Below are 56,338 nucleotides of genomic sequence, written 5' to 3'. Positions count from 1 at the left end.
TGGCTCAGGGCGGGTTGCGCCAGGTGTAGCCGGGCGGCGGCCCGGCCGAAATGCAACTCCTCCGCGGTCGCGATGAAGCCCGCCAAATGTCTGAGTTCCACTGTTTTCCCCTTTGATTCAGACTTGATTCTTATCACAGAAGTCTGATTTATGTATTGGACCGTTATATATCTCGGGTGCAAGCATGAGGGGGACCCGCCGAAAGATCCGGAAGGCAGTTCCCCTTGGCCGAAAAGTTGTTTTCCCTAAAAGATGCAATAAGCACCTTCGTTTCCGACAACGATGTCGTCGCCCTGGAGGGATTTACGCACCTCATCCCCTTCGCTGCAGGCCACGAAATCATCCGGCAGGGCGTGAAGGGGCTGACGCTGGTGCGGATGACTCCGGACATCATTGCCGACCAGCTAGTGGCAGCCGGCTGCGTGAACAGAATGCTCTTTGCGTTCACCGGCAACAGCTCGGTGGGTTCCCTGTATGCGGTGCGGCGGGCGGTTGAGGCTGGCGGTACCGGAGAGCTCGAACTTGAGGAATACAGCCACTACGGCCTCTTGGCGCGGTATCAGGCGGGTGCCGCCGGGATCCCGTTCATGCCCATCAGGTCCTATGCCGGCAGCGACCTGGTCAAAATAAATCCCCAGCTGCGCAAAGTAGCGTCCCCTTTCGAGGACGACGTCGAGACATATGCGGTGCCCGCCCTGAACCCCGATGTGGCCATCCTCCACGCTCAGCGGGCGGACCGGCACGGAAACATCCAGAGCTGGGGGATCCTTGGGCCGCAACAGGAGGCTGCGTTCGCGTCCCAGCGCACCATCGTGCTGGTGGAGGAGATTGTCGACGACGACGTTATACGCTCCGATCCCAACAGGACGCTCATCCCCGGGTTCGTCGTTGATGCCGTCGTCGAGTGCAAATATGGGGCGCATCCCTCCTTCGCGCAAGGCCACTACGACCGGGACAACGACTTCTACCGCGGATGGTCAGCCATCAGCAAAGACCCGGACCGCCTAGAACGCTGGATCCGGGAATGGGTCTACGACACGGTGGACCACGCCGGTTACCTCGCTAAGCTCGGCGACGGATTCTTTGACCGGCTGACGCCGGTCCCTCGCCTGTCCACCCCCGTCAACTATGGGAGCGTCCTATGACCAGCGTCGCCGAGGCCGTCACCGCCGTGCCGGCAGCAACTCCGCACCACACCGTCAGTGAGCTCTTAGCGGTTGTCAGCTGCCGGTACCTGTTGGGGAAAAGGCGCGTCTTTGCCGGGATCGGCCTGCCGACCCTCGCCGTCGCGCTAGCGCAGAAGTCAACATCCCCGGACATCGAACAGATCTATGAGTCAGGTGTCTGCGGTGCGCACCCGCCGAAACTTCCGGAAACCATCGCCGATGCCTCACTGGCAACGGGAGCCGAAACCATACTGACTATGCCTGTGCTGTTCGGGTATGTGCTGCAGGGCGGCTGGATTGACGTGGGATTTCTCGGGGCGGCGCAGATCGACAGGTTCGGCAGCCTGAACACCAGCGTCATCGGCCCGTGGGACTCCCCTACGGTCCGCCTTCCCGGTTCCGGGGGCGCCGCCGAGGTGATGGCGAACTCCCAGGAAGTATTCGTTGTCATGCGCCGGCACAACAGAACTTCCTTTGTCCGGGAGCTCGACTTCTGCACCAGCCCGTCGCCGGCGGCAGCGCGGCGGGTCGACCCCAAAGTGCCGACGCGGGGCGCCGGTGTCACCACCGTCATCAGCGAACTCGGTGTCTTCAAATCGGATGCGGCGGGTGAATTGTGCCTGGCCAGTATCCACGAAGGCGTGACGGTGGAGCAGATCCGCGATCAGACCGGATGGCCGGTCAAGGTTCTGGACGGCCTTACGGTGACGCGTCCGCCCACCGGAGAGGAACTCCGGCTGCTGCGTGACGAAATCGATCCCGGCCGGGTCTACCTCCGGTGAGGGAAGGGAAAGAGGCAGATGTTTAGCACCCAGATTTTCAGCGGCCGAACCGCGCTTGTCACGGGAGGCACCTCCGGCATCGGCTTGGCCATTGCCGAACGCCTGGCATCCCTTGGCGCCAAGACGGCCGTCATCGGACGCGATGAGAGCAAACTCGACACCACCGCCGCCTCCCTGACGGCGAAAGGATTCGAAGTCAGGGGTTACCGGGCGGATGTCCGTGACGAAGCGGCGGTGCACGACGCCCTCGAGGCCATCGAGGAGGACTTCGGTCCGATAGGGCTGCTCGTGAACAACGCAGCAGGAAATTTCCGCGTCAACCCGCTGGACCTGACGCCGAATGGCTGGAACGCGGTCGTTGACATCGTGCTCAAGGGCACGTGGAACCTCACACAGTCTGTGGGCCGGCGGGCCATCATTTCCTCGGTGCCGTTGTCAGTAGTGAACATCGGCACTTCCGCTGCCCTGACGGGAAATCCTGACACTGTCCACTCAGCCAGCGCGAAGGCGGGAGTGCTGGCCATGACGAAGTCGCTTGCCGCGGCATGGGCACCCCACGGAGTCCGCCTCAACGTGCTCACGCCCGGGCTGACGGAGAAGACCGGCGGCGCCGGGATCCTGTACGGAACGGAAGCGGAGATGGACAAGCATCTGGCGAATATTCCGCTGGGAAGGCTCGCCAGGACAGAGGAAGTTGCCGACGCCTGCGCCTTTCTGCTTAGCGACTTTGGAGCCTACATCACCGGCACCGAGCTGTTGGTCGACGGCGGCCGGCGTCTAACCGGCCACTGATCACGGAGAACGTGACTGAAGCGTTCCTTGGAGACGGGCCCGGCGCGGCCGCCGTGGGAGAAGGTCTCCTGCCGTGCCGTTCAAACCGTCCGGATTGGACGTGCGCCTGGGACTTGCCGGGCACCGCGAGCCAACCTTCGGCGCGGTTTCCCACCGCCGCACATTCTTCGGGACAAAGTTGCCGAGAACGAGCGTGGCCGAAAGAGCCGCCAGGGTTTCTTCAGCCACGGACATCAAGGGGGCTTCGCCGGTTAGGCGCAGCCCCCTTGATGTCAGCGGCTACGATCCGCTGAATGCGGAAATTCCGGTTATTTCGCGCCCTACGATGAGCGATTGGATGGAGTCGGTCCCCTCATAGGTGTGAACCACCTCCATATCGGTCATATGGCGGGCAACGTGGTAATCCAGAAGCAATCCGTTGCCGCCCAGGAGGTCGCGGGCTTCGGTGCAGATCCAGCGCGCTTTCTTCGCGGTGTGCATCTTGGCCAACGAGGACATCGGACCGGTCAGGTTTCCCTGATCCTGCAAGGCGGTGATCCGGAAGCAGATCAGCTGCATGGCTGTCAGTTCGGCCAACATGTTGGCGAGCTTGTTCTGGACGAGTTGGAAGCTGGCAATGGACTTGCCGAACTGGACGCGGTCTTTGGCGTAGGCGACGGCCGCCTCATACGCTGCCATGGCGTGGCCGAGGGCCTCCCAGGAGGCGTTGCCCCTGGTGGCCATCAGTACGCGGCCCACATCCTTGAATCCTGTAGACGCCGCCAGCATGTTGCCGGCCGGAATCCGCAGATTGGTAATCTTGATGTCCGGTTGCAGGATGGCCCGCTTGCCGATCTTGCCCGTGATGACTTCTGTGGAGTAGCCCGCGGGGTAGATGCCGTCGGGGTTCTTTTCCAGCACGAAGGCCTTGACCTTGCCGTCCGATTCGTCGCGGGCCCAGATGATGACGACGTCGGCGAAGCTCGCGTTGCCGATCCATCGCTTTTTGCCGTTTAGTACCCAATGGTCACCTTCGCGACGCGCGGTCGTCTCCAATGCCACGGAGTCCGAGCCATGGTCCGGTTCCGTCAGGGCAAAGGCGCCGATCTTGTCTAAGGCGGCCATAGCGGGCAACCAGCGGCTTTTTTGGTCCTCATCGCCCAGCAGCGCGATGGATCCCATGGTGAGGCCGGATTGGACACTGAGGAAAGTGTTGATGCTGCCGTCAACGCGGGACATCTCCAGAGACACAAGTGCCGAGGAGAGACGGTCCATGCCGGGGCACCCGTACCCTTCGATGGTGGTGCCGATGATTCCCAGTGTGGCGATTTTTGGCACCAGTTCGAATGGGAACGCTGCCCGGTCCCAGTAGTCATTGATGATGGGCAGGACCTCTTCGTTGGCGAAGGCGCGCACCCGGCCGGCGATGGCCCGTTGCTCCCCGGTTAGGGATTGTTCCAGCAGGAAGAAGTCGGTTGATTCGGTCATGGTGTCTCCGTTTCGGTATACCGCGAGAGATATTCGGTTTCGGCAGCGGTTAGTTTTCTGGGGCGGTTCGTTGTGGGTTCAAGGGGGACCAATACGGTGCTGCCCCTAAAGACGGGCGAGGATTCCTGGATGGCCGAATAGCGGACGGTGAAGGATCCGCTACCAATCCTGGAGATGTTGAGCAGCATCAGTAGCTCAGCCCCATAGCGGACAGGTCTGAGGTACTCAACGTTCAGGGAGGCAACCACCTTGGGGTACCGGAACGATTCCAGCCCTTCAGTCGCTGCCCTCTGGTTGAGCCAAAGAATCCTTGCCTCTTCCATCAGCGTGACGATGCGGGCGTTGTTTACGTGCCCGTTAGTATCCTGATCGGACCATCGGAGCGGCATGAGGCATTCGAACCGCTCCTTGACTCCACGGGTTTCCGCGGCAATAGCGTTGGACGGTGCCGCTTCGGCCGCCCCCGACCTAGACATGCCGGCCGCCGGCAATCTCGAGAACCGTTCCGGTCATGTAGCTGGACATCCCGCTGGCAAGGAACAGCACCACGCTGGCAACTTCCTCAGGTTCGCCGAACCGTGTCAGTGGGATCTCGGCGAGTTTCCTTTCGAGTACATCCCGGCCAAGGGATTCGACCATATCGGTCCGAATGATGCCGGGCTGGATGGCGTTGACCCGGATGCCGGCGAAACCGAGTTCCTTGGCGGCAGCTTTTGTCAGACCTACGATTCCGGCCTTTGCAGCGCTGTAGTTGGTCTGTCCCGGCATCCCGACCTTGCCCGAGATGGAGGACACATTGATGATCGAGCCTGCCGTCCCCAGCCGGCGCATGACGTCGGCGGCGGCCCGGGTACCCAGCCACGCGCCCTTCAAATGTACGGAGACAACTGCGTCGAAATCGGGTTCAGTCATCTTGCGCATCGTGGCATCACGGGTGAAACCGGCATTGTTGACCATGACGTCCAGGGACCCGAAGTAGCTGACGGCGGCGGCCGCCAAGGCGCTCATGTCCTCGGCAGAGGTCACGTCGCAGACGACTTTGACAACCCCTTCTCCCAAGGTCTCAGCTGCTCGGTCCAGTGCCGCGGCATCCATGTCGGCAAGAACGATGTTGCTGCCCTGTGCCGCGAGTGCGCGAGCTGTGGCGAGACCGATTCCCCGCGCGCCCCCAGTGACCACGCTGGTCATGTTCTGCAAAAGCATTGGCACTCTTCAACTCGATTCGTAGTGTCTATGATCCCGTGAAGACGGGGAGTCCACGCTGGGCAAAAGCGCGCTTGCCGTCGGCGAAATCGCCGGAAAAATAGCACGCGGGCTGGTCGCTGTTCTCGGAGGCAAAAGCGTCTTCCAGGGACGGCAGTCCTTCGGCCAGGGCCCTTTTGATGCCCGCAACGGAGAGGGGCGCCAGGATGGCCAGACTGCCAGCCTTGACCGCGGCTTCCTCTGCGAGTTGATCCGGTGGAAAGCAGTAGTCAGCCAGCCCGAGGCGGAGGCACTCTTCCGCGCCGACGGTTTGGCCCTCGAGCAGCAGCTGCCTTGCCCTGGGGACGCCTATGCGCGCTCCCAGGCTGTGCAGAAGTCCTCCGTCAGGCAGGAGCCCTAGCCTGGTGAAAGGAAACATGACTCGGGCGTCGTCCGCCATGTACACGTAGTCGCAGGCGACGGCGAGACTGGCCCCCAGGCCTGCAGCGGCGCCCTCGACAACGGCAAGAGTCGGCTTGGTGAAGCCGCAGAGTTGCCTGATCAAGCTGGCTACTTGAGCCAGGCGCTGCCGGGCCACGGCCAGGTTCTCCGGAGGCATGGCCGTCAGGTCGCCCCCGGAGCAGAAGTTGCCCTTCGCGCCCCGAAGCACTAGTGCGCGCACGGAGCTATCCGTCTTGGCACGATCAAAGGCCGTGACGAGTTCACCGCGCATACGATCGCCGATGGCGTTTCGGCGTGCCGGGTCGTTGAGGACGATTGTCAGAACGCTGTTGTCCAGCGTGGATTCGACGAACATCAGGACACTTCCTCTCATGACAGTTTTCGGACCGGAGCGTTTTCGTACCAGACGGTCCGGCTTCCACAACCTTTTCAGCAGGAATTAGAAACTTCAAATACTAATTCGCTATCTCATTAGGAAGATAAATTTATATATTGAGCGGACAGCCATACTGACGCCTGCTCCAGCGAGACCATGCCGCACCACCAGCCCGCACGGACTACCCCGGCCGCGTATGCCGATATCCTGTCCAGTGAGACGAGGAGAATCATGACCACACTGAAAGAACGCCTGCACGCTGATGTCGTCAGCCACATGAAGGACCGCAACAAGCTTGCACTCACGACGGTGCGCAACGTCCTGGGCGAAATCGAAACCCGCGAGAAGTCGGGCAAGACGCCGATCGTGCTCGACGACGCGCAGGTGACCTCCCTGCTCCAGAAGGAAGCCGCCAAGCGCCGCGATACCGCCCGCATCTATACCGAGGCCGGGGAATCCGACCGGGCGGCAGCGGAAATCGCCGAAGCCGAGATCATCGAGGCCTACCTGCCGACGGCATTGACCGCGGCCGAGGTGGAAGCCATCGTCGACGAGGTCGTCGCGGCCCTGACAGCAGACGGGGCCGAGCTGACCATCCGGCAGCTGGGCGCCGTCATGAAGCCTGTGACGGCGAAGGTCGCCGGACGCTTCGACGGCAAGGCCGTCAGCGAGATCGTGCGCAGCCGCATCCCGCAATGACAGGCGTGTCCGGCCCCGAAACTAGTTGCCCTGGCCGGACGGCAGATTGCGGCCACCGCCCGGCTGTATCCTGAGAGGGTACGTCGAATGGCTGTATCGGCCATTCTGGCAAGCTCGGTTCGGGGCCGGACGGCTGTCCGGAACCCTGGACCGTATCCCAGTGCGTCGCGGAATCCCGCCGCAAACTTCAGTCTCCGATCCGCCCCTCGGACTCTGGGAACGGAACACATATCGCTACCGCCGTGCCGGACCCCCTGGCAATCCCGACGCCGGCCCCCGCGCCCCCGCAGGCAGCCAGGTCGGATGAACCCGCCGTCGTGACCTGGGCCGAGGCCGGCCACAGCAGGACGGCCCGATGGCGGTCGGCGAACGGAAGGCCCGCGCCTGCACGCGTCCAGGTGGTCACCGATTCCCTCACGGCCGACGAGGCGAACCGGATGGCATCCCAGGGCATCGCAATGCTCTGGCAGGGTGATTTCCACAATGCGCGGCAGATCCTCAACGCCATGGATCGGCGCGTTGGCACCGGCAGGACCAAGACCGCTGACACCCCGGCCGATGGGTTCTACCGGCACCGCCAGTCCCGCTCACACCGCGCGCGCATCCTCGGCCTGCTGCTGATTCCGCTTGATCCGGGCCCGGTGGTGCCGCTGCGGCGCTCACCGGATATCCAGGCGGCCGCCGAGGAGGCCTACGGGAACATCGGCGAACCTTCGGTCGTGTCCCTGCATGAGCTCGTCGGTGCCATCGGTGCCCACGAGTGGCGACGGAACGGCGTCTACGTCGAGGCGCTGCAGGGCCGCATCCATCCGCATTACGGCACGTTCTTCCCTACCCGAAGCGAATACGTGGACCTTGTGGCCGCCGCCGCGCTGCCCTCGGACATACTGGCGTTCGACGTCGGCACCGGCACCGGCGTGCTCGCTGCCGTTCTCGCCCGCCGCGGCGTCCGCCGCGTGGTGGCGACGGACAATGAACCCCGCGCGATTGCCTGCGCCGGCGAGAATTTCCGGAATCTAGGCGTCGAGGACCGTGCGGAGGCTGTCCTGGGCGACATGTTCCCGCCCGGCCGCGCACCGCTCATCGTGTGCAACCCGCCGTGGATTCCGGCCACGCCGCATTCCTCCCTGGACAATGCCGTCTATGACCCCGGCAGCCGGATGCTGTTCCGATTCCTGAACGAGCTCTCCGACCATCTGGAGCCGGACGGTGAGGGGTGGCTCATCCTCTCGGATCTTGCCGAGCACCTGGGTCTGCGGTCGCGTGAGGAGCTGCTGGACGCCATCGAGTCGGCCGGGTTGACGGTGCTGGAACGGTTTGACACCAAGCCAACCCACCCGAAGGCATCCGACCGCAGCGATCCGCTGTTCGAGGCCCGCACGGCCGAGGTCACATCCCTGTGGCGGCTCGTTCCCCGTTAGTGCCACGCGCCGCTGCGCACACAAAAGTCTTACCAAGCCCACTTTGAGAGAGAAAACACCCATGAGCCTGATCCGGCTGCAGGACGTCAGTGTCCGCTTCGACAACACCCAGATCCTCCGCGAGGCGTTCTTCCGCCTCGAAGCAGGGGACCGAGTGGGCCTGATCGGCAAGAACGGCTCGGGGAAAACGACCATCCTCAAGCTGGTCCTCGACCAGGTGGCACCGGATACCGGCACCGTGACCCTGGAGCTGGGCACCAGGGTGGGCTATTTCTCCCAGTTCTCCGAACTCAACGGCGACGCCACGATCCGGGAGCTGCTTGATGCCCTGTTCGCCGAGATCAAGGCCATCGAAGCCGAACTGGCGACCATTGACGCGGCCATCGCGGCGGACCCCTCCGGTGCAGACCTCGACCGGCTGATCCAGCGCCAGGCCGGGCTGTTTGAGGATATGGACCGCCTCGACGGCTGGGACTACCCGCGTCGCATCGACACGGTGCTCACCACCCTCGGCTTCGACGAGGCCCACCGCAGCTGCTCCATCGATGAGTTGTCCGGCGGCTGGCGCAACCGCGCGGCGCTGGCCAAGATCCTGTTGGAGGGCCCGGACGTGCTGCTGCTCGACGAGCCCACCAACTTCCTGGATGTGGCCGGCGTCGAGTGGCTCGAAGGCTGGTTCCGGGACTTCAAGGGCGCCGCGATCATCGTCTCGCACGACCGGAAGTTCCTGGACGCCGTCGTCACCCGGATCATCGAAGTCGAAAACTTCCACCTGCACGAGTACCCGGGCAACTTCGGCGACTATGTCGTGCAGAAACAGTTCCGCCTCAAGACCCTTGAGCAGCAGTTTGTGCACGAATCCGAGTTGTTGGCGTTTGAGGCCGAGGGGATCGCCGACCGCCGCGAGGCTGCGAAGGCCGCCGGCCGCGGGCTGGGAAACCAGCTGGCCAAAATCAAGAAATCCCGCACACCCCGGCCCGTGGACCAGATCGTGACGGAGATCTACGGCGGCCTGCACGTGAAGGACGTACTGTGCCGCGTGGAGGGACTGGGCAAGTCTTTCGGCGAAAAGATGCTGTTTGACGATCTGAGCTTCGAGATCCGCCGGGGCAACCGGATCGTGGTCCTCGGCTCCAACGGAAGCGGTAAATCAACGCTCCTGAAGGTGCTGACCGGCGAAGAGCAGGCCGACTCCGGCGAGGTGAACTGGGCCAAGGGTCCCGGCTTTGTCTCCTACAACCAGATACTCGAGGACCTCGACGACGCCGACACCGTGTCCCACGCGGTCAACGCGCTGCCGGACAGCCTGGCCTTCAGCGCCACGAAGAAGTCCGTGAACAGGTTCCTCGCGATGTTCCAGTTCTCGGAGGCCGATCTCAAGCAGAAGATCGGGAACCTCTCCGGCGGGCAGAAAGCGCGAGTCGCCATGGCGCAGTGTTTGCTGTCCGGCGCATCGGTGCTGCTGTTGGACGAGCCGACCAACCACCTGGACATGTCCAGCACCCAGGTCATGGAACGAGCGCTGATGCACTTCCCGGGCGCCGTGGTGGTGGTCAGCCACGACCGCTTCTTCAGCGAGAAGATCGCCACCCGCCACCTGGTGTTCGGCGCCGACGGCGCGGAACCGGGCGAAATCGATGTCCGCGTCGCCTGAGGCTGATCAGCCCACGCCGGCAGTTCCGCGGGATAATGGGACTATGACAGAGCAGGATCAGGACCGCGACCCGTGGGATGAGTTCGACAAACTCAAGCCGGCGGGCCCGGACCACGTCGAGGGATACCCGGGTGGTGAACCCGTGGGATTTGGCTTCCGCACGGGGGTCCGCAGCGCGAAGGTGGCCATTGGGTTCGCCGTCTACGCCCTCACGCTCGGAACCATCCTCGTGACCTGCGGGACCGCCGTCTTCATCAGCCAGGGCGAGTGGCTGATGCTCGCGCTGATGGTTCTGATCGAGGCCGTCTTTGTCCTGGCCTTCCTTCGGCTTGTGGCGCAGGCCAGGCTCCGCCGTTAGCTGCGAGGCCCTGGAAACCGGTCGCAACGGGGGCAGGAAGGCCGGCCTGACCGTTGCCTGCCGGGGTTAGAGCCAGTTCTTTTTCTTGAAGATGACGTACATTAGCGCCGCCGTGGCCGCCATCAACCCGATCGCCATGGGATAGCCGAAGGACCACTGCAGCTCCGGCATCCGGTCAAAGTTCATGCCGTAGACGCCCGCCACAAAGGACGGGGCGAAAAAGATGGCGGCCCAGGACGAGATCTTCTTGACCTGCTCGTTCTGTTCCGCGCTGGCCTCATTCTGCCGGGTGGCGGTCAGAGTGCCGTCGAGGGTGAGGGCGTTCTGCAGCAAGTCCCGGAAGGAATCGGCCCGGGAGATCAGCCGCTCCACGTGGTCCTCCACATCGCGGAGGTTGTGCTGCAGTTCGCTCGTCACCCCGTATTTTTCGAAGCCGCGCCGCAGCAGCTGCATCATGGCGGGCAGCGGGTGGATGGCGCGCTGGAACTGGATGACTTCCCGGGCGAGTTCGTAGATCCGTCGGGAGACGGTCGTGTCTCCGCTGAAGAGCTGGTCCTCGATTTCATCGATGTCGTTTTCCAGTCCGGCGACCACCGGAACGTAATCATCCACGACCTGGTCCATCAGCGCATACAGTACCGCCTCGGGGCCGTGGGCCAGGAGTTCCGGGCGCTGTTCCAGCCTCCGGCGCACCTGCGCGACGCCGCCGGTCTCGGCGTGCCGGACCGTCACCACGAAGTTCTTGCCGGTGAAGACGTGCAGCTCGCCGAATTCCACCGTCTCGGATTCATCCAGATACCTGGCCGGGCGCAGCACGGTGAAGAGGTTGTCATCGTAGCGCTCGAGCTTGGGGCGCTGGTGGGCCGAGATCGCGTCCTCCACAGCCAGTCCGTGCAGTCCGAATTCCGCGGCGACGGCTGCCATTTCGGCCTCCGTCGGCCGGTAGAGGCCGATCCAGGCCATACCGCCGTGCTCTGCCAGGGTCTCGAAGGTCTGCTCGAGGCTTTGCGGCTCGGCGCTGCGGACGCCGTCAACGTAGACAGCGTTATCGATGATAGTCACGGGGCAATTATCCCGTCTCCCCGGGCGGTTCGGCGGCAGGGGATGCCGAACGCGCCGCGCCGCAGGCCGCGGGGAATCACTTCGAGCGGCCGGGAGCCGGCGGACTTCCCTGGGCGAGCCTGCTGATCAGCGGCTCGGTGCGGTATTGGATGTGTGTGTGGAGGGCCAGGACAGTCTCCGTCCTGATGACGCCTTTGATCCGCAGGATAGCCCGCAGGGCGGCCTGGAGATGGTGCGTGTCGGTGGCCACGACCCGGCACCAGACGTCGCCGCGTCCGGAGATCTCGTGGACCTCAAGCACCTGCGCGATCAGGCGCAGGGCGCCGACCACGCCGTCGAGTTCGCGGTGGTTCACCTCGATAGTGACGAAGGCGACGACGTCGTAGCCCACCGCCTCGAGATCGATCTCGCGGCCGCCGTCGTGCAACAAACCGGAGCGCTGCATCCGCCGCACGCGGGACTGTGCGGTGTTCCGTGCGATTCCCAGGGATTCACTGAGTTCGCCGATCTGGATTCGCGGATCCCGGATCAGTTCCAGCAGGATTTTCAGGTCGGTGGGGTCCAGACTGTTCAAATCATCACTTCCGTTCACTCAGGCGGCCTGCAATTGACTATTTTAGTCAATTTTGGCACAGCGCTTAGCCCAATAGGTCATGAAGGCGTCAAACTTTAGGGATCACTCGTCACCGCGCCGGCGGTTCCCCACCACGGGGAATGCGCCCGGCCCACTTCCATGCAAAGGGCTCGGGCTTGACTGTCTTTAGCGAACTCCGGATGCGCCCGGCCACGGCAAACCGCTGGGCCTGGGATGCTTCCACCACCGCGCGGCTGGTCATGGCCGGCGTCGTGATTTTCACACTCCTGGTGGGTGCCAATCTGGCGACCCCGCTCTATCCTTTGCTGCAGGCGAAGCTCGGCATTACCGCCCTGGACGTCACGGTGGCCTTCTCCGCCTACGTCCTGGCGCTCGTGGCGACGCTGATCCTCGCCGGGCACTGGTCGGACCACATTGGCCGCCGGGCCGCCCTGGTCCTGGCGGTCCTGGTGGGCCTGGCCGGCGGCTCCGTCTTCGCCACCGCCGACAGTCTCATGGCGCTCTGCGCCGGCCGGGCGCTGCAGGGCATCGCGGTGGCACTCGCCACCGGAGCCAGCTCCGCGGCGCTCCGTGAGCTGCTCCCCAGCCGTCCGGAATGGGCCTCGCGGTTCACGCTCCTGGCTTCCGCCGGCGGAGTGGCTGCCGGGCCGGCCATTGGGGGAGTGCTTTCGCTCCTTCCCGGGCCCACGTCCACGCCGTACGTCCTGCATTCCCTGGTCCTGGCCGCAATGCTGGTCCCGCTGTACCTGCTCAAGGCGCGGCCCGCCATCAACTCCATCGCGGGGCCCCAGCCGCTGCGGGTGCTGGCTCCCCGCCGGCCGTCGGTGTCCAGCGAGGCCCGCGGGGCCTTCTGGCTGGCCTCCGCGGTGGGGTTCCTCAGCTTCACCGTCTTCGGCTTCTGCCTCTCGCTCGCGCCCGGCTACTTTGCGGGGATCGTCCACGCCGATTCCCGGCCGCTGATCGGTCTGTTGGCCGGACTGACGCTCGGGTCCTCGGCCCTGAGCCAGCTGCTGGCCGTGCGGGGACGCTTTGTGGTGCCGGCAGGGCTGGGCATGCTGGCGGTATCCGTGCTGCTGATCGCGGCTGCGGCCGCCTGGAGCAGCCCGTGGCTGCTGATCCTGGCGAGCATCACCGCCGGCGTCGGCCAGGGCGTGTCCTTCCGGACCGTTTTCAACGATGTGGCCGGAAAAGTCGAGGCCTCGCGCCATGCCCAGATCGTCAGCACCGTCTACGTCATTACCTACCTGGGCAGCGCGATCCCCGTCATCGGGCTGGGGCTCGCCGCGGGAGTGGTGGGCCTGCAGTCAGCCGTGGCCGGTTTCGTTGTACTCTGCTCGATCGCGGCGGCGACCCTCGCGGTCATCACCCTTCGTACGGCTCTGCGCCAGGGCGCGCCCTAGTCCGGCAGCGGACCCTGGTTGCCCTGGATGTGGTCGAACACGAGTGTGGTCTCGGTGTGGCCCACTACGGGATCGGTGGCCAGGTTGTCCAGCACCCAGTCGCGCAGGTCCTCGGTGGTGGCCACCGCGATGTGCAACAGGTAGTCCACCGAGCCCGAGGTATGGAAGGTCGAGAGTACGGCCGGCAGCTTGGGGACCCTCGAGGTGAATCGGTCGATCTGTTCGCGGTCGTGGGCCCGCAGCCGGACGGCGATCAGTGCCTGGACCGAGCGGCCGATGGCGGACAGGCTGAGCTTGGCTTCGAACCCCTGGATGATGCCGCGCTCGGACAGGGCGCGGGTGCGCATCAGCGCAGTGGACGGGGCGATGCCGACGAGTTCCGCCAGCTGCTTGTTGGAGATGCGGGCGTCCGCGACGAGGGCCGCGAGCAGGCGCTCGTCGATAGCGTCCAGCGGCTCGCCGGCACCCGCTCCCGGCCGAATATTCTTCGCACTGCTATTCACGGATCCTCCTTGACGTGTTGTCCGTTCATCATAAACGCCGGATTCCGGCATTTCCATTCGCAGGCCCTATAAAACTCCGAATTATTGCCAGATACTTGCCACATTCAACGGTGAATATTCATAAGGAGCAAGGTGCTTTCTCAAGACTCGCTGGCCGTCCACGCCGGCCGGAACGGCCTCACTGAACTGGGCGTGCACGCGGTGCCCATCGATCTCTCCACCACGGCGCCGCTTCCCTCGGTGCACGACGGCGGCCTCGCCTATGAGCACATGGCCACCGGCGGAACCCATGTGGCGGGCCAGAGCACGGTCTACCAGCGGCTCTGGAACCCCACCGTCGCCCGCTTCGAGGAGGGCGTCGCCGTCCTGGAGGACACCCCGGAGGCCGTCGCCTTTGCCACCGGCATGGCGGCGCTGAGCGCGGTGCTCCTCGCCGTTGTGGCCACCGGAAAGAAGCACGTGGTCGCGGTCCGTCCGCTGTACGGCGGGAGCGACTACCTCCTCGCCTCGGGAGTGCTCGGCAACGAGGTCACGTTCACCACCCCGGAGGGTGTCCATGCCGCCCTCCGGCCAGACACCGGGCTGGTCATCCTGGAGACGCCGGCGAACCCCAGCCTGGAACTCGTCGACATTGCCCGGGTGGCCGCTGCCGCGGACGGTGTCCCGCTCCTGGTCGACAACACCTTCGCCAGCCCCGTCCTCCAGCAGCCCTTCAAGCACGGCGCCGCAATGGTGCTGCACAGTGCCACGAAATTCCTTGGCGGGCACGGCGACGCCATGGGCGGCGTCGTCGCCGCGGCAGCCGAGTGGACCACCCGGCTGCGCCAGATCCGCGCCGTCACCGGCGGCATCCTGACGCCCTGGCCGGCCTACCTGCTGCACCGCGGCCTGGCCACGCTCCCTGTCCGTGTCCGGGCCCAGCAGGCCAGCGCGCAGAAGGTAGCCGTCGCCCTCGCCGGCCACGGCCTGGTCCGGCGTGTCTTCTACCCGGGTCTGCCGGAATGCGATCCGCAGGGCCTGATCGGGACGCAGATGGCCGGCCCCGGTTCCCTGATGGCCTTTGAGGTGGCCGGCGCCGACCACGCCGAACGGATCCCCTCGGCGGTCCGCATGATCACGCACGCGGTCTCGCTCGGCGGCATCGACACCCTGATCCAGCATCCCGCGGGCCTCACGCACCGTCCGGTGGCCGCCGATGCCAAGCCACACGCCAGCCTGCTGCGCGTCTCGGTGGGCCTCGAGGACCCCTCCGATGTGGTGGCCGACCTCGTGCAGGCGATCGAGTCGACCCGCTAGCCCTGCGGTCGCTTCAGCGTCGCGGTGCCCGCGCCCCGGTCACCGGCTTCTGCCGCGCCGGATGCACGACGGCGGTGACCACCGCCGTCGTGCACGCCAGCCCGATCACGGTGAGGGCCAGGGCCGTCCAGCCGAGTGACTGGAAGACCAGCCCGCCGGCCCAGCCGATGATGCTCGAGCCGAGGTAGTACGCGAGGTTGTAGAGCGAGGCGGCCTGGGCGCGGCCTGTCGTGGCAATGACTCCGGTCCAGCCGGCGCCGACGCTGTGCGCCGCGAAGAAGCCGCCGGTAAACAGCAGCAGGCCCGCCATGATGAGGGCCAGCAGTTGGGTGAGCGTCAGCGCGAGGCCGACCACCATCAGCACCGTTCCGGAGATCATGACGCTGCGCCGCCCGAACCGCAGCGTCAGTCCGCCGGCCCAGCGGGAGGAAACCGTTCCGGACAGGTAGGCCAGGAAGATCAGGCTGATGACGGTGGCGGGCAGGCTGAAGGGTTCCCCGGTAAGACGGAAGCCGAGGTAGTTGTAGACCGCCACGAATCCGCCCATCAGCAGGAATGCCTGGACGTAGAGGGCCAGGAGCCGGGGATTCCGGCCGTGGACCGCGAGGATCCGGAGCGCGCCGCGGAAGCCGCCGGCCGCCGCGGCCGTGAATCCCCGCGCCTGCGGCACCAAGACTAGGAACAACACGGTTGCCGCCGCGGCCAGGACGGAGACGGCCAGCGCCGCGGCCCGCCATCCCCACAGCTCCCCGGCCGCCCCGGCCACAATGCGGCCGGCGAGTCCGCCCAGGGTGGTGCCAGCGACGTAGCTTCCGGCGGCCATGGCGGCGTACGCCTTGTTGACCTCCTCGTTGAGGTAGGCGATCGCGATGGCGGGGATGCCGCCCAGGGCCATGCCCTCCAGCATCCGCAGGCCCAGGAGCATTGGGAAGGTTGTGGCGAGCGGAACCAGCAGCCCCAGGACCGTGGCGGCGGAGATACCCCACATCATGGCCCGGACCCGGCCGATCCGGTCGGCCAGGAAGGACCAGGGCAGGACTGTCACGGCGAGGCCCACGGTGGCCAGCGAGATGGTCAGGGCAGCCTGCGCCGCCGTGACCTGCAGGTCCGCCGCCATCATGGGAAGCACTGCCTGGGTGGAATACAGCTGCGCGAACGTCGCGACGCCCGCGAAGGCCAGTCCCGCCAGGACCTTCCTGTACGCCGCGGAGCCCTTCGGATGTCCAGCCCAGACGGAAGCCGCACCGTCCGCCGCCGGGCTTCCGCCGCTGGAGGACGGGACGGGTGACCCGGAGGGGACGCGTGCGGTGGGGCGGCGGGGCAATGCGAGTCGTGGCATCCCCCCAGACTAGGCTCGACTAAGGCATGCTTCCAATGCATGATTCCCATAGAATCAATATCAAATTCGGAACGGAAGAGGACGGCCGGCGCCATGGACGTGGAACACAAACAACTCGTGCAACTGCTTCCGCTGCTGCCACTGCTGGCCGAGCTCGGGCGCACCCAGCACGTCACCGCCACCGCCGAAGTGCTGGGCCTGCCGCAGTCCACGGTCAGCCGGGCGATCGCGCGCGCCAGCTCCATCATCGGAACCGATCTGTTGATCCGCGACGGCCGCGGGGTCCGTCTGACCCCCGCCGCCAAGGCGCTACTGCCACACATCGAGGCCGCGCTGGGCGAATTCCAGACCGGGTTGGACCTCGTCCGGCACGAATCGGAGGTAGTGCGCGGCCGGATCGCGGTGTCCTTCCAGCACACCTTCGGAGAGGCGATGCTGCCGCTGCTGATCAGCGCCTTCCGGAGCCGGCATCTCCAGACGGCCTTCGACCTTAGCCAGGGCGCCAGGGACGGCTGCCTGGCGGAGCTTGCCGCCGGTGACGCGGACCTGGCCCTGACGGCTCCGGTCGCGGTTCCGAGCCGGACAATTGCCTCGGCAGCCCTGTACCGGGAGCCGCTGCGGCTGGTGGTGCACCACCGGCACCGGCTGGCCAACCGCCGTCGCGCGCGGCTCGCGGACATTCGGCAGGACCCCTTCGTGGCGCTGGGCCCCGGCTACGGGATGCGCTCGCTGACGGACGCACTGTTCCGCGAGGCGGGCTTCCGCCCCCGCATCGCCTTCGAAAGCCAGGATACCCATACCGTCCGCGGCCTCGTCTCGGCGGGGCTGGGAGTGAGCATCCTGCCGCCCGGCGGCGGGGCGCCCGGCCGGCAGGTGGAGGCGCAGGCCGGCGGCCTCGGCTGGGTGGAGCTCGCGCTGGATTCCGAGCTCGCGTTCCGGGAGATCGGCCTGGCCTGGCGGGAACGGCGTGGGGGAGCGGACGCCGAACCGGATCCGGTAAGGCTGTTCCGCGAGCTGGTGCTGAGTGAGGGCCCGGCGCTCCTGGCCGGCTTTGTGCGCGGACGCTCGGGGAGCTGAGCAGCCGGGTCCTGCGGCGAATTCGCCGGAAACCATCGAATTCGCCGGAGCCTTCCGGCGATCCGGCACACCTCCGGCGATTTCGGCGCAGCGCGGCGGGTGGCGTTCAGCCGCCGGCGAGCAGCCCCGCCACCACTTCCGCCACGGAACCGGCGCGGGCCTCCTGCCAGCCGGTGCCGGCCCAGAGGTTCAGCCGCTCCGGGTCCCCGGCGGCAGCCGCGGCCGCGCGCAGCGGAGCCGTGAGGTGGTGGACGGCCGGATAGGCCTCGGGTGCGTCGGGGTGGTCCCGGACGAACTCATTTACCAGCGCCCGGGCCTGCCGGCCGGTGAAAGCGGCGGTGAGCCGGGTCCGGGTGAAGTGCGGGCTGGCCAGGGCGTCCTTGTGCAGCTGCCGGGCTCCGCTCTCATCCGTCCGAAGGAATGCGGTGCCCAGCTGGGCCGCCTCGGCTCCGGCGGCCAGCACGGCGTCCAGCCCGGAGCGGTCCATCACCGCGCCGGCGGCGACCAGCGGGAGCCCGACGGCGGACCGCACCCGGGTGACCAGATCCGCCGTCGTACCCGGCCGGCCCCCGCCGGGCTCGCCAGCCCGGCCCCCGCCAGGGCCGCCAGCCCGGCCCCCGCCAGGCCCGCCACTCCGCCCGCCGGCGCCCGGAAGGAACGCGGCGCTGTGGCCACCGGCGCTCGCATGCTGGACCACGAGCGCGTCCACGCCACGTTCGGCGGCCTGCAGCGCTTCGGCTTCAGTAGTGACGGTTGCCAGCACCGCGGAGCCCGCCCGCCGAAGGGCGCGCACCACATCCGCGCCCGGCAGCCCGAAGGCGAAACTGACCAGTTCCACCGGATCCTCCAGCAGCGCGTCGATCTTGCCCTGCCAGTGATCGTCGTCGTCGAGCCGCAGCGGCGGGAGCTGCACCCCGTACCGTTCGGCGTCCGCCTGTAGCCGGGAGCGGTAAGCCTCCAGCTCCGCACGCAGGGCATCGGACGGCTCCGGCAGGGCACCATCAGGGACGAAGACGTTCATCCCGAAACGTGCCCCGGAGTCACGGGTGCTGCGGATTTCCGCCTGCATGGCGTCCACGGTCTTGTACCCGGCGGCGAGGAAGCCCAGGCCTCCGGCGTAGTGCACGGCGCTGACAAAGGCAGGCGTGGACGTCCCGCCGGCCATCGGAGCGGCGATGATACGGGTACCGAAGAGGGCGTGCGGCATGGCTCACTCCTGGAGACGATTCAGTAGGCTGGTCTGGTGACTCATTCTGACATCCCGCCGGCGGCGGACTCCGTCCCCTCTCCTTCCCCTATGGCCGGTGCTTCCCTTGCGGCCGGCGCCGTGATTGGCCTTGATATTGGCGGAACGAAGACCCGCGGCGTCCGTTTCGAGGAGGGCGGGGCGGTGGCCGATGAATCGGTGGGCAGCTCGAACGTCCAGAACGTCAGCCGGGAGGAAGCGGCCCGTCACCTCGCGGAGCTTTTTGCTTTGATCGGTGGGGGAGCCGTGGGCCGGGTCTATGCGGGAGCCGGCGGCATCGATACCGACGCCGACGCCGCGGCGCTCGCCGCCCTGATTGCCCCGCATGTGCCCGGCGCCCGGATTACCGTGGTCCACGATTCACGGCTGCTGCTGGCCGCAGGCGGGGCGAGCACCGGCGTCGCGGTTATCGGCGGCACGGGCTCGGCGGCCTGGGGCAGGAACAGCGACGGCGAAGAGGCACGCGCCGGCGGCTGGGGCTATCTGCTGGGCGACGAAGGCAGCGGGTACTGGCTGGGCCGCGAGGCGGTCCGATATAGCCTGCGCCGCATGAACCAGGGGCAGGAACCGGACGGACTGACCACGGCGCTGCTGGTCTCCTGCGGTGTGGACGACCCCACCACGCTGATCGCGCTCTTCCACTCCGCGGACACCGGACGCCGGTACTGGGCCCAGCGGGCCCGGCTGGTGGTCGAGGCGGCGGACGGCGGCCATGCCGCCAGCCAGGCGCTCGTGGACCGGGCCGGACGCGATCTCGCCGGACTCGCGGAGCAGTGCGTGCGGCAGCTGGGCATCGACGGCCCGGTGATCCTCGGCGGCGGACTCGGCATGAACGTGCCGCGGCTGCAGGAGTCCTTCCGCTCGGCCCTTGCCGCCGCAGGGATCAGCGACGTCCGCGTCCTTGACCGGGAGCCCGTCTTCGGAGTGCTCCAGCTCGTGGCCGAACAGGACCAGACCGAGCAGGGCTAGGCCGAACAGGACCAGTCGGAACAGGACCAGTCCCACCAGGATTCGCCCGGCCGTTACGCTGGAGGAATGAGCCTGAACTTCGACACCCGCCCCGCCGCCTACGCCGTCATCATCCGCGACGGCGCCATCCTGCTGGCGTACTGGAAACAGGGCGGCAAGGAAGGCTGGACCCTGCCCGGCGGAGGCCTCGACCTGGCCGAACATCCGGTGGACGGCTGCCGGCGGGAGATCCATGAGGAAACCGGGTACGACGCCCAGATCGGCACCATGCTGGGGATCGACGTCGGGCACTGGCCTGCCGAGATCCGGATCGACGGCGGCGAACGGGACTTCCAGTCCCTGCGCCTTGTCTACGAGGCGGCGGTCACCGGCGGGCAGTTGCGGCACGAGGTGGACGGCAGCACCACCCACGCGGCCTGGATCCCGCTGGCCGAGGTCGAGGGGCTGAACAAGGTCTCGCTCGTCGACGCCGCGCTCCGGCTTTACCGTGAGCGGCCGCTGAACGGCAGACTTTCCTGACGTTTTTCCTATCCACGCCGGGACGGGCGCGGCTATCCTAGGAACGCCGCCGGTAGCCGCCGGCGATACCGGCAACAGAAGCGGGGAGGTGGAGACGATGACTGCAAGTGCACTGCGCGCGCTGCGCACCAACAGCAATGTCATTTTTCCTGCCCCGGCTACTAGCACCTCCTAGCCCGCATCAGCTGCCCGGTTCCGAGTGAACCCGCAGCGCGGCATGTGCACCGGGGCCCCATCTAAGGGTTTTCGTTGACTACTTCGTTTATACGGCCAGGCGCTCCGGGCGCCGCCAAAACCAGCCAAACCATCGACTTATCCGCGGGTCCGGCCCGCTACGGCTATACCGCTGCCGTTGCGGAACACTTCGCGGCCAATCCCGTGCCGGGCGGCACCGGCACGGGCCGGGTTATCCGGGTGGACCGGAACCTGGTTCTGGTCGCAGCCCGTGACGGGACGCTCCACCTGCCCTACCCGCGCAGCGGAGACCTTCCCGCGACCGGGGACTGGGTCTGGCTCGGCACCAACACCGCGGGGGAGCCCGCCATCGTGGGCGTCCTGCCGCGCCACTCGGAACTGAGCCGCAAGCGCGCCTTCGAAGCGTCGTCGGAGGCGCAGGTGCTCGGCGCCAACATGGACATCGTCGGCGTCGTCGTCCCGGTGGACCGGCCGCTCACACACAACCGGCTCGAACGCACCCTCGTCGCCGCCTGGGATTCCGGAGCCACGCCGCTCGTGATCATCACCAAGGCGGACCTCTCGGATGTGGCGGACGACGTCGTCGGGCAGGTGATGCTCCAGGCCGCCGGTGTCGCCGTGGTCACCACCTCGGCCGAGCAGGGTGACGGCCTCGATGAACTGCTGGGCCATCTGCCGCCCGGCGGAACCCTCGTGCTGCTTGGCCCCTCGGGCGCGGGCAAGTCCACGCTCATCAACGCCCTCGTCGGCTTCGAGGCACAGGATACCGGCGCGGTCCGGGCCGGGGACGGCAAAGGCAAGCACACCACGACGTCCCGTGAACTTGTGCCACTGCCGGGCGGGGCCGTGTTGATGGATAATCCGGGAGTGCGCGGCTTCGGGCTTTTCGACGCGGATGACGGGATGGAGGAGATCTTCGGCGACCTCGAGGAACTCTTCGGGGAGTGCCGCTTCTCCGATTGTGCCCACGGCCGCGAACCCGGCTGCGCCGTGCATGCCGCACTCGCGGACGGCTCCCTCGATGACCGCCGCTGGGCGAGTTACGTGTTGCTGCAGCGCGAACTAGCCGCCCTGGGCCGGCGCCACGACGCGGCTGCGCGCCGGGCCTATCAACGGGAGTGGCGCCAGAAGGTCATGGCTGCCGGCACGAGCCAGCGCTCCGCAGAAAAGTCCAGCCATGAGAAGGCTGAGGAACAGCAAGCAAGGCACGGCGGCAAGGGCCGTGGCGGGGCCAAAGGCGGCCTCCGGCGGAGCCGCTGAGGGGCGGTGACATTGCCGGCGGGTGCCGCGGCGAAAGAATTTCCACCGCGGCACCCATCCAAAACGCAGTCCGTTACGAATCAAGACAGCACTCGTCCGAACACGGTCTAGCGCGAATAAAGACTTCCGGTTCGCATCACCACAGTAGCCGCGGCGCCGCTGACATTGTCACCGGCGCTGGCTACGCTGGGTTCTACCCGCTTTACAGCAAAAAATCAGCATGCATATGATCAGTTGGCTGGACCGTCCGTTGTTGCCGCCAACAGTTAGGTAAGCCCGGAAATGGCTGAAGCCATGATCGAGTTCCAGAGCGTCACCAAGCAGTACCAAAGCGGGCAGGCTGCCGTGGATGACCTGACCATGTCCATCGACAAGGGAGCCATCACGGTCTTTGTCGGACCCTCGGGCTGCGGAAAAACCACCTCGCTGCGGATGATCAACCGCATGGTCGAGCCAACGTCGGGAACCATCACCGTGGGCGGCGAGGATGTCACTTCAGTTCCGGCGGCGAAGCTGCGGCGGTCCATGGGCTACGTCATGCAGTCGTCCGGGCTGATGCCGCACCGTTCCGTGCTGGACAATATCGCCACTGTGCCCCGGCTCAACGGAGTCTCCAAGACCGAGGCGCGGAAGCGCGCGCAGGAACTGCTCGACGTCGTCGGCCTGGCCTCATCGCTGGGCAAACGGTACCCCTCCCAGCTTTCCGGCGGCCAGCAGCAGCGCGTCGGCGTGGCCCGGGCACTTGCCGCCGACCCGCCCGTGCTCCTTATGGACGAACCCTTCAGCGCCGTCGATCCAGTGGTGCGCGAGGAACTCCAGCAGGAACTGCTCCGGCTCCAGCGGGACCTGGCCAAGACCATCGTCTTCGTCACCCATGACATTGACGAGGCCACGGTGCTGGGGGACAAGGTGGCCGTGTTCGGCCTCGGCGGCAAACTTGCGCAGTACGCGACCCCCGAGGAAATCCTGCGCGCCCCCGCGAACGACTTCGTGGCGTCCTTCGTGGGCCGGGACCGCGGCTTCCGGCACCTTGGGTTCAGCCCCTCCGACGGCGTCACCATCCACCCGGCCCCCACTATCACCCCGGACCAGCTCCAGCACGACGGCGCCACCCCGGACGAGTGGCAACTGGTGGTCGACGGCGGGTTGCGTCCCCTCGGCTGGGCCGGCCCGGGCACAGCCACCGGAGCCGGCCCGGCGATGGTTCCCGGCGGTTCGCTCTTCCGCAAAGGTGACGCGCTCCGGCGCGCGCTCGACGCGGCCCTGTCCTCGCCCTCCGGGCTGGGCGTTGCCGTGGACACGGAGGGCCGGGTAGCCGGTGTGATCAAGGCCGACGAGGTGCTCGCCGTGATCGAATCGGACCGCCGGGCCCGGCAGGGCGCGCTCTGATGGACTGGTTCCTGGCCAACAGCGGGCAAGTCTTCAGCCTTGCCGGCCAGCACCTCGTCCTGGCTATCCTGCCGATGATTTTCGGCCTGATCATTTCCATCCCGCTGGCCCAGTTCGCCCGGCAGAACCGTGCCCTGCGCTCGGTGGTGCTGACGGCTTCCTCCCTGCTCTACACGATTCCTTCGCTGGCGCTCTTCATCATCCTTCCCACCATCCTCGGTACCCGGATCCTGGATCCCCTCAACGTGGTGGTGGCCCTGACCGTCTACGCCATTGCATTGCTGGTCCGTGCAGCACTGGACGCTTTCGATTCCGTGGACGAGGACCTCCGGCAGGCCGCCGTCGCGATGGGCTTCAAGCCGTTCGCCCGCTTCCTCCAGATCGACCTTCCGCTGTCGCTGCCGGTGCTGTTTGCCGGGTTGCGGGTGGTCTCGGTCAGCAACATCTCGCTCGTCAGCGTCGCGGCCCTGCTCGGCATCGGGAACCTCGGGATGCTCTTCACCTCGGGGCTGCAGCGCGACTTCGTCACCGAGGTGATCGTGGGCATCATCGCGATCCTCGTCCTCGCGCTGCTGATGGACGCAGTGCTGGTGCTGCTGGAGCGGTTGCTCACGCCGTGGACACGGGCAGCAGCAGGACCGGGAACCAGCCCGGACAGGGCTGCCCGTCCGTCCGCAACGCTGCGGTTCGCGCGTCCCAAGACCGGAGGGGGGAACGCATGAGCAACGTCGTCACGGACACCTTCGCCTGGCTCGGTGAGCCGGACAACTGGTCCGGCAGCGCCGGGATCCCGGCACGGCTGGCCGAACACCTGCAGTACACGGGCCTGGTGATGCTGATCGCCACCGCCATCGCCATTCCGATCGGACTGTACGTCGGTCACACCGGGCGTGGGCGGGTCGCCGTCGTGGCCCTCGCCGGCGCCCTCCGTGCGCTGCCCACCCTCGGCCTGCTGACGCTCTTCGTCCTGCTGGCCGGCATCGGGCTCATGCCGCCGATCTGGGCGCTTGTGATCCTCACCGTGCCGCCCCTGCTGGCCGGCACCTACGCCGGAATCTCCAGCGTCGACCGGAACGTCGTGGACGCTGCGCGGGCCATGGGCATGACCGAACTCCAGGTGCTCTTCCGCGCCGAGTTCCCGAACGCGCTGCCGGTGATGTTCGGCGGCTTCCGGACCGGCGTCCTCCAGGTCATCGCCACCGTCTCCGTGGTGGCTTATATCAACCTGGGCGGCCTCGGCCGCTACCTGTTCGACGGGCTTGTCCTGTCCGACTTCCCCCAGATGCTGGGCGGTTCCCTCCTCATCGCGGGGCTCGCCATCGCCGTCGACCTGGTCCTTGTCCTTTTCCAGAGGCTCTTCCTGTCACGGGGAGCCTTATCCCAGCCAAACCGGAGCCAGCAGGCTGCGGTCGATCTCACAGACCCCGTATCCCCGGAGCCTGTTGTTCAAGGAGGTATGTCATGAAAGAAACCCGCCAACGAGCACTCGGCAGGCGCGCATTCGGCGCCCTGGCCGCCGGCCTGGGCCTGGCCATGGCCCTGTCCGCCTGCGGAGGCTCGTCCAATCCGCTCTCATCCGCCCCCGCCACGGGCGGAGCCACGTCCGGCTCGGGCTCGGCCCTCGTGATCGGTTCCGCCGATTTCCCCGAGAGCCAGATCATCGCCGAGGTCTATGCCGGTGCCCTGAACGCGGCCGGCGTCACGGCGAGCACCAAGCCCAACATCGGTTCCCGCGAGGTCTACTTCAAGGCCGTACAGGACGGCTCGGTGGACGTTATCCCCGACTACAGCGGCAACCTGCTGCTGCACGTCAGCAAGGACGCCACAGAGGTCTCCGCCGAGGACATCTTCAAGGCGCTGCCCGGCAAGCTGCCGGAGGCCCTGGCCGTGCTCGACGCCTCGAAGGCCGAGGATAAGGACGCGATGGTGGTTACCAAAGCCACCGCCGAGAAGTACAAGCTGAAGTCCATTGAGGATCTGGCCAAGGTCTGCAGCGACATCGTGGTGGGCGCCCCGGCGACGTTCGCCGAGCGCGCCTACGGCCTGCCGGGCCTGAAGAAGAACTACAACTGCGAGCCCAAGAAGCTGGAACCGTTCAGCGACGGCGGCGGCGCCGTCACGCTGAAGGCACTGCTCTCGGACCAGGTCCAGGTCGCTGATATCTATACCACCACCCCGTCCATCGCGGACAACGACCTGGTGGTGCTCGAAGACCCGAAGAACAACTTCATCGCCCAGCAGGTCCTGCCCCTTTACAACAAGGCCAAGATGACGGACAAGGCGAAAGAGGCCCTGAACTCGGTCTCCAAGGTCCTCACCACGGATGACCTGATCAACCTCAACCGCGCGGTCAGCGGAAGCCAGAAGCAGAACCCCAAGGATGCTGCGGCCGCTTGGCTCAAGGACAAGGGACTGGTCAAGTAGGGCGCACCTCCGGGACTTCCCCAGCTACGACGGCGGCCGCCGGACCTTTGCCTCACGGCGGGGACCGGCAGCCGCCGTCGTGCTTGCCGGGTTGTCTCCGCGCCTGTGACGGCCGCAAACGGCTGTGAGACATGTCTCGGACGAAGTGCATCCGCCATATGGCATATTTGATGGATGGCAGAATTCAAGCAGTCCACCAAGCTTCATAATGTCCTTTACGACATCCGTGGACCGATCCTCCTGGCCGCCCAGCAGATGGAGGCTGAGGGTCACCGCATCCTCAAGCTGAATATCGGTAACCCGGCGCCGTTCGGGTTTGAAGCGCCGGACGCGATCCTGGTGGACATGATCCGCCACCTGCCGCACGCCCAGGGCTACAGCGATTCCCGTGGCATCTTCTCCGCCCGCACCGCCGTCTCGCAGTACTACCAGACCCGCGGAATCCAGAACATCCACGTCGATGACATCTACCTGGGCAACGGCGTCAGCGAACTCATCACGATGTCGCTTATGGCACTGCTGGACGACGGCGATGAGGTCCTCATCCCGACGCCGGACTACCCGCTGTGGACAGCCTCCGTGGCCCTCGCCGGCGGCAGGCCCGTGCACTATCTCTGCGATGAGGACTCCGGCTGGCAGCCCGACCTCGAGGACCTCGAAGCGAAGATCACCCCGCGCACCAAGGGCCTCGTGGTGATCAACCCCAACAACCCCACCGGCGCGGTCTACCCGGAGGCCACGCTCAAGAAAATCGTGGCCCTCGCCGAGAAACACGGCCTGGTGCTCTTCGCCGACGAGATCTACGAGAAAATCCTCTACGAGGATGCCGTCCACGTGAACATGGCCAGCCTCACCGGCGACGATGTCCTCTGCCTGACGTTCAGCGGCCTGTCCAAGGCCTACCGGGTATGCGGCTACCGGGCCGGCTGGATGGCCATCTCCGGGCCGAAAAAGGACGCCGCGGACTACCTCGAGGGCATCAACCTGCTCGCAAACATGCGCCTGTGCGCCAACGTCCCGGCGCAGCACGCGATCCAGACGGCGCTCGGCGGGTACCAGAGCATCAAGGACCTCATCCTTCCCGGCGGGCGCCTGCTTGAACAGCGGAACAAGGCGTACGACATGCTCAACGCCATCCCCGGCGTCAGCACGCAGCAGGCCCGGGGTGCCATGTACCTGTTCCCAAAGCTTGACCCCGAGGTCTACCGCATCCGCGACGACGAAAAATTCGTCCTGGACCTGCTGCGCGAGCAGAAGATCCTCGTCTCGCACGGCCGCGCCTTCAACTGGGTCCGCCCGGACCACTTCCGGATGGTCACGCTGCCGCTGGTGAAAGACCTCGAAGAGGCAATCAACCGCATGGCGGACTTCCTGAGCCGGTACAAGGGCAACTAGCCTGAGGACAGCAGCGCGGCGGGACGAACATCCGGCCGGCGGGCTGCCCGAACCGGAAAGAGGCTTTGATGGCAGCTGTCGTGAACTTTGACGAACACCCCTCCGAGACCCTGAGGGCAGGGAAGAAATTCAGCCTCGGCGGCGTCGACCCGGCCTCCACGCCGGGCTACGCCGGTGACAAGGCTGCCGGAGAGAAGCTGCTCAGCGAGCTCGACGGCAAGCTCACGGAACTGCAGGAGCAGCTCTTTGCGGAGTCCAGGACCGGCGGCAAGAAGCGCGTCCTGCTGGTCCTGCAGGCGATGGACACCGCGGGCAAGGGCGGCATCGTCAACCACGTCATGGGCCAGATGAATCCGCAAGGCGTGCAGCTGAAGTCATTCAAGGCGCCCACCCCCGAGGAACAGTCCTACGACTTCCTCTGGCGGATCGAAAAGGAAGTACCCGCGGCCGGCATGGTGGGGGTCTTCGACCGTTCCCACTATGAGGACGTTCTGATCCACCGGGTGCACCGCTGGGCGGACGCCGAGGAACTGGAGCGCCGCTACCGGGCTATCAACGAGTTCGAGGCCCGGCAGACGGCCGCCGGAACGAAGATCGTCAAAGTCATGCTGCACATCAGCCGCGACGAGCAGCGGGAGCGGCTGCTCGCCCGGTTGGAGGACCCGTCGAAAAGGTGGAAGTACAGCGGCAACGACCTCAAGGAACGAGCCTTCTGGGACGACTACATGGACGCCTACCAGGCCGCCTTTGAGCAGACCAGCTCCGAAATCGCGCCGTGGCACGTGGTTCCGGCCAACAAAAAATGGTACGCCCGGATCGCCGTCCAGCAGTTGCTGCTGGAGGCCCTGGAAGGACTGGCGCTTGAGTGGCCGGTCCCGGAGCTCGACGTCGACATGGAACGCGAGCTGGTGCGGCGCTCCTAGCCGTCCGGCTATCGGTCAGCTTTCCTGGCCGGCCTGGTCCCGGGCCGCGGCCAGGCGCTTGCGGGCGCCCTCCAGCCACTGCTCGCAGCGCCTGGCCAGGGCCTCGCCGCGCTCCCACAGGGCCAGGGATTCCTCCAGGCTCGCGCCGCCGGCTTCCAGCCTGCCGACGACGCCGACGAGCTGTTCGCGGGCGTCCTCGTAGCTCAGGCCCTCGATGTCGGCGTTGGGTTTCGTTTCTGCTGCCATGGCGTGCTGCTCCTTGCTGGGTCCCGGGGGACAGACGTTCCGTGAAATGTTCTGAAGGTTTGGGCGGAGTCCGCCGGCTCAGTCCTCGGCGGGCACTTGGCCTCCGGTGGACTCTGCGCTGAACCGGCCGCCGGCCACGCGCACAGTCAACGCCGTGCCCGATGGGGCCTGGTCGGGGTGCCGCACGACCTCCCGGTGCGTTCCCGGAACCGACTCACCGTGGGCGAGCTGCACGACGGCGTAGCCGCGGTCCAGGGTTTTCTGGGGGGACAACGCCCTGACCTGCGCCTTGAGATGCATCAGCTGGTCGGCGGACCTGACCACCGCGGTGGTGATCGCCGCGTGGGAGCGGCCCTTGAGCCGTTGCACGTCGTCGTGCCGTGTGGTGACCATGCCCTCGGGAGACGCCAGCACCGGGCGTGAGCGCAGCACGGCGAGCCTGTCTGTCTCCCCTTCCACCAGCCGGGTGACTCCGCGCCGGAGCTGGTCCCGGGCCTGCCGGACGCGGGCGAGCTCTTCCACAACGTCCGGGACGATCCGTTTGGCGGCGTCGGTGGGGGTCGAGGCGCGGAGGTCCGCCACATCGTCGAGGATCGGCCGGTCGGCCTCATGGCCGATGGCGCTCACCACCGGCGTCGCGGCATCGGCCACGGCACGGATGAGTTCCTCGTTGCTGAACGGCAGCAGATCTTCGAGGGCGCCGCCGCCGCGGGCAATGACGATCACATCCACTTCGGGGTGGGCATCCAGCTCGCGCAGCGCGCCGATGACCTGCGCGACGGCAGTGTTGCCCTGGACCGCCACTTCACGGATTTCGAATTCGACGGCGGGCCAGCGCAGGGCGGCGTTGCGCAGCACGTCCTTCTTGGCGTCCGAGTCCCGGCCGGTGATCAGGCCGATCCGGTGGGGGAGCAGGGGCAACCGCTTCTTGCGGGCATCCGAAAACAGGCCCTCGGCCGCGAGGGCCTTGCGGAGCCGCTCGATCCTGGCCAGCAGGTCGCCGAGGCCCACCGGCCTGATGTCCTTCACGGACATACTCAGCCGCCCCGTCTTCAGCCAGAATTCGGCCTTGAGCAGGGCCACCACGCGGGAGCCGCGTTCCAGCGGTGTCTCCTGGCGGTCCAGGACATTGGTCCAGACGGACGCCGGGAGGGAGATCTCCGCGTCGATGTCACGCAGGGTCAGGTAGGCGTTGTTGCCGCGCCGGTTCAGCTCGATGACCTGTCCTTCGACCCAGGCGGACGGCGCCCGGTCTATGTGCATCTTGAGCTTCTGCGAGAGCAGCTGCAGCGGCCAGGGGTTGTCCGGGCTGGTTTCCGCGGCCGTGGCCGGTACCGTGGTCGCCGCCGCGACGTCCTCAGACACGCCTGTACCCCGTGGCGGAGCTTGCCTTGTGCATATGTGTGGTCGTCCTTTGCGGGGCTGTCTGCTGCGGATTGTCTGTTTCAACTCTATCCATAGCTCTACCACCAGGGACGGACTTTATAGATCCCGGGACCGCCCCCGTAGGATGGCACTACTCCCCGGCCTCTCCTTCCTAGGATTTTCTCTTGCGCACTTTTGTCTCGGCCATGGCTGTACTCATCGGGCTTGTTATGGCGGCCGTCGCCGTACCGGCCATGTGGGTGGACCGGAATATCGTCCAGGAGGACGGTTTTGTGGCCCTGACCGGGCCGCTCGGCACGGACCCCGTCTTCCGGCAACGGCTGGCTACGGCCGCCGTCGGGGGCCTCGGTTCGGACCGGATCCCCGAAGCCCTCACCGAACTGGCTCGGCCGATCCTGGAAAGCGCGGCCACGTCCCTGACCAGTCTGCCCGGGTATCCCGAGGCCTGGACAGAGACCCTGCGCAAGAGCCACCGGCTGAGTTTCGCCGACCCGAACACCCTGCCCGCTGAAATCGACGGCGTGAGTTCCCTTACCCTCGACGTCGCGCCGCTGGTCGGACTGGTGGCCCAACAGGTGGCCGAGGCCACCAGCTTGCCGTTGGAAGCCCCCGACCAGGTGCTGATCAATATCGGGCAGTCCAACCAGCGGCAGCTCCTCGAGCGCGTTTCTGCCTACGCCCCGATGGGCTATGCCGTCGGCGTCGGCGCCGTTATCGCGTTCGCCCTTGCCTTGGTTGCGGCCCGGCGCCGCTGGACAGTCCTCGCCGGAGCGGGAGTGGGCGCCCTCGTGCTGGCAGGCGTCTGGAAACTGGGTTCCGACGCCGCCGGCGCTGCGGCGGCACGGACGAAGAGCGGCAATGAGGTCGCGGAGATCTTCAAACGCGAGTTCGTTGCGGCCGCCACCGGCAGTTTCGGGCAATGGATCCTGGTCGCCGCGGTGGTTGGCGGGATCCTGCTGGCCCTGGGGCTGGTGCTCCGGGTAGTCGGCGGACGCCGCCGCGCGTAGGCGGAGCAGGCAAGCCGGGCCCACAACGGGCAGCAGCCAACACCGGTAGCATTGAGGGATGACCTCCACCGCTGTTTCCATTCCGATGCCAACCGTTCCGCGCCGTCGGCGCACCCCGGAAGACGTGCTGGCGGCGGCCCCCGTATCCGGTCCGAAAAAGGTGCTGCTGGCAGCCCCGCGCGGCTACTGTGCCGGCGTCGACCGGGCCGTTATCGCGGTAGAAAAAGCCCTGGAGCATTACGGACCCCCGGTCTACGTGCGCAAGCAGATCGTGCACAACGTGCACGTGGTCAGTTCCCTTGAGGAAAAGGGTGCGATCTTCGTTGAGGAAACCGACGAGGTGCCCGAGGGCGCCCTTGTGATCTTCTCGGCTCACGGCGTCTCACCCGCGGTGGTCCAGTCCGCCGAGGACCGTGGCCTGCGCACCATCGACGCCACGTGCCCGCTCGTGACCAAGGTGCACAAAGAGGCGGTCCGCTTCGCGAAAGACGATTTCGACATCCTGCTGATCGGCCACGACGGCCACGAGGAAGTCGAAGGTACCGCTGGCGAGGCCCCCGAACACATCCAGATCATCAATGGCCCGCATGAGGTCGGCAAAGTCACGGTCCGGGATCCGGAGAAGGTCATCTGGCTCTCCCAGACCACACTCAGCGTTGACGAGACCATGGAGACCGTCCGGCTGCTCAAGGAGCGATTCCCCACCCTCCAGGATCCGCCCAGCGACGACATCTGCTATGCGACCACCAACCGCCAGGTCGCCATCAAGAAGATCTCGCCCCAGGCCGAGCTGGTGATCGTGGTGGGGTCGGCCAACTCCTCGAATTCCGTCCGGCTCGTGGAGGTGGCGCTGGAATACGGTGCAAAGGCCTCCTACCGGGTGGACTTCGCCAACGAGGTGGACGAGGCCTGGTTCGAGGGCGTCGCGACCGTCGGCGTGACCTCGGGCGCCTCCGTCCCGGAGGTCCTGGTCAAGGACGTTCTGCGGCTCCTGGCCGACTACGGCTACGGCTCGGTCGAGGAAGTCGTCACGGCCGAAGAGGACCTGCTGTTCTCGCTGCCCAAGGAACTCCGCGCCACGCTGAAACAGGCCGGCGACGCTACCGGGGCCCTCGGCGGCCGCGGCGCGCGTACCGCCCAGACGTCCTGACCCGGGACCCCTAGGCTGCGGACTCACCTGATTCATGCTCCGGCTCCCGCCGGAACTCGGTCGGTGACCCGCTCCCTGGCTGGAGTTCCGGGGCCGCCACAGACCGCGGCGTGACCTCGACGGCCGCGGGCGTGGCCAGTCCTGCCGCGTCGAGGGCGTTGAGCTTGCGTGCGGTCGGCAGAACCCGTGCCTCGAGCGTGCCCACCATGGAGTTGTAGCGGTCCACCGACGTCTTGAGCGAGGCACCGAGCTTGGTGACGTTCTCGCCCAGCGTTCCCATCCGCTCGTAGAGCTGGTGCGCGAGCTCAAAGAGTTCCCGGGCGCTGTCCGTGAGGACGTCCTGTCGCCAGGTGAACGCGACGGATTTCAGCACCGCCAGCAGGGTTCCCGGCGAGGCGAGCACCACGTTCTTGGACAAGGCGTAGTCCAGCAGCGCCGGATCCGCCGAGAGTGCGGCCGCCAGAATCGACTCCGCGGGCAGGAAACAGACCACGAGCTCCGGGGAGTTGCCGGGGATGTCCCAGTACTTCTTGTTGCTCAGCGCGTCCACATGGGCCTTCAGGGCCTTTGCATGGGCCACGAGATGCGCCTGCTGCCCGGCCGGTGACGGACCGCCGCTCCGGCCGCCCGTGCCAAGCTCCTGGGCCTCAAGGTAGGACGCGAGCGGCACCTTGGCATCGACCACGAGTTGCTTTTGGCCGGGCAGCTGGACCACGAGGTCGGGCCGGACGCTGTTTTCGCCTCCAGCGCTGTGCAGCTGTTCGTGGAAATCGACGTGGCGCAGCATCCCGGCGGCCTCGACCACACGGCGGAGCTGGACTTCGCCCCATTGGCCGCGGGCACTGTTGGACCGCAGCGCGGACTCCAGGGCGTGGGTGGACCGCAGCAGCTGCTCATCCGACAGCCGGGCTTCCTGTAGCTGCTGTGCAAGCTGGCCGTACTGTTCCAGCCGGTCCCGCTCCAGGAGCGAGACCTGCTGCTGGACCGCGGTGAGCTTCTCGGCAACCGGGGCCAGGGCACGCAGCACGCTGCCGTCCTGGTTCCTGGACTCACCGAGCTCCCGGTTCTGCGCAGAGAGAAGGCGCCTTTCGGCGTCGGCCGCGGCGAACTGGGCGCCGACCTGGGAGAGCCGGGCGGAAACGCCGTCGAAGTCCTGCTCGAGGGCCAGGTTACGGCGCCGCAGCAGCACGTAGACGACCGCGGCACCGGCGACGGCGCCGACGAGCAGCATGAGCAGGGCAAGTATCAGTGCAAAAGCGTCCATGTCTTCACTCTGGCATGCCCCTGTGACAGTTTTGCTCCGACCCCCTGCAGGCAGCCGGCAGGTGGCTCACCAGCCGGCGGACCAGGGCGCCGCGGAGATCCCCGGCCGCAGCGGGTAGAATTTATCCTCGTGGCTCTTACTATTGGCATCGTCGGACTGCCCAACGTCGGCAAATCAACTCTTTTCAACGCACTGACCCGCAACCAGGTGCTCGCAGCGAACTACCCGTTCGCCACGATCGAGCCCAATGTCGGCGTCGTGAACCTGCCGGACCCGCGGCTGGCGAAGCTGGCCGCCGTCTTCGGCTCGCAGCGCCTGCTGCCCGCCCCCGTCTCCTTCGTCGACATCGCCGGGATCGTTAAAGGCGCCTCCGAGGGTGAGGGCCTGGGCAACAAGTTCCTCGCCAACATCCGCGAGGCCGAGGCCATCGTCCAGGTGGTCCGCGTGTTCGATGACCCCGACGTCATCCACGTTGACGGCAAAGTAGATCCCCGCTCGGACATGGAGACCATCAACACCGAGCTGATCCTGGCTGACCTCCAGACGATCGAAAAAGCCGTTCCCCGGATTGAAAAAGAAGTAAAGATCAAGAAACGGGAAGCCGCGGAACTGGCAGCAATCCTGGCCGCCCAGGCCGTGCTGGAACGTGGCGACACCATCTTCTCCTCGGTCAAGAGCGACAAGCTCGAGATGGAGCACCTCAGGGAGCTCAGCCTCCTGACCGCCAAGCCCTTCATCTACGTTTTCAACGCGGACGAAGGCATTCTGGGCAGTCCGAAGAAGCAGGAAGAGCTGCGGGCCATGGTGGCCCCGGCGGACGCCATCTTCCTCGACGCCAAGCTGGAATCGGACCTCGTGGAGCTGGACGAGGAAGAGGCCCGCGAGATGCTGGAAATGAACGGCCAGGACGAGTCCGGCCTTGACCAGCTTGCCCGCGTCGGCTTCCACACCCTCGGACTGCAGACCTACCTGACGGCGGGCCCAAAGGAAACCCGGGCCTGGACCATCCACCAGGGCGACACCGCCCCGCAGGCTGCCGGCGTGATCCACTCCGATTTCCAGCGCGGCTTCATCAAGGCCGAGGTCGTGTCCTTCGATGACCTGATGGAGGCCGGCACCATGGCCGAGGCGAAGTCCCGCGGCAAGGTCCGGATCGAAGGCAAGGAATACATCATGGTCGACGGCGACGTGGTCGAATTCCGGTTTAACGTCTAACGTTTCGCTTTGGCAGTACAACAACGCAGCTCAGTCATTTTAAGTCGACTGAGCTGCGTTCTTTGTGTCTGCGCAACCGTCCCGGCCCAGTGCACGGAATTATCCCTCCGGCACCGTGCCCACCTGCTTCGCTGGCACGCCGACGACCACTGCCCCGGCAGGGACGTCTTTAGTGACGACTGCACCCGCGCCGATGACTGCCCCATCGCCAATGCTCACGCCCGGCAATACTGTCACGTTGGCCCCAAACCACACGCCCCGGCCGATTACAACGCGGGCCGGGTGCATATCGGCCCGCCTGCTCGGCAACATGTCATGGTTCAACGTCGTGATCACGGCGTTGTGGCCGATGAGGGATCTATCTCCGATGTCGATGCCGCCTTGGTCCTGGAACCGGCAGCCGCTGTTGACGAACACATCCTCACCGAAACTAATGTTCTTGCCAAAGTCAGCGCTGAACGGTGGGAAGAGTTGGAAGGAATCGGGGACTTGGCTCCCGATCAGTTCACTCATCAGGGTCCGTACCTCAGCGGGGGAGTTGTAGCGCCCGTTGAGAGTGGCGGTGACGCGCAGCGACTCCTGACTCGCGGCGAGCATAGCCGCGTGGTGCGGCGAACCGCCGGGGATCATCTCCCCGGCATTCAGCGCAGTCAGCAGGTCCTCGAGTCCTTGAATTTTGGCCATGGGCCCACGATAGCGTGCCCTTGACTCCACGTGGGTACCATCCAAAGGAAGCGGATGGAAGAGCCGGTAATGCCCAACGGCAGGCGTCCCTAGTGGTCCTGGATCCGTGAGGTTATTTAGGTACGGAACGTGGTGGAGTTTAGGTTCAACGTCTAGCCCACAGAATTTTGAGACGGCCCCATCTGCTTCCGCATATGGGGCCGTCTCTGTTGGTGCGATGGGAGCATCCGTAGGTTCTGGGTGCCGATTGTGTAATAGCAGGGTGTGCGGTGTCTCGGATGCCCGCCAATGGCAGTTCCCAAGGGTGCGCGGAGGCGTGGCACGGTAAGCATCCTTCCAACTCAAAAGGCTGTGTCACGAAACTTGGCGCGCTTCATTCCGGATGAGCGCGTGAAGCCTGCTTCGTTGCATGGGGAATACCGCAGCCGTCCAGCCTCAGGAAACCGACCCGCGCTGGGCTACCTGCAGCACGTGACCTAGGATCTACCCATGACGACTCTTCAGGGTGCGGTTGTTCTGGTAGTCGGCGCCACCGGCGGACTCGGTTCGCGCATCGCCGCTCAGCTGGAGAGTAACGGCGCCATCGTCGCCCGGTCGTCAAAGTCTGCTGGGCACGATCTGCGCGCACCCTCCGTGATCCAGGAGCTGCTGGATGACACGAATGCGCAGTACGGACGTCTCGACGGGCTCGTGGTTGCGTCCGGGGTCGTCGCCTTCGGCGCCGCATCAGACCTTGAACCCGCCACGGTGGACGAACTCTTCGCTGTGAACACGACCAGCCCGATCCAGCTCATCACCCAGAGCCAGCCCTACCTCGCGGCCTCGGCACGTGAGGGCCGGGAGCCCTTCGTGGTCACACTGAGCGGCGTTGTCGCCGAGGCACCCGTCGCCGGTCTGGCGGCATACTCGGCGTCGAAGGCTGGGCTCGCGGCCTTCGTTGTCGCGGCGGCGCGCGAGTATCGCCGCGCGGGCATTCGAATCGTGGACGCCCGCCCAGGCCACACTGGCACCGCGCTGTCCGAGCATCCGATCGCCGGGTCAGCGCCGCGATTCGGCGCGGAGCTGGATCCAGACATGGTTGCAGCGCGGATTATCACCGCGATCGTCGATGGCGAGAAGGATCTGCCCAGCACCGCCTTCTAGGCTCGGCCAAGGTCCTGCAACTGAGCGCTAAAGAAGCCAGTGGATCCCGAAGTGGGTTCATTGCTGACGGCGGGGGCGTCGAAGCCACCTTGCCCCAAGTCGGAACCGATCTGAAGCGTCAGACGTTCATTTGCATGGCCCGTGGGCATCAGCCACAGTGCTTGAGTAGATCGTGTTGTGAGCAGAGTTCAGGTCGACCGTGCACACCGCCTCACAGCGCTGATGTACCGTCCCGGATGTCGTCGAGAACACCAGGTTCTGACCCCATGGTCGAAACAATGAAGCTAAACGGAGCCTGCGGGCGGCACGCTTCTTCCGTGACGGAACCCTATGGTGTTCCGCTTCAACGTCTGACGGCTTGACGATTTCATCAGGTAATTAAGGATTAACTCGAGAAGCCCCGATTTCTGAATCGGGGCTTCTCTTGTGCCCGGTACTAATACCGCGGGGCGTGCTGCCCGTCAATATCCGGTGCAGAATTTGGCACGGAAACCCGCTCGAATGTTGCAGCTCGATAACGAACTTTACAGCTGGTCAACTTTCCTCGCGCCCGCATGACTTTGGGGTTTACGCTTCTTTCCATGTGAGACGGGCCACACTGCCGCTGGGGGAGTGTGGACGTCTGTCCGGTGCCTTTGGCCTCGGTCTCACCCACACCACAGAAACAAGGAGGCGGAATGCGATTCGGTCGTATTTCCAAAGCAGTGGGCGTGGCAGCAGCAGCTGCCCTGGCCCTCAGCGCCTGCGCCGGCAACAGCGGCGGGTCAACCCCGACGACTGCTGCGGCAGCAAGCAAATCAGGCGGATCGGCAACAGTCGTTGAGGTGAACGCGTTCAACACGTTCAACCCCAACACCGCCGACGGCAACACTGACATCAACTCGAAGATCAGCTACGCCACCCACTCAGGCTTCTTCTACATCGACAACAAACTGAACGTCGTTCGCAACGAAAAGTTCGGCAAGATGGAAAAGACCTCCGACAATCCGCTGACGGTCAAGTACACCCTTAACGAGGGCGTGAAGTGGTCCGACGGTACTCCCGTCACCGCAGCCGACCTCGTGCTGCAGTGGGCTGCCTTCTCCGGCTACTACGACGATGCGGACGCGGAAGCGAAAACCGGCACGTCCTACTTCTCCTACGCCGGTGACCCTACCGGTATCGCCCTGACGGAGTTCCCGGAACTCGGTGCCGACAACCGCTCCATGACCCTGAAGTACTCCAAGCCGTTTGCCGACTGGGAAATCGCCATCGGCGGCCCCGGTGTCGACATCCCGGCCCACGTCCTGGCCAAGAAGGCAGGCCTGGCGGACGCCAAGGCCTTCGTCGACCTGATCAAGGGCATGCCGCGCGGTGACGCGAAGGCGCCGAAGCCCGCGAACACACAACTGCAGGCCATGGCAGAGATGTGGAACACCGGCTTCGATTCCAAGACGCTGCCGGCCGACCCGAACCTCTACCTGTCCAACGGCCCGTACATCGTCAAGGGCGTCAACCAGGACCAGTCCCTGACCATGGTCAAGAACAAGGACTACAACTGGGGTCCGGAAGCGAAACTGGACGAAATCACCGTCCGTTACATCGGCTCCGCGCCGGCCCAGGTGCAGGCCCTCAAGAACGGCGAAGCCGACATCATCGCCCCGCAGGCCTCCGCCGATACGGTGGAGCAGCTGAAGGCGCTGGAAAGCCAGGGCGTCACGGTCGAGATTGGCAACCAGCTCTCCTACGATCACATCGACCTCAACTACAGCGGCCCGTTCGCCGAGAAGAACGTCCGCGAGGCGTTCATGAAGTCCGTACCGCGTAAGGACATCGTCGACAAGATCGTCAAGAAGCTTGACCCGAAGGCTGCACCGCTCGACTCGCAGCTGTTCGTGCCGGACCAGGCATCGTACGCCGATTCCGTCAAGAATAACGGTTCCTCCGCCTACCAGGCTGTGGACATCGAGGGTGCCAAGAAGCTCCTTAACGGCGCCACCCCCGAAGTGCGCATCATGTACAACAAGGACAACCCCAACCGCGTTGACGCGTACTCGCTGATCCGGGAGTCTGCCACCAAGGCAGGGTTCAAGATCGTCGACGGCGGCCTCGGCAAGTCCGACTGGGGCAAGGCCCTGGGCGACGGCAGCTATGACGCCACCATCTTCGGCTGGATCAACTCGGGTGTCGGCGTCTCCGGCGTCCCGCAGATCTTCAAGACCGGCAACGACTCCAACTTCAACCTGTTCAGCGATCCGGAAGCGGACAAGCTGATGGACGAACTGATCGTCACCACCGATAAGAGCAAGCAGGACGGCCTGATCGCACAGATCGACAAGAAGATCTGGGCTTCGGCCTACGGTCTTCCGCTGTTCCAGGCAGTCGGCGTGGACGCGTACAGCGACCGCATCACCGGCGTGAAGTACATGCCGAACCAGACCGGTGTCTGGTGGAACTTCTGGGAGTGGGCACAGAAGTAGCCGACGACCTCAAGCAACACTTGCGGGAAAGGCGTCGGGACCAGGGCAAGACGGTCCCGGCGCCTTTCCAGCGACAGCCCCTGACGATGCCTGGGCCCCTGCCACATCTTCCGCGGGGAAACAGCCAAACTCTCTGCGACCGGTCCGGGCAACCCTGGGCCCGAATACCGAGGTTCGATTCCAATGGTGACCTACATAGTCCGGCGGCTGATCACCGCCGCCCTCATTCTTCTTGGCGCATCCTTCCTGGTGTATCTCCTGACAGCGGCGTCAGGGGATCCCCTTATTGAATTCCGCGCCAGCAACGCCCCCAACCGGGATCAGCTGATGGCATCCCGGTCCGACCTGCTGGACCTGGACACCCCTGCCCCTCTTCGTTACTTCAAATGGCTCGGCGGCGCGGCGCAGTGCCTCGTTCCCTTTGCCAACGCCTGCGACCTGGGCAAGAACATCGCGGGCCAGCCCATTACCGATGCCCTGGGGTATGCGCTGCTCCAGACCCTGACCCTGGTCACCGCGGCAACATTGCTGGCTATCCTCATCGGCATCACCCTCGGGATCATCACGGCCCTGCGCCAGTACAGTGCGCTGGACTACGGCGTGACCTTCATGGCGTTCCTCTTCTTCTCCCTCCCGATCTTCTGGGTCGCCGTCCTCCTGAAAGAGTTTGGCGCCATCGGGTTCAACAACTTCCTCAGAAACCCTGAGATTCCCATACCGGCAGCCCTCACCGTCGGAGCCGTCGTCGGCGTGCTGGCGGCAGTAACGGCAGGCGGCGAGATGAAGCGCCGGCTGCTCACCGGCGGCGCCGTCTTCCTCTTCGTCACCGCCGTCCTGATGTACTTCTCCGCCACCGAATGGTTCAAGACCCCCGGCCTGGGCCCAGTGGTCATTGCGATCGCCGGCGTCGGCATCGCCTTTGCCGTCACCCTGCTCTCCGCGGGCCTCAAGAACCGCAAGGCCCTGCAGTCGGCGCTCATCGCCGTCGGGGCCGGGCTGGTCGTCTACTTCGTCATCCAGCCGCTGCTCGACGAGGCAACGTTCCTGATGATCGTGCTCCTGGCGGTGGCCGCCGTCCTGGTGGGCATGGGCATCGGCTTCCTGATGGGCGGCTACGACCGCGGACAGTCGATGCGCGCGGCGGCGCTCACCTCGTTCCTGGTCGGGTTCCTGATCCTGCTGGACCGCTTTATGCAGGCGTGGCCCACATACTTCAACAACAGCCGCGTCCGTGGCCGTCCCATCGCAACCATCGGTGCCAGCACCCCCAACATCGAGGGCGATTTTTGGATCCTCAGCCTGGATTCCTTCACGCACCTCATCCTCCCGACCCTGGCGCTCATCCTCATTTCGCTGGCCGGCTATACCCGCTTCACCCGTGCGTCCATGCTGGAAATCATGAACATGGACTACATCAGGACTGCACGCGCCAAGGGCTTGTCGGAGCGGACCGTGGTCATGCGCCACGCCTTCCGCAACGCGCTGATTCCGATCGCCACGATCGTTGCCTTCGACATCGGCGGGCTAATCGGCGGCGCCATCATCACGGAGTCCGTCTTCTCGGTTCGCGGAATGGGCTTCCTCTTCTTCGATGGCATCGAGCATGTCGACCCGAACCCCGTTATGGGCGTCTTCATCTGTGTGGCCATCACGGCCATGGGTTTCAACCTCATTGCGGACCTTGCGTACTCCGCACTTGATCCACGCGTAAGGGTAAAAGCATGAGCCAGCCAAGTCAGCAGGACGAAATCATGGCCGAAGGTTCCGGACTAGGGCCGTCTGATGCTGCCGGCATCGAGCCGGTCCTCGAAGCCAAGGGCCTGAGCCAGGGGCAGATCGTTAGGCGACGCTTCCTGGGCCACTCCGGTGCCATTGCCGGACTCATCGCCTTTGCCATCATCTTTCTCGTGGCGTTCACTTCGGTGGGTTACTGGGGCATTCCCGGCTGGTGGAAGTACAGCCACGAGGATGTCTCACCGCTGGTCAACGACGGCGTTCCCACCGCCTCGCTGTGGCCGCTGGCCTGGGGCGAACACCCCTTCGGCCAGGACCGGATCGGCCGTGACCTGTTCGCCATGACGATGCGCGGCGCCCAGCAGTCGATCACCGTCATGGTGGTGATCGGCATGATCGCCGGCCTGGTGGGCGTCTTGGTCGGCGCACTGTCCGGCTACTTCCGCGGCTGGACCGAAGCGGTGCTGATGCGCATCACCGACGTCATCATCATCATTCCGGCGCTCCTGCTCGCCGCGGTGATGGCGCAGTTGGCCGGCCGGCGCGATGAAGGCAGCTGGTTCGCTTCCTTCGCCAGCAACAACGGCATCCTCGCCCTGGGCATCTTCCTCGGGCTGATCAGCTGGGTAGGCCTGGCCCGGCTGATGCGCGGCGAGTTCCTTTCGCTGCGGGAGCGGGAGTTCGTGGATGCGGCGCGGATCTCCGGCGCCAGCAACGCCCGGATCATCTTCAAGCACATCCTCCCCAACGCCGTCGGTGTGCTGATCGTCAACGTCACGCTGACCATGTCCGCCGCGATCCTCACCGAGACGGCGCTGAGCTACCTCGGCGTCGGCGTCAAGGCGCCGGACACGTCCCTGGGGCTGCTCATTTCGCAGAACCAGGAGGCCTTCGCCACCCGGCCGTGGCTGTTCTGGTTCCCCGGCCTTTTCATCGTGCTGATCTGCCTGAGCATCAACTTCATCGGCGACGGTCTGCGCGATGCCTTCGACCCGCGGCAGAAGAAGTTCAATGCCAAGGCGGCCAAGGACACCGGCAAGCATCCCCTCGAAGTGGCACCCGTCACCGCGTTCGACGAAACCAAGAAGGACTAGATGCCGGCCCCCCGCTGTGCCTATGCCGCCGGTTTCCTAGGCGGCGATAGCCCAGTAACTGGCTATCAGCAGCAGTACGACGGCGCCCGCCGGCGCCCAGCGGACGGTCACCTTCACCGCTGTGGTGGCGGCGTCGCCGGCGACAAGCTCGCCGCTTTCCACCAGATCGTGCCAGCGGGCGCGCACCAGGCGGGCGGCCTGGCCGGAATCGGTGGACTTCAGATCCCCGGGGCGGACGGATTCGCCGGGGCCGTAGGTGGTCGCCGGCAGGCCGTGGAGGTCGTCCGGGCTGGCGTTGCGGCCGCCCCAGATTCCGGGCGCCGGTGCGGCCCAGGACGTGTAGCTCTTCTCCGCCGTGATCAGTGTCAGCGCGAAGCGGGTATCGACGTGCACCAGGGCAGCCCACGGCACCTGGACGGACCGGAACGGGTTCTCCAGGCTGACACCGTCGTCATGGACCACGACGGCGGGCAGCCAGAACAGCTGCCAGCCCAGGAACGCGATCAGCAGCAGCGGTGCCGCGCCGGCCAGCGCCCCGGGGCCGGCCGTCACTACCGTCACCACCAGACCGAAAGCGGCGACCGCCCAGGACAGCCAGGCGAACCAAATGTTCGTGCGGGCCTTGAAGATTTCAACGTTACCGGCATGCGGCGCAGAGCTCATGCCCCTAATAATTCAGTATTCCGAGCCGCAGCACTAATCCCCGGTGCACCGGCGGCCCGGGCGGAAGGAAAGCCCCATCATGACTGACTTCATCACCCTCGATCCGGCCGTTACCCCTGTGCCCGGCAAAGGTGAACCCGTTCTGGAGGTCCGCGACCTCAGCGTCGACTTCGGCGTGGACAAGAAATGGGTTCCGGCCGCGATCGGGCTGAACTATGAGGTGCGGGCCGGTGAAGTTCTCGCCATCGTGGGGGAGTCCGGCTCGGGCAAGAGCGCCAGTTCGATGGCACTGCTGGGCCTGCTGCCCAGCAACAGCCGCGTGACGGGAAGTGTCAAGCTGGCCGGCAAGGAGTTGCTGGGCACAAACGAGGCCAACATCCGGGCCGTGCGCGGCAAGGACGTTGCAGTGATCTTCCAGGAGCCGATGACGGCACTGAACCCGGTCTACACCGTGGGCGCGCAGATCGTGGAGACCGTTCGGCTGCACAGCGAGGTCTCCCCCGCGGAAGCCCGGCTCCGGGCCCTGCGGATGCTCGAACTGGTGGAGCTTCCAGACCCCGAAAAGGCGTTCCGGTCCTACCCCCACCAGCTCTCCGGCGGCCAGCGCCAGCGCGCCATGATCGCCCAGTCGCTGTCCTGCGATCCCAAGCTGCTGATCGCCGATGAGCCCACCACCGCCCTCGACGTGACCGTCCAGGCCGAAATCCTGGACCTCATGCGGAACCTGCGGAACAAGCTGGACAGCGCCATCGTGCTGATCACCCACGACATGGGCGTGGTGGCGGACCTCGCGGACCGGATCGCCGTGATGCGCCGGGGCCTGATCGTGGAAACCGGCACGGCCGCGGAGATCTTCCACAACCCGCAGCACGAATACACCAAGGCGCTTCTCGCCGCCGTGCCGCACCTCGGGCAGGGCGGGGCGGATTCCACCGAAGAAGTGGACGTCACCGCCGCCCTCGCCGCCGCCACCAACATCGAGATTCCCGCCATCCCGGAAGAGGAGCTGGTCCGGCGCGAGCGCGCGAACGCCGCGGCGCTGGCCGCCGCGGAAGCCGCCAGGCCCCAGGGCCAGCCCGTGCTCGAGCTGACGGATGTGGCGATTGAATACCCCAGGCAGGGCCGGGTGCCGGCGTTCCGTGCCGTGGAGGGCGCCAACCTCGTGATCTATCCTGGCCAGGTTGTCGGCCTGGTGGGGGAGTCCGGCTCCGGTAAGACCACCATTGGCCGTGCCGCCGTCGGCCTGCTGCCCGTCGCTGCCGGCACCATGAAGGTCGTCGGCCAGGACATTTCCGCGGCGAAGAGGAACGGCCGGCAGCTCCACGACATGCGCCGCCACGTCGGCATGGTGTTCCAGGACCCGTCGTCGTCGCTGAACCCCCGGCTGCCGATCGGCGAAAGCATCGGCGAGCCGATGTTCCTCGCCAAGGTGGCAAAGGGCGCCGAGCTGCAGAAGCGGATCGAGGCGCTGCTGGACCAGGTGGAGCTCCCTCGGGACTACCGCAACCGCTACCCGCATGAACTTTCCGGCGGGCAGAAGCAACGCGTCGGAATCGCCCGGGCGCTCTCGCTCAAGCCGAAGCTGATGGTTGCTGACGAGCCGACCTCCGCCCTGGACGTGTCCGTGCAGGCGAAGGTGCTCGACCTCTTCCAGAACTTGCAGAAGGAGCTCGGCTTTGCCTGCCTCTTCGTCACCCACGACCTCGCCGTCGTCGACGTGCTGGCCGACCGGATCTGTGTGATGCAGCGCGGCCGGATCGTGGAGCAGGGGACCCGGAACCAGATCCTGCGCAACCCCCAGGAGCCCTACACGCAGCGGCTGCTCGCCGCCGTTCCGCTACCGGACCCGGACAAACAGCGGGAACGGCGCGAGCTCCGGGCGCAGCTGCTCGCCGCCGGAACGAGTTAATTGAATGTAACGGGGATCACGTTGCGGCGAACAATACCAGCCGCCGTCATGTGACTTGAAATACTTTGCGGTTGACGCTAGCCGTCACGCTTTTGTCGGGTCACGGCCAGCGCCAGCGCGTTGCAATTGCGCGGGCCCTGGCCCTGGATCCCGAAGTGATTATCTGTGACGAGGCCGTCTCCGCACTCGACGTGCTGGTGCAGGCGCAGGTGCTGAACCTGCTCGCCGAGCTGCAGTCACGCCTGGGCCTGACCTACCTGTTCATCACCCACGACCTCGCAGTGGTCCGGCAGATCGCCGACCACGTCTGTGTCATGGAGCACGGCAAGCTCGTCGAGACCGGATCCACCGACGAAGTCTTCGACGCGCCGCAGCAGGACTACACCAAGGCACTGCTCAACGCCATCCCGGGTGCACGCCTCATGCTGCCCCCGGAAGTTGCCTAAGCCGGCGTAGACCCGGAACAGCGCACATTTTGTGGCAGCGTGCATAACACCGGAGCCGGTGTCCTCCCTCTGGGCAGGCACCGGCTCCGGCCGTTTGGCGTGTGCTTGCTGTAGCGTGTGCGCGCCGCGGCGGTTCCCTGCCGCTGTGGCCTAGCGTCCGGCTCCGAGTCCGGGCGGCTGGGCATGGAGCCCGAGTTGCCTGAACTTCTCACTCAACACGGTGCCGAGTTCCTGATGGCCTTCGGTGCTCAGATGGACGCCGTCGGCCGCGAACTTGCCCAGCTTGTATCTGGACATCCAGTCGCCGACGCTGACGAACGGAATCTGGTGTTGTGCCGCGACGCCGCCCAGCAGGGCATCCACCTCGGTGCGGCGGCCTCCGCCCTGGTCCGCGCCGAGGGCCAGCGTGCCGATCATGGCCAGGGTGGTGCCGGGATAGCGCTGTTTCAGGGCGGCAATCAGGCGGTCCGCGTTGTCCGCGATCTGCTGATCGCTGGCGCCGATGGCGGCGTCGTTCCCGCCGCCCTGGATCACCACCAGCGGAGGTGAGCCGTACGGCAGCCGCCAGTCGCCGCGCTCCAGGGCATCGAGGTAGTTTCCGGTCCGGTTGTTTCCGGCCACGAATCCGGTGCCGCCGGCGCCGCAGAAGAAAACGTCATATCCCATTGCCGTCAACGCTTCGCGGGGCCAGCCCACGGCGGGTTCGGACTGTGAGTCGCCGATCAGCAGCGCGGTCTGGCGGATATTGGCCACAATGACCTCTTCGCGGCCGCTCGCCGGGTTCGCCACGATGGAGCACGGCGGCAATTTGGCGGGATCTGTTGCCGCCCGGGCGCCGTCGGTGGAGGGTGACGGGCCCGTCGTCACCGGGCACACATCGGGGTTGTACTCTGTGGTCTGGCCGCAGCCGCCCATCACGATGCCTACGGCGATCATCGGTGCGACGAAGCGGTACAGAGCCGAGGCGTTGCGCATTAATGTCTCCGAGCTGGCTTGCTGCTATCACAGCAATGATGGGGCATGGACCTGCGAAAATCCAGTGACTTTAGTCACGGGCGCGGGCCGATCCCGCGCCCTGATCACCGTAGTGGTCTCGCCCGGAATGAGGATTTTAGGCCAATAAATGACCTAGCGCTTAGAATGGTAGAAGGTGCCCTGTGCGAAAGGGGCGTATCCGTCGTGCGTTCCGGTTGGAAATGTCGCGATACAACAGCTGACTTCACCACTGAATCGAGCAATAACGCATGTCTGAAACCACCACCAACACCGCGGTAGCCACTGCATCGCGCAGTGATCTGCGCAACGTCGCGATCGTGGCCCACGTTGACCACGGCAAGACCACCCTGGTCGACGCCATGCTCAAGCAGACCAACTCCTTTGCCGCGCACAACCACCTCGAAGACCGGGTCATGGACTCCGGCGACCTGGAACGCGAAAAGGGCATCACCATCCTGGCCAAGAACACCACCGTGGCCTACAACGGACCGTCCTCCAAGGGCGAGACCATCACCATCAACGTTATCGACACCCCCGGCCACGCCGACTTCGGCGGCGAGGTCGAGCGCGGCCTGTCCATGGTCGACGGCGTCGTCCTCCTCGTTGACGCCTCCGAGGGCCCGCTGCCCCAGACCCGCTTCGTGCTGCGCAAGGCCCTGGCCGCGCACCTGCCGGTCATCCTCCTGGTCAACAAGACCGACCGTCCCGACGCGCGGATCGAAGAAGTCGTGCACGAGTCCATGGACCTGCTGCTGGGCCTTGCCTCCGACCTCGCCGATGAAGTTCCGGACCTGGACCTGGACAAGATCCTCAACGTCCCCGTCGTCTACGCCGCCGCCAAGGTTGGCCGCGCCTCCCTCGAGCAGCCCGCAGACGGCTCCGCCCCGGAGAACGAGGACCTGGAGCCGCTGTTCCAGGCCATCATCGAGCACATCCCCGCGCCGACCTACAACCCGAACGGTGTCCTCCAGGCCCACGTCACCAACCTGGACGCTTCCCCGTTCCTGGGCCGCCTGGCGCTCCTGCGCATCTACAACGGCACCCTGCGCAAGGGCCAGACGGTTGCCTGGGCACGCGCCAACGGTGAAATGAAGAACGTCAAAATCACCGAGCTTCTGGCCACCAGGGCACTGGACCGCGTGCCGACCGAGTCGGCCGGCCCGGGCGAGATCGTCGCCGTCGCCGGCATCGAGGAAATCACCATCGGTGAGACCCTGACCGACGTCGACAACCCGCAGCCGCTGCCGCTGATCACCGTAGACGATCCGGCCATCTCCATGACCATTGGTATCAACACCTCGCCGCTGGCCGGCCGGGTCAAGGGTGCGAAGGTCACGGCCCGCCAGGTCAAGGACCGCCTGGACAAGGAACTGATCGGTAACGTCTCCATCAAGGTGCTCCCCACCGAGCGCCCGGACGCCTGGGAAGTCCAGGGGCGCGGCGAGCTCGCGCTGGCCATCCTCGTGGAGCAGATGCGCCGCGAAGGCTTCGAGCTGACCGTCGGCAAGCCGCAGGTAGTCACCAAGACCGTCGACGGTAAGATCCACGAGCCGATGGAGCACATGACCATCGATGTGCCGGAAGAGTACCTCGGCGCCGTCACGCAGCTCATGGCTGCCCGCAAGGGCCGCATGACCAACATGGCCAACCACGGCACCGGCTGGTGCCGCATGGAGTTCATCGTTCCCGCCCGCGGCCTGATCGGTTTCCGCACCAAGTTCCTCACGGACACCCGCGGCGCCGGCATCGCGGCGTCCATCTCCGAGGGCTACGAGCCCTGGGCCGGCCCCATCGAGTACCGCACCAACGGGTCGATGATCGCCGACCGCGCCGGCGTTGTCACACCGTTCGCCATGATCAACCTTCAGGAACGCGGTTCCTTCTTCGTCAGGCCCACCTCGGAGGTCTACGAAGGCCAGATCGTCGGCGAGAACTCCCGCGCCGATGACATGGACGTCAACATCACCAAGGAAAAGAAGCTCACCAACATGCGTGCTGCTTCCTCCGACACCTTCGAGAACCTGACGCCGCCGCGCGACCTGACCCTCGAAGAATCCCTCGAATTTGCCCGCGAAGACGAGTGCGTTGAGGTCACCCCGGAATCCATCCGGATCCGGAAGCTCATCCTGGACGTCAACCAGCGGTCCAAGTCGAACCGGGCCCGCGCCAAGTCCTAGTTCCGGCGTTCCTCGCTGAAACTGCGGATCATTTGTGAATAAGAGAGCTGCCGGTATGGCAGGCGGCATCGCCGCCGCCGTGCCGGCAGCTCTTTTTGCTGCCCTCGCAGGCACCGCCCTGCACCGGCAGGACGTGCTGCTGGGCACCGTTGAAGTACCCTGGGGCGCCGTGGCAGCCTTGGCGTTGCTGGGTTCTGTGCAGCTTTGGCTCGGGGCGGCTTTCCGTTCAGTGCTTCCGGCGGCGGCCTGCGGAGTCCTCTGCTACGCGCTGACCGGCTGGTGGTCCACGCTGGGGAACGGTCAGCGCCTCATTCTGGGGGACACCACGGGCAACATCTGGATCTACGGCATTGCGGCAGTCACGGTGGCCATGCTGGCCTGGTGCCGGCGGTACCGGGTGCCGCCGGGCGAGATTCCACAGGGGTAGGTTGCACGAGGCTGGGGGCCCGCGTGACCAGGGCTCCCGTGGCTGGGGTTCGCGATGCTGAGTCCCCCGTGGGACATGCCCATTCTTAGGCCCAGCGCCTGGGCATAGTGGCACTATGTCCATCCCTGGCCGCCTGCCCGGGACATGCCCGGCCCTGACCGCGGAATATGTCCCAAGTAGACCCGGTACGGGGAGCATGCCCTTTTGCACATAGCGGTGCACGCCCCTGTTCGGACTACTTGTCCCGGCGACACGATGTCCGCATGGTCAATATCACCGAAGTGCTTTCAAACTACGACGGCGTCGCCCGCGCCAAACACCTCGCTGCCGCGGGCGTCTCGGACTTCCAGCTGAAGTCGGCCCTGGCCTCGGGCGCCGTCTCCCGGGTGGCCCGCGGCGTCTACACTGTTCCCGGCGCTGACTCCCGGCTCATCGCCATAAGGTCGCTGCCGGCGGAGCCCGCATGTGCCACAGCGGCGCAATTTCAGGGCCTCTGGGTACTGGAGCCGCCCGTGAAACCTCACATTGCGGTCACCCACAGCCGCAGCTATCCAGGGTTCGCCTGTCACCGGTCCGCCGCGCCGCCCACCCTGCTGGACACTGTCGTGCAGAGCCTGCGATGCCTGCCGGACCTGGACGGCCTGGTCATAGCCGAGTCCGCCGTCGTCCTCAAGGGCCTGCCGCTCTCTGCGCTGCGTCGGCGGCTGGCGGGCCGCAATGATGCGAGGGAGCGCCGGGTGGTGGCCAGGATCGTGCCGCAATCGCAGTCCATCATCGAGTGCATGGCCCGGTACTGGCTGCGGAGGGCCGGTTTCCATGTGGAGTCCCAGGTCAACGTCCCCGGCATGGGCCACCTTGATCTCATGGTCGACGGCAGGCTCGGCATTGAAACGGACGGTGCAGGCTTCCATATGGACCGGACAAGCTTCGAGGAGGACCGGCGCCGGTGGAACGTAACAACCCGGCGCGGCGTCCCGACCCTTGTCGTCAGCTATTCGCTACTCCTGAACCGTCACGAGGACTTCATCGCCATGGTTCGCGAAGCACTGAACAGGCTCTCCGCCGCCGCCTAGCACTGGACATGCCCTCCCGAGATTGCGTTTCGCCCGCCGGCATGTCCAGGGTTCACATCTCCCGCAGGACATGCCCAACGTTCGCCGGCTGGACCTTAGGAACATGTCCACCGCATGCGGCCAGGAAAGGACATAGAGACTATATGTCCATTCCTGCCGGTCAGGGGAGGGCATGTCCAGTTGGGGAGGGTCCGTCGCGGTCAGGCGAGGGTATGTCCAGTTGCTGCCCGGCGCGGCGGGGCGGGCGGGACTTCCTTCGCGGCCACCACCAGCGCCAGCGGAATCACGACGTCGGAGCGCCGGGTTCGGACGGTACACCCGCCGTCGGACTTTTCCACCAGTTCGCCGAGGGCGTCCGTCAGTCCGCGCTCGATCCGGTACCTGACCACCACGCGGGTGCCGAGCGGGGCAGTGGAAAGGAACTGCTGGGGCGGCGGCAGATCGGAACTCACCAGTCCATACTAGGACCAGCACAGTCAATGAACCGGGCCCGTATGACGTCCGGCTAGGTTCGCGCGAACCGGCCGGGGGATAATAGGCTCAGAAGTCAGCAGTCCGGCGCTCAGGCCGGAAGCACCATCCGGCCGGTCGCCGGAACCAACGTGGAGAGGCCAGGGACGTGACGTACGTAATCGCGCAGCCGTGTGTAGATGTCAAGGACAAGGCATGTATTGAAGAGTGCCCCGTCGATTGCATCTACGAGGGTGAGCGTTCCCTGTATATCCACCCCGACGAGTGCGTGGACTGCGGCGCCTGCGAGCCGGTCTGCCCCGTCGAAGCCATCTACTACGAGGACGACACCCCGGAGGAATGGGCCGACTACTACAAGGCCAACGTCGAATTCTTTGACGAGCTGGGCTCCCCGGGTGGCGCTGCGAAGATCGGCAACACCCACACGGACCACCCGATGATCTCCGCCCTGCCGCCGCAGAACCAAGACAACTAAGGCGGACGCCCGGTGACATCCGCGCTGCGCAGCTTCGGCCTCAGTCTGCCCGACTACCCGTGGGAGGCCCTGGCGCCGTATCTGGCCAGGGCGGCAGAACACCCCGGGGGAGCGGCCAACCTCTCGATCGGGACCCCGGTGGATCCCACCCCTGCCGTGGTGCAGGACGCCCTGCGGGCCGCGGCAAACGCCCCCGGCTACCCGACGGTGCACGGCACGCCGGCCCTCCGCGAAGCAATCGCGGCGTGGTTTGAGCGCCGCCGCGGGGTGCCCGGCCTGGATCCGCAGCACATCATGCCCACCGTCGGGTCCAAGGAACTCGTGGCCTGGCTGCCGTTTCTGCTGGGTCTCAAGCCGGGCGACGTCGTCGTCCGCCCCACCGTGGCGTACCCCACTTACGACATCGGTGCCACTTTCGCGGGCGCCGAACAGGTCGCCGCGGACGACCTCGATGAGCTCGACGCCGCCACCCGGGCGCGCGTGCGGCTGGTCTGGGTCAATTCACCGGCCAACCCCACCGGCAGCGTCCGGGACGTCGCCTCGCTCCAGCGGATCGTCCGGCAGGCCCGCGACCTCGGGGCCGTCGTCGCCTCGGACGAATGCTACGCCGAACTCGGCTGGGGGGAGTGGGACGTCCAGCGCGGCGGTGCAGCCGTGCCCAGCATCCTGGACCCGCAGGTCGCGGAGGGCTCCCACGAGGGGCTGCTGGCCGTGTATTCGCTGAGTAAGCAGTCCAACCTGGCCGGCTACCGCGCCGCCTTTGTGGCCGGCGATCCGGTCATCATGGCCAATCTGGTCAACAGCCGCAAACACGCGGGCATGATCGTCCCGTACCCCGTCCAGGAAGCAATGCGGGTTGCCCTCGGCGACGACGCCCACGTCCAGGCGCAGAAGGACCTGTACCGCGGACGCCGCCAGCGGATTGCCCCGGCTCTGGAGGGCTTCGGCCTGACCATCCACGAGTCCCGCGCCGGACTCTATCTCTGGGCCACCGCCGGGGAACCCACCTGGGACACGGTGGGCCGGCTCGCGGACCGCGGCATCGTCGTCGGCCCAGGCGTCTTCTACGGCGGCGCGGGCAACGGATTCATCCGGGTCGCGCTGACCGCCAGCGACGAGCGGATCGACGCCGCGGTGGCACGGCTGGCCACGGGGCCGTAACAATGCTGTGACACGCACCACAACCGGTGCGTTTTGAGTACGCCCGGCGGGCCCCGGATTAGTGCCACCCGCAAACTGCCGGTACTTTTTAACTGACTATCAATGGTGGCTTTCCACAAGAAGGCAGCGCAGCCTTTGGAATCCGTGGCAAAAACAGGTTCCTGGGCGGCTTCACCAGAAGTTGGACCAGCTTTCGACAGAGGCCCCGATGCCTCAGAGGAGACTCCATGACTGAGACCACCAGCGCAACCCTGCGCTTTGCCGACGGCGAGCTCGAACTGCCGCGCATCAAGGTTGTAGAAGGAAACGAAGGCTACGACGTTTCCAAGCTGCTCAAGGAGACCGGTGCGGTCACCTTCGATCCCGGCTTCGTGAACACGGCCGCCACCTCTTCCGCCATCACCTACATCGACGGTGACAAGGGCATTTTGCGTTACCGCGGCTACCCGATCGAGGAACTGGCAGAGCACTCGAGCTTCCTCGAGGTCTCCTACCTGCTGATCTACGGCAACCTGCCCTCGGCCGCAGAGCTTGACGCTTTCGACCAGCGGATCCGCCGTCACACGCTGCTGCATGAGGACCTCAAGGGCTTCTTCGGCGGCTTCCCGCGCGACGCGCACCCAATGCCGGTGCTCTCGTCCGCGGTTTCCGCGCTGTCCACCTTCTATCAGGACTCCCTGGACCCGTTCGACGACGAGCAGGTGGAGCTGTCCACGTACCGCCTGTTGGCCAAGATGCCGGTCATCGCCGCCTATGCCCTGAAGAAGAGCATCGGCCAGCCGATGCTCTATCCGGACAACTCGATGAACCTGGTCGAGAACTTCCTGCGCCTCAGCTTCGGCCTTCCGGCAGAGCCCTATGACATGGACCCCACCGTGGTCAAGGCGCTGGATCTGCTCCTGATCCTGCACGCTGACCACGAGCAGAACTGTTCAACCTCCACCGTGCGCCTGGTGGGCAGCTCCAACGCCAACCTCTTCGCCTCCGTCTCCGCCGGCATCAACGCCCTCTTCGGCCCGCTGCACGGCGGTGCCAACGAGGCCGTGCTGAACATGCTGCGCCAGATCCAGGCGAGCGGCGAGCCGGTGGAGAAGTTCGTTGAGCGGGTCAAGAACAAGGAAGACGGCGTGAAGCTGATGGGCTTCGGGCACCGCGTCTACAAGAACTACGATCCGCGCGCCAAGATCGTCAAGGCCACGGCGCACGAGATCCTCGAGAAACTGGGCGGCAACGACGAACTGCTGGCCATCGCCATGCGCCTCGAAGAGGTCGCCTTGACGGACGAGTACTTTATTTCGCGCAAGCTTTACCCGAACGTGGACTTCTACACCGGCCTGATCTACAAGGCCATGGGCTTCCCGGAGAAGATGTTCACCGTGCTGTTCGCGATCGGCCGCCTGCCGGGCTGGATTGCCCAGTGGCGGGAAATGATGAAGGACCCGCAGACCAAGATCGGCCGCCCGCGGCAGCTCTATGTGGGAGAACCGGAACGCAGCTACCCTTCGGTATAGCGCACCAAGACCCGAGCAGGACGACGCCGGCAGCGCGCCTCAATGGTGCGCGGCCGGCGTCGTTCCTGTCTCATCGCCTGCGGGTGCCCGGCCTGCCGGTGCGCCCCGCCGTCGTAAAGGCACATCTGTGCTAAAAAGGACCAATGCCTAAATTTGTCGACGCTGCCCAGCGGCGCCAGGAAGTGGTTGAAGCGGTCTTCCGGATCGTCGCAGCAGACGGACTCGAAAGGGCCTCCCTCCGGGAAGTCGCAGACGAAGCGGAACTCGCCGTCGGATCCGTCCGCCACTACTTCTCCAGCAGCGACGAGCTGCTCACTCATTCCTTCGGTGTCGTCGTGGACCGGATCGTCAGCCGGCTGACGGCAGCCGACGAACGGCTCGGCGGGCTGGACCCCGGGACCCCCGAACATCACCAGGGCGTGTTAACCCTGTTGGGTGAGTTCCTGCCGCTGAATGACGAAAGCGCCGTCGACTCCTGTGTCTGGATGGCCTTCAAGAACGCCGCCAGGACCAAGCCGTTCCTGGCCCCCGAAGCGGACCGCAGCCACCGTGCCGTGGCAGCGATCGTCGGCAGGCTCATCATGGAGCTGAGCCAGGCCGGCGGCGACGGCGCGGAGCATGTCGACCAGTACCGGCTGGTGACCGAGGCTGAACGGCTGCTGGCCACCCTGGACGGCCTCACGATGCACGCTCTGCTGCAGCCGGAATGGATGACGGCGCAGATGTGCCGGGACGTGCTGGAGTCCCACCTGACCGGACTGGGCAGCCGCCGGATGGGCCATTAACGTGCGTTAACTTGAGGAATACACTGGGAACGTACGTCTTGCCAAGGGAGGCAATCGGATGCACCACACAGGCGGACCTGGCTGGCGGATCACCATGGACACATCTGGCCCCATGCTCATTGCGCTTTATGTTCGCGACGCCGCCGGCCTGGACAGTGCCGGGCATCCGGCACTCTGCCACGCCGCACCGAAGATCCGGCCCTCGGACCACACCCATCTCATTGCGGAGGTGGGCGGCGTCAGCGCCCTCAAGACCGAGTGGGAAGCCTGGTGGGACCAGCTTCTGAAAGCCCATCCCGAAATGTCGCCGGAACTGGGCCCGCCCGGCTTCCGTGCCTTCAGTAACTCACCGGCGCTGCGGCGCGTGCTCCAGGCACACTTCGGGGCGGCGTTGTCCTGGGCAAGGGAACGCCGCGGAGAATATGTCGCGCTGGAAGCGGAGCGGGACGCCGGCGGGGCGCAATTGCTGCAGGACATGGTGGACGACCGGCTCCTCGAAGTGGGCCGCGCCGCCAACGACTTCACCCTGACCATCATCGAACTTCCCTTGGCGGAGCCGAGGGCCTGGTATCTGGAGCCTGACAAGATCATCATGAGTTCGGAGCTGATGTCCCAGCCTGAGCTGTTCCGCAGCTACGTGCAGCCCGTGGTGGACCTGCTCGTCTGAGCCCGGCGGACCGCTGCCGGCGGACGGGAGTGGGCGCCGGGATGGAGCGGGAGGCGGGGCTCCTGACTGGTCTGCCTACGGCGTCGGAGCCTCGGCGACCGTCACCCTGAGCTGTCCGGCCGGTACCTCGGCGGCCTGCCAGCCGTTGCGCTCCTGCCGCGTCCAGCCGCGGCCGTCCACCTGCACATCGATGATGGAGAGCGCCTTCGCGTTGGCTACCGCCCACTGCGCCATGGCCCAGGCCTGGGGGCCGTCAGCTTCAACCGTCAGCGTCCGGCCCTCCGCGGAGGCCGTCAGTTCGCCGAAAGCTGAGGTCAGCCGTCCCTGGACGGCTTCGGCGTCTCCCGCCTCGTCGGCGGTGCGCAGCGAGCAGTCCAGGCCGGCGTCGGTCTGGCCGCTCAGCGCCGAGGCGAAGGCCCGGGCCATCACTTCGTGCTGGGCGTAGGCCCCCGGGAACGCCGAGCGCTGAATCTGCTGCGCGGCGTCGGTTATCTCCAGCGTCTGGTAGCCGGAGACTTTCACGAGGGCGCTGTAGAACGAATTGCTCGCGTAGTAGGGGTCCATCACCTGTTCCGTGGTGCCCCAGCCCTGGGACGGCCGCTGCTGGAACAGGCCGCGGGAGTCGGGCCCGGCCTGGTCACCGTGGCCGATGTTCCGCAGCTTGGATTCCTGCATGGCCGTGGCCAGGGCGATGCTGGCAGCCCGGGCGGGCAGTCCCCGCCGGACGGCGACCGCGGTGATCAGGGCGGCATTCGCGGCCTGGTCCGTGGCAAGTTCGGTCTCGCCGCCGCCTACTGCCGTGCAGCGTTCGGTGACCAGGGTTTCGGAGCGCTGCAGGAAGACCACCGCCGTGTAGATGCCCCCGGCGACCATCGCCAGGGTCAGCAGGAGCACCATCCGACGGCGCCAGCTGCCTGTTCGTGCCACGAAACTACTCCCTCGGGCCCTTCCGGGCCGGTCTGTTACCGCGCCGCATCATCCGCAGGCGTCCTGTCCGCCTAAGTATCCGGTAAGAACCTCAGTTGGCGTGCAGTGCCTCATTGAGTTCGACGGTCTGGCCCTTGCGCGGAAGCACTTCCACTTCGCCGGTGGAGGAGTTGCGGCGGAAGAGAAGGTTGGGAACACCGGAGAGCTCCACGGCCTTGACGATCCGGGCGGTGTCCTCGCCGTCGGCGTCCTTGCCGCCCACCACGCGTACCCGCGTACCGGCCGTGACATAGAGGCCTGCCTCAACGACGGAATCGTCCCCGATGCTGATGCCCACGCCCGAGTTGGCGCCGAGCAGGACGCGCTCGCCCAGGGCGATCTTTTCCTTGCCGCCGCCGGACAGGGTTCCCATGATCGATGCGCCGCCGCCGACGTCGGAACCGTCACCGGCGACCACGCCGGCAGAGATCCGCCCCTCGACCATGGACGTGCCCAGGGTGCCGGCGTTGAAGTTCACGAAGCCCTCGTGCATGACCGTGGTGCCTTCGGCCAGGTGCGCGCCGAGGCGGACCCGGTCGGCGTCGGCAATCCGGACACCGGAGGGGATGACATAGTCGACCATCCGGGGGAACTTGTCCACGCCGTAGACGGTCACGGCGCCGCGCTTGCGCAACCGGGCGCGGGTCAGTTCGAAGTCCTCGACGGCGGCAGGCCCGAAATTGGTCCAGACGACGTTGGGGAGCTTGCCGAAGATGCCGTCCAGATTGATGCTGTTCGGCAGGACGAGACGGTGCGAGAGCAGGTGCAGGCGCAGGTACGCGTCCGCCGTGTCCGCGGGGGCCTCGTCAAGGTGGATCTGGACAAAGACGACTTGCTGATCGGTGCCGCGGTCGGCGTCGCTGCCGGAGGCGGCAATGTCCGTCAGGGCCTGGTCTGCGCCCTCGATGTCCCGCAGATTCTGCGCCGCGGTTCCCAGCGCCGGTGCCGGGAACCACACGTCCAGCACGGTGGCTTCACCGTTCCGGGTGGACACGGTGGCAAGCCCGTAGCCGTAGGCGGAGCGGGAGTCGGCGGGCACAGCGGAGGAAGCGGTCTCAGTCATGCCCCAAGTCTATAGAGGCCGTCCGCGCTCCCCGAAACCCGTGACGACCCAAGTAACTGGCAGTAGGGGCCGTTCTGAGCCTCCAGAACGGGAGTGTCCGTTTAACGGTGGATCCGTGGCTGGCATTTAATTGATTCTTCCTTCGAAGGTGATGGCGAACGCGTTCAGGGCCGGCTTCCACCTCGTCGCCCATCGTGCCCTGCCTTTGCCAGTCG

55 protein-coding genes (1 of these 55 cut by a window edge) are annotated in these 56,338 nt (G+C 66.0%); 36 read left to right on the top strand and 19 right to left on the bottom strand.

The features are described from left to right. Positions 1 to 101, bottom strand: partial view of a LysR family transcriptional regulator gene (locus ACZYZE_RS03300; RefSeq protein WP_459316987.1) — the 5' portion only. Its footprint begins 841 nt before the window's first position; the window shows 101 of its 942 coding nt (coding positions 1-101); its start codon is at positions 99 to 101; its stop codon lies beyond the left edge, outside the window. A 123-nt stretch (positions 102 to 224) separates the two neighbouring features. Between ACZYZE_RS03300 and ACZYZE_RS03295 the strand changes: the two genes are divergently transcribed. The 3 genes from ACZYZE_RS03295 to ACZYZE_RS03285 are packed head-to-tail and all read left to right on the top strand — an operon-like array spanning position 225 to position 2,740. Next, positions 225 to 1,145 (top strand): CoA transferase subunit A, encoded by a 921-nt coding sequence (locus ACZYZE_RS03295; protein ID WP_459316986.1) that lies wholly within the window; start codon positions 225 to 227, stop codon positions 1,143 to 1,145. After that, positions 1,142 to 1,948 carry a CoA-transferase subunit beta gene (locus tag ACZYZE_RS03290; RefSeq protein WP_459316985.1) on the top strand — a complete coding sequence of 269 codons (807 nt, stop codon included), beginning with the start codon at positions 1,142 to 1,144 and terminating at the stop codon, positions 1,946 to 1,948. Before ACZYZE_RS03295 ends, ACZYZE_RS03290 begins: the two co-directional genes overlap by 4 nt. Before the next feature lie 18 nt (positions 1,949 to 1,966). Continuing rightward, complete coding sequence (locus ACZYZE_RS03285) at positions 1,967 to 2,740, top strand: SDR family oxidoreductase (RefSeq protein ID WP_463906223.1); 774 nt, start codon at positions 1,967 to 1,969, stop codon at positions 2,738 to 2,740. Between the two features lie 279 nt (positions 2,741 to 3,019). On the opposite strand, the gene ACZYZE_RS03280 is transcribed toward ACZYZE_RS03285, so the two are convergent. The 4 genes from ACZYZE_RS03280 to ACZYZE_RS03265 are packed head-to-tail and all read right to left on the bottom strand — an operon-like array spanning position 3,020 to position 6,206. Then, the gene (locus ACZYZE_RS03280; protein WP_463906222.1) at positions 3,020 to 4,207 is read right to left on the bottom strand and encodes an acyl-CoA dehydrogenase family protein; all 1,188 of its coding nucleotides are present in this window, start codon (positions 4,205 to 4,207) and stop codon (positions 3,020 to 3,022) included. Further along, a complete protein-coding gene (locus ACZYZE_RS03275) occupies positions 4,204 to 4,683 on the bottom strand; it encodes an acyl-CoA thioesterase (protein ID WP_463906221.1) in 480 nt (159 codons plus the stop codon). The genes ACZYZE_RS03280 and ACZYZE_RS03275 overlap by 4 nt, the downstream gene beginning before the upstream one ends. After that, the gene (gene fabG / locus ACZYZE_RS03270) at positions 4,676 to 5,410 is read right to left on the bottom strand and encodes a 3-oxoacyl-ACP reductase FabG (RefSeq protein WP_463906220.1); all 735 of its coding nucleotides are present in this window, start codon (positions 5,408 to 5,410) and stop codon (positions 4,676 to 4,678) included. Before fabG ends, ACZYZE_RS03275 begins: the two co-directional genes overlap by 8 nt. Positions 5,411 to 5,438: 28 nt before the next feature. Next, positions 5,439 to 6,206: an enoyl-CoA hydratase/isomerase family protein gene (locus ACZYZE_RS03265; protein ID WP_463906219.1), complete on the bottom strand. Its 768-nt coding sequence runs from the start codon at positions 6,204 to 6,206 to the stop codon at positions 5,439 to 5,441. Positions 6,207 to 6,458: 252 nt separating this feature from the next. Between ACZYZE_RS03265 and ACZYZE_RS03260 the strand changes: the two genes are divergently transcribed. The 4 genes from ACZYZE_RS03260 to ACZYZE_RS03245 all read left to right on the top strand — a co-directional run bounded on the left by ACZYZE_RS03260 (position 6,459) and on the right by ACZYZE_RS03245 (position 10,359). Continuing rightward, entirely contained in the window at positions 6,459 to 6,926 is a 468-nt protein-coding gene (locus tag ACZYZE_RS03260; RefSeq protein ID WP_463906217.1) for a GatB/YqeY domain-containing protein, read from the top strand. A 317-nt stretch (positions 6,927 to 7,243) separates the two neighbouring features. Then, positions 7,244 to 8,347, top strand: coding sequence for a methyltransferase (locus tag ACZYZE_RS03255; RefSeq protein WP_459317086.1), 1,104 nt, complete (start codon positions 7,244 to 7,246; stop codon positions 8,345 to 8,347). A gap of 61 nt (positions 8,348 to 8,408) precedes the next feature. Further along, entirely contained in the window at positions 8,409 to 10,001 is a 1,593-nt protein-coding gene (locus ACZYZE_RS03250; protein WP_463906216.1) for an ABC-F family ATP-binding cassette domain-containing protein, read from the top strand. Positions 10,002 to 10,044: 43 nt separating this feature from the next. Then, complete coding sequence (locus tag ACZYZE_RS03245; RefSeq protein WP_463906214.1) at positions 10,045 to 10,359, top strand: hypothetical protein; 315 nt, start codon at positions 10,045 to 10,047, stop codon at positions 10,357 to 10,359. 66 nt (positions 10,360 to 10,425) lie between these two features. Here the strand turns inward: ACZYZE_RS03245 and corA are convergent, their stop codons facing one another. Together corA and ACZYZE_RS03235 are read right to left on the bottom strand one after the other, a co-directional pair. After that, entirely contained in the window at positions 10,426 to 11,421 is a 996-nt protein-coding gene (gene corA / locus ACZYZE_RS03240; protein WP_463906212.1) for a magnesium/cobalt transporter CorA, read from the bottom strand. 76 nt (positions 11,422 to 11,497) lie between these two features. Beyond that, a complete protein-coding gene (locus tag ACZYZE_RS03235) occupies positions 11,498 to 11,995 on the bottom strand; it encodes an Lrp/AsnC family transcriptional regulator (RefSeq protein WP_463906210.1) in 498 nt (165 codons plus the stop codon). A gap of 176 nt (positions 11,996 to 12,171) precedes the next feature. Between ACZYZE_RS03235 and ACZYZE_RS03230 the strand changes: the two genes are divergently transcribed. Further along, positions 12,172 to 13,416 (top strand): MFS transporter, encoded by a 1,245-nt coding sequence (locus ACZYZE_RS03230; protein ID WP_463906208.1) that lies wholly within the window; start codon positions 12,172 to 12,174, stop codon positions 13,414 to 13,416. Here ACZYZE_RS03230 and ACZYZE_RS03225 read toward each other — a convergent pair. Next, entirely contained in the window at positions 13,413 to 13,919 is a 507-nt protein-coding gene (locus ACZYZE_RS03225; RefSeq protein ID WP_459316973.1) for an Lrp/AsnC family transcriptional regulator, read from the bottom strand. The two genes, ACZYZE_RS03230 and ACZYZE_RS03225, sit on opposite strands and share 4 nt — an antisense overlap. Positions 13,920 to 14,051: 132 nt before the next feature. Between ACZYZE_RS03225 and ACZYZE_RS03220 the strand changes: the two genes are divergently transcribed. Then, a complete protein-coding gene (locus ACZYZE_RS03220) occupies positions 14,052 to 15,215 on the top strand; it encodes a trans-sulfuration enzyme family protein (RefSeq protein ID WP_459316972.1) in 1,164 nt (387 codons plus the stop codon). Positions 15,216 to 15,228: 13 nt separating this feature from the next. On the opposite strand, the gene ACZYZE_RS03215 is transcribed toward ACZYZE_RS03220, so the two are convergent. Further along, entirely contained in the window at positions 15,229 to 16,554 is a 1,326-nt protein-coding gene (locus ACZYZE_RS03215; RefSeq protein ID WP_463906206.1) for an MFS transporter, read from the bottom strand. Between the two features lie 93 nt (positions 16,555 to 16,647). Here ACZYZE_RS03215 and ACZYZE_RS03210 point away from each other — a divergent pair, with 93 nt between their 5' ends. Then, positions 16,648 to 17,631 carry a LysR family transcriptional regulator gene (locus tag ACZYZE_RS03210; protein WP_463906205.1) on the top strand — a complete coding sequence of 328 codons (984 nt, stop codon included), beginning with the start codon at positions 16,648 to 16,650 and terminating at the stop codon, positions 17,629 to 17,631. A 106-nt stretch (positions 17,632 to 17,737) separates the two neighbouring features. On the opposite strand, the gene ACZYZE_RS03205 is transcribed toward ACZYZE_RS03210, so the two are convergent. Next, on the bottom strand, positions 17,738 to 18,838 hold the full coding sequence (locus ACZYZE_RS03205; protein WP_463906204.1) for a nitronate monooxygenase: 1,101 nt from the start codon (positions 18,836 to 18,838) through the stop codon (positions 17,738 to 17,740). A 90-nt stretch (positions 18,839 to 18,928) separates the two neighbouring features. On the opposite strand from ACZYZE_RS03205, the gene ACZYZE_RS03200 reads away from it, so the two are divergent. From ACZYZE_RS03200 to ACZYZE_RS03160, 9 genes are all read left to right on the top strand, one after another. After that, positions 18,929 to 19,846, top strand: coding sequence for an N-acetylglucosamine kinase (locus tag ACZYZE_RS03200; RefSeq protein WP_463906693.1), 918 nt, complete (start codon positions 18,929 to 18,931; stop codon positions 19,844 to 19,846). A gap of 66 nt (positions 19,847 to 19,912) precedes the next feature. Then, positions 19,913 to 20,365 (top strand): NUDIX hydrolase, encoded by a 453-nt coding sequence (locus ACZYZE_RS03195; protein ID WP_463906202.1) that lies wholly within the window; start codon positions 19,913 to 19,915, stop codon positions 20,363 to 20,365. 264 nt (positions 20,366 to 20,629) lie between these two features. Further along, complete coding sequence (gene rsgA, locus ACZYZE_RS03190) at positions 20,630 to 21,820, top strand: ribosome small subunit-dependent GTPase A (protein ID WP_463906691.1); 1,191 nt, start codon at positions 20,630 to 20,632, stop codon at positions 21,818 to 21,820. Between the two features lie 282 nt (positions 21,821 to 22,102). Beyond that, positions 22,103 to 23,209, top strand: coding sequence for an ABC transporter ATP-binding protein (locus ACZYZE_RS03185; protein WP_459316967.1), 1,107 nt, complete (start codon positions 22,103 to 22,105; stop codon positions 23,207 to 23,209). Further along, positions 23,209 to 23,931 (top strand): ABC transporter permease, encoded by a 723-nt coding sequence (locus ACZYZE_RS03180; protein ID WP_459316966.1) that lies wholly within the window; start codon positions 23,209 to 23,211, stop codon positions 23,929 to 23,931. Before ACZYZE_RS03185 ends, ACZYZE_RS03180 begins: the two co-directional genes overlap by 1 nt. Then, positions 23,928 to 24,674, top strand: coding sequence for an ABC transporter permease (locus ACZYZE_RS03175; RefSeq protein ID WP_459316965.1), 747 nt, complete (start codon positions 23,928 to 23,930; stop codon positions 24,672 to 24,674). Before ACZYZE_RS03180 ends, ACZYZE_RS03175 begins: the two co-directional genes overlap by 4 nt. Continuing rightward, positions 24,671 to 25,633, top strand: a complete 963-nt coding sequence (locus tag ACZYZE_RS03170; protein ID WP_459316964.1) for an ABC transporter substrate-binding protein — start codon at positions 24,671 to 24,673, stop codon at positions 25,631 to 25,633. Before ACZYZE_RS03175 ends, ACZYZE_RS03170 begins: the two co-directional genes overlap by 4 nt. 174 nt (positions 25,634 to 25,807) lie before the next feature. After that, positions 25,808 to 27,028 (top strand): pyridoxal phosphate-dependent aminotransferase, encoded by a 1,221-nt coding sequence (locus ACZYZE_RS03165; protein WP_459316963.1) that lies wholly within the window; start codon positions 25,808 to 25,810, stop codon positions 27,026 to 27,028. A gap of 68 nt (positions 27,029 to 27,096) precedes the next feature. Further along, positions 27,097 to 27,951 carry a PPK2 family polyphosphate kinase gene (locus ACZYZE_RS03160; RefSeq protein ID WP_459316962.1) on the top strand — a complete coding sequence of 285 codons (855 nt, stop codon included), beginning with the start codon at positions 27,097 to 27,099 and terminating at the stop codon, positions 27,949 to 27,951. Between the two features lie 15 nt (positions 27,952 to 27,966). On the opposite strand, the gene ACZYZE_RS03155 is transcribed toward ACZYZE_RS03160, so the two are convergent. Beyond that, positions 27,967 to 28,197 (bottom strand): exodeoxyribonuclease VII small subunit, encoded by a 231-nt coding sequence (locus tag ACZYZE_RS03155; RefSeq protein WP_459316961.1) that lies wholly within the window; start codon positions 28,195 to 28,197, stop codon positions 27,967 to 27,969. Positions 28,198 to 28,275: 78 nt separating this feature from the next. Beyond that, positions 28,276 to 29,562: an exodeoxyribonuclease VII large subunit gene (xseA, locus tag ACZYZE_RS03150; RefSeq protein ID WP_459316960.1), complete on the bottom strand. Its 1,287-nt coding sequence runs from the start codon at positions 29,560 to 29,562 to the stop codon at positions 28,276 to 28,278. A 185-nt stretch (positions 29,563 to 29,747) separates the two neighbouring features. Between xseA and ACZYZE_RS03145 the strand changes: the two genes are divergently transcribed. After that, complete coding sequence (locus tag ACZYZE_RS03145; protein ID WP_463906197.1) at positions 29,748 to 30,590, top strand: hypothetical protein; 843 nt, start codon at positions 29,748 to 29,750, stop codon at positions 30,588 to 30,590. A 58-nt stretch (positions 30,591 to 30,648) separates the two neighbouring features. Next, the gene (locus ACZYZE_RS03140; protein ID WP_459316958.1) at positions 30,649 to 31,740 is read left to right on the top strand and encodes a 4-hydroxy-3-methylbut-2-enyl diphosphate reductase; all 1,092 of its coding nucleotides are present in this window, start codon (positions 30,649 to 30,651) and stop codon (positions 31,738 to 31,740) included. Between the two features lie 10 nt (positions 31,741 to 31,750). Here ACZYZE_RS03140 and ACZYZE_RS03135 read toward each other — a convergent pair whose 3' ends face one another. Continuing rightward, complete coding sequence (locus ACZYZE_RS03135) at positions 31,751 to 33,004, bottom strand: DNA recombination protein RmuC (protein ID WP_459316957.1); 1,254 nt, start codon at positions 33,002 to 33,004, stop codon at positions 31,751 to 31,753. Positions 33,005 to 33,133: 129 nt separating this feature from the next. Here ACZYZE_RS03135 and ychF point away from each other — a divergent pair, with 129 nt between their 5' ends. Further along, complete coding sequence (gene ychF, locus ACZYZE_RS03130; RefSeq protein ID WP_463906195.1) at positions 33,134 to 34,219, top strand: redox-regulated ATPase YchF; 1,086 nt, start codon at positions 33,134 to 33,136, stop codon at positions 34,217 to 34,219. 99 nt (positions 34,220 to 34,318) lie between these two features. Here ychF and ACZYZE_RS03125 read toward each other — a convergent pair whose 3' ends face one another. After that, entirely contained in the window at positions 34,319 to 34,903 is a 585-nt protein-coding gene (locus ACZYZE_RS03125; protein ID WP_463906193.1) for a DapH/DapD/GlmU-related protein, read from the bottom strand. Positions 34,904 to 35,392: 489 nt separating this feature from the next. On the opposite strand from ACZYZE_RS03125, the gene ACZYZE_RS03120 reads away from it, so the two are divergent. The 4 genes from ACZYZE_RS03120 to ACZYZE_RS03105 all read left to right on the top strand — a co-directional run bounded on the left by ACZYZE_RS03120 (position 35,393) and on the right by ACZYZE_RS03105 (position 41,333). Then, complete coding sequence (locus tag ACZYZE_RS03120; protein WP_459316954.1) at positions 35,393 to 36,046, top strand: SDR family NAD(P)-dependent oxidoreductase; 654 nt, start codon at positions 35,393 to 35,395, stop codon at positions 36,044 to 36,046. Between the two features lie 677 nt (positions 36,047 to 36,723). Continuing rightward, positions 36,724 to 38,505: an ABC transporter family substrate-binding protein gene (locus ACZYZE_RS03115; RefSeq protein ID WP_459316953.1), complete on the top strand. Its 1,782-nt coding sequence runs from the start codon at positions 36,724 to 36,726 to the stop codon at positions 38,503 to 38,505. A 183-nt stretch (positions 38,506 to 38,688) separates the two neighbouring features. Next, complete coding sequence (locus ACZYZE_RS03110; protein ID WP_459316952.1) at positions 38,689 to 40,230, top strand: ABC transporter permease; 1,542 nt, start codon at positions 38,689 to 38,691, stop codon at positions 40,228 to 40,230. 26 nt (positions 40,231 to 40,256) lie between these two features. Continuing rightward, positions 40,257 to 41,333, top strand: a complete 1,077-nt coding sequence (locus ACZYZE_RS03105) for an ABC transporter permease (protein WP_459317083.1) — start codon at positions 40,257 to 40,259, stop codon at positions 41,331 to 41,333. A 36-nt stretch (positions 41,334 to 41,369) separates the two neighbouring features. Here ACZYZE_RS03105 and ACZYZE_RS03100 read toward each other — a convergent pair whose 3' ends face one another. Beyond that, positions 41,370 to 41,996: a PH domain-containing protein gene (locus ACZYZE_RS03100; RefSeq protein ID WP_459316951.1), complete on the bottom strand. Its 627-nt coding sequence runs from the start codon at positions 41,994 to 41,996 to the stop codon at positions 41,370 to 41,372. A 79-nt stretch (positions 41,997 to 42,075) separates the two neighbouring features. Here ACZYZE_RS03100 and ACZYZE_RS03095 point away from each other — a divergent pair, with 79 nt between their 5' ends. Together ACZYZE_RS03095 and ACZYZE_RS03090 are read left to right on the top strand one after the other, a co-directional pair. Continuing rightward, positions 42,076 to 43,905 (top strand): ABC transporter ATP-binding protein, encoded by a 1,830-nt coding sequence (locus ACZYZE_RS03095; RefSeq protein ID WP_459316950.1) that lies wholly within the window; start codon positions 42,076 to 42,078, stop codon positions 43,903 to 43,905. Between the two features lie 71 nt (positions 43,906 to 43,976). Then, on the top strand, positions 43,977 to 44,351 hold the full coding sequence (locus ACZYZE_RS03090) for an ATP-binding cassette domain-containing protein (RefSeq protein WP_463906190.1): 375 nt from the start codon (positions 43,977 to 43,979) through the stop codon (positions 44,349 to 44,351). A 150-nt stretch (positions 44,352 to 44,501) separates the two neighbouring features. Here ACZYZE_RS03090 and ACZYZE_RS03085 read toward each other — a convergent pair whose 3' ends face one another. Further along, the gene (locus tag ACZYZE_RS03085; RefSeq protein WP_463906188.1) at positions 44,502 to 45,326 is read right to left on the bottom strand and encodes an SGNH/GDSL hydrolase family protein; all 825 of its coding nucleotides are present in this window, start codon (positions 45,324 to 45,326) and stop codon (positions 44,502 to 44,504) included. Between the two features lie 269 nt (positions 45,327 to 45,595). On the opposite strand from ACZYZE_RS03085, the gene typA reads away from it, so the two are divergent. The 3 genes from typA (at position 45,596) to ACZYZE_RS03070 (ending at position 49,024) form a co-directional block, all read left to right on the top strand. Next, positions 45,596 to 47,524, top strand: a complete 1,929-nt coding sequence (gene typA, locus ACZYZE_RS03080) for a translational GTPase TypA (RefSeq protein WP_459316944.1) — start codon at positions 45,596 to 45,598, stop codon at positions 47,522 to 47,524. A gap of 34 nt (positions 47,525 to 47,558) precedes the next feature. Next, positions 47,559 to 47,951, top strand: coding sequence for a hypothetical protein (locus tag ACZYZE_RS03075; protein ID WP_463906186.1), 393 nt, complete (start codon positions 47,559 to 47,561; stop codon positions 47,949 to 47,951). 263 nt (positions 47,952 to 48,214) lie between these two features. Beyond that, positions 48,215 to 49,024 (top strand): type IV toxin-antitoxin system AbiEi family antitoxin domain-containing protein, encoded by an 810-nt coding sequence (locus tag ACZYZE_RS03070; RefSeq protein WP_463906185.1) that lies wholly within the window; start codon positions 48,215 to 48,217, stop codon positions 49,022 to 49,024. A 200-nt stretch (positions 49,025 to 49,224) separates the two neighbouring features. Here ACZYZE_RS03070 and ACZYZE_RS03065 read toward each other — a convergent pair whose 3' ends face one another. Then, positions 49,225 to 49,476 carry a putative acetyltransferase gene (locus ACZYZE_RS03065; protein WP_463906183.1) on the bottom strand — a complete coding sequence of 84 codons (252 nt, stop codon included), beginning with the start codon at positions 49,474 to 49,476 and terminating at the stop codon, positions 49,225 to 49,227. Positions 49,477 to 49,643: 167 nt separating this feature from the next. Here ACZYZE_RS03065 and fdxA point away from each other — a divergent pair, with 167 nt between their 5' ends. From fdxA to ACZYZE_RS03040, 5 genes are all read left to right on the top strand, one after another. Next, on the top strand, positions 49,644 to 49,970 hold the full coding sequence (fdxA, locus tag ACZYZE_RS03060) for a ferredoxin (protein ID WP_441426386.1): 327 nt from the start codon (positions 49,644 to 49,646) through the stop codon (positions 49,968 to 49,970). Positions 49,971 to 49,982: 12 nt separating this feature from the next. Next, positions 49,983 to 51,131, top strand: coding sequence for a succinyldiaminopimelate transaminase (gene dapC / locus ACZYZE_RS03055; RefSeq protein ID WP_463906181.1), 1,149 nt, complete (start codon positions 49,983 to 49,985; stop codon positions 51,129 to 51,131). A 227-nt stretch (positions 51,132 to 51,358) separates the two neighbouring features. Beyond that, positions 51,359 to 52,642: a citrate synthase gene (locus ACZYZE_RS03050; protein ID WP_459316939.1), complete on the top strand. Its 1,284-nt coding sequence runs from the start codon at positions 51,359 to 51,361 to the stop codon at positions 52,640 to 52,642. Positions 52,643 to 52,785: 143 nt separating this feature from the next. Continuing rightward, positions 52,786 to 53,427 (top strand): TetR/AcrR family transcriptional regulator, encoded by a 642-nt coding sequence (locus ACZYZE_RS03045; protein WP_463906179.1) that lies wholly within the window; start codon positions 52,786 to 52,788, stop codon positions 53,425 to 53,427. Positions 53,428 to 53,485: 58 nt separating this feature from the next. After that, on the top strand, positions 53,486 to 54,094 hold the full coding sequence (locus tag ACZYZE_RS03040) for a hypothetical protein (protein WP_459316937.1): 609 nt from the start codon (positions 53,486 to 53,488) through the stop codon (positions 54,092 to 54,094). A gap of 75 nt (positions 54,095 to 54,169) precedes the next feature. On the opposite strand, the gene ACZYZE_RS03035 is transcribed toward ACZYZE_RS03040, so the two are convergent. Further along, positions 54,170 to 55,021 carry a hypothetical protein gene (locus ACZYZE_RS03035; RefSeq protein WP_463906177.1) on the bottom strand — a complete coding sequence of 284 codons (852 nt, stop codon included), beginning with the start codon at positions 55,019 to 55,021 and terminating at the stop codon, positions 54,170 to 54,172. A 91-nt stretch (positions 55,022 to 55,112) separates the two neighbouring features. Next, a complete protein-coding gene (gene dapD, locus ACZYZE_RS03030) occupies positions 55,113 to 56,123 on the bottom strand; it encodes a 2,3,4,5-tetrahydropyridine-2,6-dicarboxylate N-succinyltransferase (RefSeq protein WP_459316935.1) in 1,011 nt (336 codons plus the stop codon). Positions 56,124 to 56,338 lie beyond the last annotated feature (215 nt).

Source organism: Pseudarthrobacter woesei (genome assembly GCF_055412745.1).
Note: the sequence above shows the minus strand (reverse complement) of the source record. Positions and strands in the feature narration are given on the sequence as shown.

Coding starts and splice junctions, on each gene's coding strand:
- ACZYZE_RS03110 (WP_459316952.1), top strand. CDS start 38,689: ATGGTGACCTACATAGTCCGGCGGCTGATCACCGCCGCCCTCATTCTT.
- ACZYZE_RS03045 (WP_463906179.1), top strand. CDS start 52,786: ATGCCTAAATTTGTCGACGCTGCCCAGCGGCGCCAGGAAGTGGTTGAA.
- ACZYZE_RS03135 (WP_459316957.1), bottom strand. CDS start 33,004: ATGGACGCTTTTGCACTGATACTTGCCCTGCTCATGCTGCTCGTCGGC.
- ACZYZE_RS03040 (WP_459316937.1), top strand. CDS start 53,486: ATGCACCACACAGGCGGACCTGGCTGGCGGATCACCATGGACACATCT.
- ACZYZE_RS03285 (WP_463906223.1), top strand. CDS start 1,967: ATGTTTAGCACCCAGATTTTCAGCGGCCGAACCGCGCTTGTCACGGGA.
- ACZYZE_RS03250 (WP_463906216.1), top strand. CDS start 8,409: ATGAGCCTGATCCGGCTGCAGGACGTCAGTGTCCGCTTCGACAACACC.
- ACZYZE_RS03185 (WP_459316967.1), top strand. CDS start 22,103: ATGGCTGAAGCCATGATCGAGTTCCAGAGCGTCACCAAGCAGTACCAA.
- ACZYZE_RS03095 (WP_459316950.1), top strand. CDS start 42,076: ATGACTGACTTCATCACCCTCGATCCGGCCGTTACCCCTGTGCCCGGC.
- ACZYZE_RS03120 (WP_459316954.1), top strand. CDS start 35,393: ATGACGACTCTTCAGGGTGCGGTTGTTCTGGTAGTCGGCGCCACCGGC.
- ACZYZE_RS03160 (WP_459316962.1), top strand. CDS start 27,097: ATGGCAGCTGTCGTGAACTTTGACGAACACCCCTCCGAGACCCTGAGG.
- ACZYZE_RS03210 (WP_463906205.1), top strand. CDS start 16,648: ATGGACGTGGAACACAAACAACTCGTGCAACTGCTTCCGCTGCTGCCA.
- dapD (WP_459316935.1), bottom strand. CDS start 56,123: ATGACTGAGACCGCTTCCTCCGCTGTGCCCGCCGACTCCCGCTCCGCC.
- ACZYZE_RS03175 (WP_459316965.1), top strand. CDS start 23,928: ATGAGCAACGTCGTCACGGACACCTTCGCCTGGCTCGGTGAGCCGGAC.
- ACZYZE_RS03260 (WP_463906217.1), top strand. CDS start 6,459: ATGACCACACTGAAAGAACGCCTGCACGCTGATGTCGTCAGCCACATG.
- ACZYZE_RS03200 (WP_463906693.1), top strand. CDS start 18,929: ATGGCCGGTGCTTCCCTTGCGGCCGGCGCCGTGATTGGCCTTGATATT.
- ACZYZE_RS03265 (WP_463906219.1), bottom strand. CDS start 6,206: ATGTTCGTCGAATCCACGCTGGACAACAGCGTTCTGACAATCGTCCTC.
- ACZYZE_RS03180 (WP_459316966.1), top strand. CDS start 23,209: ATGGACTGGTTCCTGGCCAACAGCGGGCAAGTCTTCAGCCTTGCCGGC.
- ACZYZE_RS03165 (WP_459316963.1), top strand. CDS start 25,808: ATGGCAGAATTCAAGCAGTCCACCAAGCTTCATAATGTCCTTTACGAC.
- ACZYZE_RS03170 (WP_459316964.1), top strand. CDS start 24,671: ATGAAAGAAACCCGCCAACGAGCACTCGGCAGGCGCGCATTCGGCGCC.
- ACZYZE_RS03100 (WP_459316951.1), bottom strand. CDS start 41,996: ATGAGCTCTGCGCCGCATGCCGGTAACGTTGAAATCTTCAAGGCCCGC.
- ACZYZE_RS03205 (WP_463906204.1), bottom strand. CDS start 18,838: ATGCCGCACGCCCTCTTCGGTACCCGTATCATCGCCGCTCCGATGGCC.
- ACZYZE_RS03125 (WP_463906193.1), bottom strand. CDS start 34,903: ATGGCCAAAATTCAAGGACTCGAGGACCTGCTGACTGCGCTGAATGCC.
- ACZYZE_RS03115 (WP_459316953.1), top strand. CDS start 36,724: ATGCGATTCGGTCGTATTTCCAAAGCAGTGGGCGTGGCAGCAGCAGCT.
- typA (WP_459316944.1), top strand. CDS start 45,596: ATGTCTGAAACCACCACCAACACCGCGGTAGCCACTGCATCGCGCAGT.
- ACZYZE_RS03280 (WP_463906222.1), bottom strand. CDS start 4,207: ATGACCGAATCAACCGACTTCTTCCTGCTGGAACAATCCCTAACCGGG.
- ACZYZE_RS03290 (WP_459316985.1), top strand. CDS start 1,142: ATGACCAGCGTCGCCGAGGCCGTCACCGCCGTGCCGGCAGCAACTCCG.
- ACZYZE_RS03085 (WP_463906188.1), bottom strand. CDS start 45,326: ATGCGCAACGCCTCGGCTCTGTACCGCTTCGTCGCACCGATGATCGCC.
- fabG (WP_463906220.1), bottom strand. CDS start 5,410: ATGCTTTTGCAGAACATGACCAGCGTGGTCACTGGGGGCGCGCGGGGA.
- ACZYZE_RS03215 (WP_463906206.1), bottom strand. CDS start 16,554: ATGCCACGACTCGCATTGCCCCGCCGCCCCACCGCACGCGTCCCCTCC.
- ACZYZE_RS03155 (WP_459316961.1), bottom strand. CDS start 28,197: ATGGCAGCAGAAACGAAACCCAACGCCGACATCGAGGGCCTGAGCTAC.
- ACZYZE_RS03050 (WP_459316939.1), top strand. CDS start 51,359: ATGACTGAGACCACCAGCGCAACCCTGCGCTTTGCCGACGGCGAGCTC.
- ACZYZE_RS03275 (WP_463906221.1), bottom strand. CDS start 4,683: ATGTCTAGGTCGGGGGCGGCCGAAGCGGCACCGTCCAACGCTATTGCC.
- ACZYZE_RS03105 (WP_459317083.1), top strand. CDS start 40,257: ATGGCCGAAGGTTCCGGACTAGGGCCGTCTGATGCTGCCGGCATCGAG.
- ACZYZE_RS03195 (WP_463906202.1), top strand. CDS start 19,913: ATGAGCCTGAACTTCGACACCCGCCCCGCCGCCTACGCCGTCATCATC.
- ACZYZE_RS03140 (WP_459316958.1), top strand. CDS start 30,649: ATGACCTCCACCGCTGTTTCCATTCCGATGCCAACCGTTCCGCGCCGT.
- ACZYZE_RS03245 (WP_463906214.1), top strand. CDS start 10,045: ATGACAGAGCAGGATCAGGACCGCGACCCGTGGGATGAGTTCGACAAA.
- ACZYZE_RS03070 (WP_463906185.1), top strand. CDS start 48,215: ATGGTCAATATCACCGAAGTGCTTTCAAACTACGACGGCGTCGCCCGC.